Annotated in this window: 45 protein-coding genes and 3 tRNA genes (1 of these 48 running past the window's edge); 43 read left to right on the forward strand and 5 right to left on the reverse strand. The window is 60.9% G+C overall.

Going from position 1 to position 57671, the window contains the following annotated elements:
* The first annotated feature begins 172 nt into the window (after nucleotides 1–172).
* The 4 genes from AiwAL_RS10030 (at nucleotide 173) to AiwAL_RS10045 (ending at nucleotide 5209) form a co-directional block, all read left to right on the forward strand.
* Nucleotides 173–1192, forward strand: coding sequence for a DUF563 domain-containing protein (locus tag AiwAL_RS10030; RefSeq protein WP_262312638.1), 1020 nt, complete (start codon nucleotides 173–175; stop codon nucleotides 1190–1192).
* Nucleotides 1193–1326: 134 nt separating this feature from the next.
* Nucleotides 1327–2238, forward strand: coding sequence for a hypothetical protein (locus AiwAL_RS10035; protein ID WP_262312639.1), 912 nt, complete (start codon nucleotides 1327–1329; stop codon nucleotides 2236–2238).
* 131 nt (nucleotides 2239–2369) lie between these two features.
* Complete coding sequence (locus AiwAL_RS10040) at nucleotides 2370–3986, forward strand: DEAD/DEAH box helicase (RefSeq protein WP_408851503.1); 1617 nt, start codon at nucleotides 2370–2372, stop codon at nucleotides 3984–3986.
* 5 nt (nucleotides 3987–3991) lie between these two features.
* On the forward strand, nucleotides 3992–5209 hold the full coding sequence (locus tag AiwAL_RS10045) for an acyl-CoA dehydrogenase (protein WP_235704328.1): 1218 nt from the start codon (nucleotides 3992–3994) through the stop codon (nucleotides 5207–5209).
* Nucleotides 5210–5245: 36 nt separating this feature from the next.
* Here AiwAL_RS10045 and AiwAL_RS10050 read toward each other — a convergent pair whose 3' ends face one another.
* On the reverse strand, nucleotides 5246–6055 hold the full coding sequence (locus tag AiwAL_RS10050) for an N-acyl amino acid synthase FeeM domain-containing protein (RefSeq protein ID WP_262312640.1): 810 nt from the start codon (nucleotides 6053–6055) through the stop codon (nucleotides 5246–5248).
* 205 nt (nucleotides 6056–6260) lie between these two features.
* Between AiwAL_RS10050 and AiwAL_RS10055 the strand changes: the two genes are divergently transcribed.
* Nucleotides 6261–8618, forward strand: coding sequence for an EAL domain-containing protein (locus AiwAL_RS10055; protein ID WP_235704271.1), 2358 nt, complete (start codon nucleotides 6261–6263; stop codon nucleotides 8616–8618).
* Here the strand turns inward: AiwAL_RS10055 and AiwAL_RS10060 are convergent.
* Nucleotides 8615–11377 carry a YfhO family protein gene (locus AiwAL_RS10060; RefSeq protein WP_235704272.1) on the reverse strand — a complete coding sequence of 921 codons (2763 nt, stop codon included), beginning with the start codon at nucleotides 11375–11377 and terminating at the stop codon, nucleotides 8615–8617. The two genes, AiwAL_RS10055 and AiwAL_RS10060, sit on opposite strands and share 4 nt — an antisense overlap.
* Before the next feature lie 77 nt (nucleotides 11378–11454).
* On the opposite strand from AiwAL_RS10060, the gene mutS reads away from it, so the two are divergent.
* The 34 genes from mutS (at nucleotide 11455) to AiwAL_RS10230 (ending at nucleotide 49527) form a co-directional block, all read left to right on the forward strand.
* Nucleotides 11455–14097 (forward strand): DNA mismatch repair protein MutS, encoded by a 2643-nt coding sequence (gene mutS / locus AiwAL_RS10065; RefSeq protein ID WP_262312641.1) that lies wholly within the window; start codon nucleotides 11455–11457, stop codon nucleotides 14095–14097.
* Between the two features lies 1 nt (nucleotide 14098).
* Nucleotides 14099–16933 carry a [protein-PII] uridylyltransferase gene (locus AiwAL_RS10070; protein ID WP_235704274.1) on the forward strand — a complete coding sequence of 945 codons (2835 nt, stop codon included), beginning with the start codon at nucleotides 14099–14101 and terminating at the stop codon, nucleotides 16931–16933.
* Between the two features lie 212 nt (nucleotides 16934–17145).
* Nucleotides 17146–19107 (forward strand): autotransporter domain-containing protein, encoded by a 1962-nt coding sequence (locus AiwAL_RS10075; protein ID WP_235704275.1) that lies wholly within the window; start codon nucleotides 17146–17148, stop codon nucleotides 19105–19107.
* 121 nt (nucleotides 19108–19228) lie between these two features.
* Nucleotides 19229–19310, forward strand: a tRNA-Leu gene (locus tag AiwAL_RS10080).
* A gap of 51 nt (nucleotides 19311–19361) precedes the next feature.
* Complete coding sequence (gene tig, locus AiwAL_RS10085; RefSeq protein ID WP_262312642.1) at nucleotides 19362–20684, forward strand: trigger factor; 1323 nt, start codon at nucleotides 19362–19364, stop codon at nucleotides 20682–20684.
* Nucleotides 20685–20853: 169 nt separating this feature from the next.
* Nucleotides 20854–21519 carry an ATP-dependent Clp endopeptidase proteolytic subunit ClpP gene (gene clpP, locus AiwAL_RS10090; protein ID WP_316044776.1) on the forward strand — a complete coding sequence of 222 codons (666 nt, stop codon included), beginning with the start codon at nucleotides 20854–20856 and terminating at the stop codon, nucleotides 21517–21519.
* A 148-nt stretch (nucleotides 21520–21667) separates the two neighbouring features.
* The gene (gene clpX, locus AiwAL_RS10095) at nucleotides 21668–22924 is read left to right on the forward strand and encodes an ATP-dependent Clp protease ATP-binding subunit ClpX (protein ID WP_262312643.1); all 1257 of its coding nucleotides are present in this window, start codon (nucleotides 21668–21670) and stop codon (nucleotides 22922–22924) included.
* A 147-nt stretch (nucleotides 22925–23071) separates the two neighbouring features.
* Entirely contained in the window at nucleotides 23072–25501 is a 2430-nt protein-coding gene (gene lon, locus AiwAL_RS10100; protein ID WP_262312644.1) for an endopeptidase La, read from the forward strand.
* Between the two features lie 145 nt (nucleotides 25502–25646).
* The gene (locus AiwAL_RS10105) at nucleotides 25647–25961 is read left to right on the forward strand and encodes an HU family DNA-binding protein (RefSeq protein ID WP_268920216.1); all 315 of its coding nucleotides are present in this window, start codon (nucleotides 25647–25649) and stop codon (nucleotides 25959–25961) included.
* A gap of 271 nt (nucleotides 25962–26232) precedes the next feature.
* Nucleotides 26233–26304, forward strand: a tRNA-Val gene (locus tag AiwAL_RS10110).
* A 134-nt stretch (nucleotides 26305–26438) separates the two neighbouring features.
* Nucleotides 26439–26651 (forward strand): hypothetical protein, encoded by a 213-nt coding sequence (locus AiwAL_RS10115; RefSeq protein ID WP_235704279.1) that lies wholly within the window; start codon nucleotides 26439–26441, stop codon nucleotides 26649–26651.
* Between the two features lie 59 nt (nucleotides 26652–26710).
* Nucleotides 26711–26787: transfer RNA gene (locus AiwAL_RS10120), tRNA-Asp, on the forward strand.
* 184 nt (nucleotides 26788–26971) lie between these two features.
* Nucleotides 26972–27337, forward strand: a complete 366-nt coding sequence (locus AiwAL_RS10125; protein ID WP_235704331.1) for an NADH-quinone oxidoreductase subunit A — start codon at nucleotides 26972–26974, stop codon at nucleotides 27335–27337.
* An 82-nt stretch (nucleotides 27338–27419) separates the two neighbouring features.
* Nucleotides 27420–27980 carry an NADH-quinone oxidoreductase subunit B family protein gene (locus AiwAL_RS10130; protein ID WP_235704280.1) on the forward strand — a complete coding sequence of 187 codons (561 nt, stop codon included), beginning with the start codon at nucleotides 27420–27422 and terminating at the stop codon, nucleotides 27978–27980.
* A 25-nt stretch (nucleotides 27981–28005) separates the two neighbouring features.
* Nucleotides 28006–28620 (forward strand): NADH-quinone oxidoreductase subunit C, encoded by a 615-nt coding sequence (locus tag AiwAL_RS10135; RefSeq protein ID WP_407932538.1) that lies wholly within the window; start codon nucleotides 28006–28008, stop codon nucleotides 28618–28620.
* Nucleotides 28621–28628: 8 nt separating this feature from the next.
* Entirely contained in the window at nucleotides 28629–29837 is a 1209-nt protein-coding gene (locus AiwAL_RS10140; protein WP_407932539.1) for an NADH-quinone oxidoreductase subunit D, read from the forward strand.
* A 3-nt stretch (nucleotides 29838–29840) separates the two neighbouring features.
* A complete protein-coding gene (locus AiwAL_RS10145) occupies nucleotides 29841–30449 on the forward strand; it encodes an NAD(P)H-dependent oxidoreductase subunit E (protein ID WP_262312645.1) in 609 nt (202 codons plus the stop codon).
* Nucleotide 30450: 1 nt separating this feature from the next.
* A complete protein-coding gene (nuoF, locus tag AiwAL_RS10150) occupies nucleotides 30451–31746 on the forward strand; it encodes an NADH-quinone oxidoreductase subunit NuoF (protein ID WP_262312646.1) in 1296 nt (431 codons plus the stop codon).
* A gap of 11 nt (nucleotides 31747–31757) precedes the next feature.
* Nucleotides 31758–33815, forward strand: coding sequence for an NADH-quinone oxidoreductase subunit NuoG (nuoG, locus tag AiwAL_RS10155; protein WP_235704284.1), 2058 nt, complete (start codon nucleotides 31758–31760; stop codon nucleotides 33813–33815).
* Nucleotides 33816–33820: 5 nt separating this feature from the next.
* Nucleotides 33821–34837 carry an NADH-quinone oxidoreductase subunit NuoH gene (gene nuoH / locus AiwAL_RS10160; RefSeq protein WP_235704285.1) on the forward strand — a complete coding sequence of 339 codons (1017 nt, stop codon included), beginning with the start codon at nucleotides 33821–33823 and terminating at the stop codon, nucleotides 34835–34837.
* A gap of 15 nt (nucleotides 34838–34852) precedes the next feature.
* Nucleotides 34853–35341, forward strand: a complete 489-nt coding sequence (nuoI, locus tag AiwAL_RS10165) for an NADH-quinone oxidoreductase subunit NuoI (RefSeq protein ID WP_235704286.1) — start codon at nucleotides 34853–34855, stop codon at nucleotides 35339–35341.
* 9 nt (nucleotides 35342–35350) lie between these two features.
* Entirely contained in the window at nucleotides 35351–35992 is a 642-nt protein-coding gene (locus tag AiwAL_RS10170) for an NADH-quinone oxidoreductase subunit J (RefSeq protein WP_235704287.1), read from the forward strand.
* The gene (gene nuoK, locus AiwAL_RS10175) at nucleotides 35992–36303 is read left to right on the forward strand and encodes an NADH-quinone oxidoreductase subunit NuoK (protein ID WP_235704288.1); all 312 of its coding nucleotides are present in this window, start codon (nucleotides 35992–35994) and stop codon (nucleotides 36301–36303) included. Before AiwAL_RS10170 ends, nuoK begins: the two co-directional genes overlap by 1 nt.
* Before the next feature lies 1 nt (nucleotide 36304).
* Entirely contained in the window at nucleotides 36305–38233 is a 1929-nt protein-coding gene (gene nuoL, locus AiwAL_RS10180; protein WP_235704289.1) for an NADH-quinone oxidoreductase subunit L, read from the forward strand.
* Nucleotides 38234–38246: 13 nt separating this feature from the next.
* Nucleotides 38247–39752 carry an NADH-quinone oxidoreductase subunit M gene (locus AiwAL_RS10185; protein ID WP_235704290.1) on the forward strand — a complete coding sequence of 502 codons (1506 nt, stop codon included), beginning with the start codon at nucleotides 38247–38249 and terminating at the stop codon, nucleotides 39750–39752.
* 8 nt (nucleotides 39753–39760) lie between these two features.
* Nucleotides 39761–41197, forward strand: coding sequence for an NADH-quinone oxidoreductase subunit NuoN (nuoN, locus tag AiwAL_RS10190; RefSeq protein ID WP_262312647.1), 1437 nt, complete (start codon nucleotides 39761–39763; stop codon nucleotides 41195–41197).
* Nucleotides 41194–41922 carry a biotin--[acetyl-CoA-carboxylase] ligase gene (locus AiwAL_RS10195; RefSeq protein WP_235704292.1) on the forward strand — a complete coding sequence of 243 codons (729 nt, stop codon included), beginning with the start codon at nucleotides 41194–41196 and terminating at the stop codon, nucleotides 41920–41922. The genes nuoN and AiwAL_RS10195 overlap by 4 nt, the downstream gene beginning before the upstream one ends.
* 23 nt (nucleotides 41923–41945) lie before the next feature.
* The gene (locus AiwAL_RS10200) at nucleotides 41946–42746 is read left to right on the forward strand and encodes a type III pantothenate kinase (protein WP_235704293.1); all 801 of its coding nucleotides are present in this window, start codon (nucleotides 41946–41948) and stop codon (nucleotides 42744–42746) included.
* A gap of 19 nt (nucleotides 42747–42765) precedes the next feature.
* Nucleotides 42766–44412, forward strand: a complete 1647-nt coding sequence (locus AiwAL_RS10205; protein WP_235704294.1) for a ribonuclease J — start codon at nucleotides 42766–42768, stop codon at nucleotides 44410–44412.
* A gap of 249 nt (nucleotides 44413–44661) precedes the next feature.
* On the forward strand, nucleotides 44662–45756 hold the full coding sequence (locus AiwAL_RS10210; protein WP_235704295.1) for an acyltransferase: 1095 nt from the start codon (nucleotides 44662–44664) through the stop codon (nucleotides 45754–45756).
* A gap of 36 nt (nucleotides 45757–45792) precedes the next feature.
* Nucleotides 45793–47106, forward strand: coding sequence for a proline--tRNA ligase (proS, locus tag AiwAL_RS10215; RefSeq protein WP_235704296.1), 1314 nt, complete (start codon nucleotides 45793–45795; stop codon nucleotides 47104–47106).
* Nucleotides 47106–48353, forward strand: coding sequence for a lipoprotein-releasing ABC transporter permease subunit (locus AiwAL_RS10220; protein WP_235704297.1), 1248 nt, complete (start codon nucleotides 47106–47108; stop codon nucleotides 48351–48353). The genes proS and AiwAL_RS10220 overlap by 1 nt, the downstream gene beginning before the upstream one ends.
* Nucleotides 48346–49023: an ABC transporter ATP-binding protein gene (locus tag AiwAL_RS10225; protein ID WP_235704298.1), complete on the forward strand. Its 678-nt coding sequence runs from the start codon at nucleotides 48346–48348 to the stop codon at nucleotides 49021–49023. Before AiwAL_RS10220 ends, AiwAL_RS10225 begins: the two co-directional genes overlap by 8 nt.
* Complete coding sequence (locus AiwAL_RS10230) at nucleotides 49024–49527, forward strand: phosphate-starvation-inducible PsiE family protein (RefSeq protein ID WP_235704299.1); 504 nt, start codon at nucleotides 49024–49026, stop codon at nucleotides 49525–49527. It begins immediately after the preceding gene.
* Here the strand turns inward: AiwAL_RS10230 and AiwAL_RS10235 are convergent, their stop codons facing one another.
* Nucleotides 49528–51318: an ABC-F family ATP-binding cassette domain-containing protein gene (locus tag AiwAL_RS10235; protein WP_235704333.1), complete on the reverse strand. Its 1791-nt coding sequence runs from the start codon at nucleotides 51316–51318 to the stop codon at nucleotides 49528–49530.
* A gap of 66 nt (nucleotides 51319–51384) precedes the next feature.
* On the opposite strand from AiwAL_RS10235, the gene AiwAL_RS10240 reads away from it, so the two are divergent.
* Nucleotides 51385–52989, forward strand: a complete 1605-nt coding sequence (locus AiwAL_RS10240) for an NAD(P)/FAD-dependent oxidoreductase (RefSeq protein WP_235704300.1) — start codon at nucleotides 51385–51387, stop codon at nucleotides 52987–52989.
* On the opposite strand, the gene AiwAL_RS10245 is transcribed toward AiwAL_RS10240, so the two are convergent.
* On the reverse strand, nucleotides 52986–53756 hold the full coding sequence (locus AiwAL_RS10245; RefSeq protein ID WP_235704334.1) for an exodeoxyribonuclease III: 771 nt from the start codon (nucleotides 53754–53756) through the stop codon (nucleotides 52986–52988). The two genes, AiwAL_RS10240 and AiwAL_RS10245, sit on opposite strands and share 4 nt — an antisense overlap.
* Nucleotides 53752–54093, reverse strand: coding sequence for an iron-sulfur cluster assembly accessory protein (locus AiwAL_RS10250; protein ID WP_235704301.1), 342 nt, complete (start codon nucleotides 54091–54093; stop codon nucleotides 53752–53754). The genes AiwAL_RS10245 and AiwAL_RS10250 overlap by 5 nt, the downstream gene beginning before the upstream one ends.
* A 93-nt stretch (nucleotides 54094–54186) precedes the next feature.
* On the opposite strand from AiwAL_RS10250, the gene AiwAL_RS10255 reads away from it, so the two are divergent.
* The 3 genes in view from AiwAL_RS10255 to AiwAL_RS10265 are tightly spaced (at most 15 nt apart) and all read left to right on the forward strand, a layout consistent with a single transcriptional unit that may run on beyond the window.
* A complete protein-coding gene (locus AiwAL_RS10255; RefSeq protein WP_235704302.1) occupies nucleotides 54187–55329 on the forward strand; it encodes a deoxyguanosinetriphosphate triphosphohydrolase in 1143 nt (380 codons plus the stop codon).
* Between the two features lie 10 nt (nucleotides 55330–55339).
* A complete protein-coding gene (argS, locus tag AiwAL_RS10260; protein WP_235704303.1) occupies nucleotides 55340–57130 on the forward strand; it encodes an arginine--tRNA ligase in 1791 nt (596 codons plus the stop codon).
* A 15-nt stretch (nucleotides 57131–57145) separates the two neighbouring features.
* Nucleotides 57146–57671, forward strand: partial view of an SPOR domain-containing protein gene (locus tag AiwAL_RS10265; RefSeq protein ID WP_262312648.1) — the 5' portion only. Its footprint extends 251 nt past the window's final position; 526 of the gene's 777 nt are visible here — the first part of the coding sequence; the start codon lies at nucleotides 57146–57148; the stop codon falls past the right edge of the window.

Consider the following 57671-nt stretch of genomic DNA (forward strand, 5'->3'; position numbering starts at 1 on the left):
CAACCACCGGCGTCTCCTCGAGCCGATCGGCAACATCCCACCCGCCGAGGCCGAGGCGCGCTACTATGAACAACTGAACGAGCTGGCTATGGTCGCCTGAGTCAAACAAAATGGCCTCCGGGATTCCCGGCGCGGTTCAGACCGTTTCGTCGATGTCGTCCCGCATGGGCTGGTGTGTGGCCTCACCGTGTTCGGTCCCGGACGATCGGTCAATGAAGAGATGCGGGAAAACCCAATTCATCGGCTGAAACGGGTCGGCAGCCTCGTCTTGAACAATGCGATCCTGTCGCCCGAATCGATGGCTGTTCTCTGTCCCGGCCGAGGATTTTTCGATGCTTCGATCGAAAATCTTGCCATGTGGAACGGGTGTCTATCCGCCGCCGATCGCAACTTCATCGAATTGGCAAACGATGCATGGCGATGGGCCGATCCTTCCCGGCCGATCCCGGAGATCGACACGGTCGTCCTGCCGGTGGGTGGCATCGGTATCGGCAATTACGGACATTTTCTCTATGATGGTTTGCCGGCAGCCCTGTTGCACCGGCTGTTGCTAGGTCCGCACGCGGTTTTAGCGGGACGTCCCTTGCTGCCCTGGCAATCGGAGATTCTCGATGCGCTCGGGCTGCTCGACGGGTATGTTGCGCTCGACCGGCCGACCCGGTTCCGCAAGATCGTCACAAGCGATATGGTTTCGTTCAATGTGCAGTACCCGAGCCGGTTCGTCTGTGCGGTGTTCGACCGACTGCGCTTCCGCTTCGGAACCGGCACGAAAGGCCGGCAGAGGCTGTTGATTTCACGTGCCCTGCCGGAGAATCGCAGGGTCATGGAGAATCGTCCTGAGATCGAAGCGGTCGCGGCGGAATTTGGCTTCGAAATGATGCAACCGGCACGTATGACCATCGCCGAGCAGGCACGCCTGTTTGCGGAGGCCGACTGCGTGATCGGCGAATCGGGTGCGGCTTTGGCCAATCTCGGTTTCTGCGATCCTGGCACGAATGTGCTCGAAATCCAGCCGGAACGCTTCGCTGATGGCTGGACCCGCGCCGCCTGTCACGTCCTTGGCTTGCGCTGGCACGTGTTTTTCGCATGCGTGACGGGCGAGCCTGGTGATGGACCGGTCCGCGAGTTCGGCTTCACCGTCGATCCGGTGATGTTCCGCAAAGCGCTGGCCGAGGCGTTTCCGGCACGATGAACGAGACTCCCATTTTTCGTCATGTTGCTGAGGGATGGCTCGACGTTGCGCAGCGCGGGCTCATTCGCGATCAGATTTGGTTTGGCGGCGCGTCCATCCGCGATCGCGCCGGCGCAAGGTACCGGCACGCAGCGATGCCCGGTCATGAAACCCTGGTGCTGCGGGATGCCGTTCTGGTACCAGAACCATTTGCGGTGATCGACCGGGATGGCATTACACGGGCTGGCACGACCCCTTCGAAGCCGGCCGAGCCGGCCGATACCGTGCTTCTCAGTAATGCCGTTGCACCGATGGCTGCCGGCGCCTCCGTACCGCTCGGTCGGTTTCTCGGAAATTCGCTTTCGATCGCATCGATGCAGCGAGCGATGTTCGGCGAAATCGGCTTTGCCGGACCGCCATTGACGCCGCCGCAGGCCGATGCCCTCGCGGCAATGGGTCTTCTCGGCGCCTATACGCCGTTGTCCGAGCCTGTGCGAGTCGAGAAATTGTTGCTGACCCTCCAAAAAGGGCAAGGGTTTTCACGCATGATCCGTCCGGCGATCGAAACCTTGCGTTTCGCCGCCGAACCCTACGAAGTCAATCCGCGCATTGCGATTCTGGAACCTGTCACCCGCACGCGTTTCACGCGCGGCAATCAGTTCGGATTTCAGGCCTGGCTGCGGGCGCAGTCTTTCGCCTTCCTCGACCCCGATGCGATGCGACTCGGGAATACCCAACTCGGCCTTTTCGATCTGATCTCGGTTCTGGCGGCGGCACGACTCGTCGTCATCGACGACCCGGCACAGGCACCGCTGCTTGGTTTCTGTGATCCAGGCACGATCGTGATCCAACTTGGCATTGACGGCTGGCCGGATGGCGCGATCGCGACCTGTGCGCGTTTGTTCTCCCTGGAGTGGCGACTTGTGCTGGCCTTTGCACCACATTACCCGGTGCGTGGGCCTCTGCCGCTTGGCGAGCGGAAAATGTTGCGAACCGAGATCGACATCGCCGCTCTTGGCGCAGCCCTGGCCAGCGTGGAGGGTGACGTTTTGCCGATGAAGGCTTGACTTTTCGCGGGTTTGCCGAGATACCAATGGGCGGATGGCGCATTTCGATGTGCCAATGCCCTTGTGCACGGCTCATCACTCTCCGGCGTATGGGCACGCGCGCATTTCTCTAATTCGAATTGGTCACCATTTTGTCCGAGTCTCAGGATTTCGATCCAAAGCCTGTCACCTCTGAATCGGTGTTCGCCGATATTCCCACCGCAGACGCCACAGTCCAACTCGATACCGGCTTTGCGGCGCTCGGGCTATCGGAACCCGTGCTCAAGGCTCTCGTCGAGAAGGGCTACACCACGCCCACACCGATTCAGGAGCAGGCTATCCCGATCGTGCTGATGGGGCGGGACGTTCTGGGCTGTGCGCAGACCGGCACGGGCAAGACCGCCGGATTTACCTTGCCGATGCTCGATATCCTGTCTGGCTCGCGCGCACGTGCACGGATGCCACGCTCGCTCATTTTGGAACCGACGCGCGAACTCGCTCTCCAGGTCGCGGAAAACTTCGTCCAGTACGGCAAGCACCTGAAGCTAACTCATGCGTTGCTGATCGGCGGCGAAAGCATGAGTGAACAGAAGGAGGTTCTGACCCGTGGTGTCGATGTTCTGATCGCGACGCCGGGGCGGCTGATCGATATTTTCGAACGTGGCGGTCTATTGTTGTCGGACGTGCGGGTTCTGGTCATCGACGAAGCGGACCGGATGCTCGATATGGGGTTTATTCCCGATGTCGAGCGGATCGTCGCGATGCTGCCGCCGCTGCGCCAGACCCTGTTTTTCTCCGCGACCATGGCGCCGGAAATCAAGCGCTTGGCCGACGCCTTTTTGTCCAATCCGAAGGAAATCAGCGTCTCCAAACCGGCTTCGGTGGCAACGACCATTACCGAAGGCTTGGCGCTGGTCGCCACGCACGATAAGCGCGAGGCGCTGCGCCGACTGGTCCGCACCGAGGACGTGCAGAATGCCCTGATCTTCTGCAATCGTAAGCGGGATGTCGATATTCTTTATAAGTCACTGACAAGGCACAAGTTTTCTGCGGGTGCGCTGCATGGTGACATGCCGCAATCGGCGCGGTTCGCCACGCTGGAGAAATTCAAGGCCGGCGAGATTCGCCTTCTGGTCTGTTCCGATGTCGCGGCGCGCGGCATCGACATCGGCGGATTGTCCCATGTGTTCAATTTCGACGTGCCGCACCATGCCGAGGATTATGTCCACCGAATCGGCCGGACCGGTCGCGCCGGGCTTGAGGGCAGGGCATTGACTTTAGCTACACCGGAGGACCGGCTTGCGGTCGAAGCGATCCAGAAATTGACCGGCCATGCGATCCCCCCTCTCGCGGTGGAGGGTTTGGATCCGGTCGATTGGGCCGAGGTCGATTCGCGCGGCCGGCGCCGCAGCCGTGGCGGCAAAGGTGCCTCACCGCCGCGCGCCGAGAAAGCGCCGAAATCGGCTGCTCCTCGACGCGTGGAGGCTGCCGTGCAACCGGCTGTTGACGAAATGCAATTAAAAGCGACGCGCCAGGACCCGCGGCGATCAAGCGAAAGGATGCGCGGGGATCGTCGCACCGATACGGCGCGGGAGCCGCGGCGTGACCGTGAGATGCGGGGTTTGGAGAATCGCGACAGCGTCATTGGTTTTGGCGCGGACATTCCTGCCTTCATGCAAATCAGGCGGCGAACGGCCGTCGTCAGGATGGAAACCCCATCCCGGAACGAGGGTGGCGATCACAACGATGGGACGGAGATTGCGGCATGAACGTGATGAGCAAGCCAGCCGACGCAACCAACGTGGGGGCCGCGCATAAAGGCGGATTTGCGCCGTTCGACTGGGCCGACGTCTTCCGTCTCGACACGCAACTGACCGAGGATGAACGCGCGATTCGCGATGCCGCGCATGATTACTGTCAGGACAAGCTGTTTCCACGCGTTCTTCATGCTTTTCGCGAAGAAAAATTCGATCGCGCCATCGTCTCGGAAATGGGCGAGATGGGGTTTCTGGGAGCCACCCTGGCAAGTCATGGCTGTGCCGATGTATCTTACGTGGCCTATGGGCTGATCGCCCGCGAATTGGAACGGGTGGATAGCGGCTACCGCTCGGTATTTTCGGTGCAGTCTTCGCTGGTCATGTACCCGATCTCTGCCTTCGGTTCGCCGGCTCAGAAGGACAAATATCTGCCGAAGCTGCGGTCCGGCGAATGGGTCGGCTGCTTTGGCCTGACCGAACCCGATGCCGGGTCCGATCCAGGCTCGATGCGCACGCGGGCAAAGAAAGTGGATGGCGGCTATCTGCTGAACGGCTCGAAAACCTGGATCAGCAATTCGCCGATCGCCGATATGGCCCTGGTCTGGGCGAAAGACGACAACGACGTGATCCGTGGCTTTCTGATCGATCGCGGCGCGAAAGGATTCGAGACGCCGAAAATCGACGGCAAGTTTTCCCTCCGCGCCTCGATTACCGGCATGATTATGCTGGAAGACGTGTTCGTGCCGGACGATCACATGCTGCCGGGCGTGAAGGGTCTGCGCGGGCCGTTTTCGTGTTTGAACAACGCACGTTACGGCATTTGCTGGGGTACGCTGGGCGCAGCCGAATTTTGCTGGCACGCGGCGCGCACCTATACGCTCGACCGGCAGATGTTCGGCCGGCCGCTCGCCGCGACCCAACTCGTGCAGAAGAAGCTTGCCGATATGCAGACCGAAATCGTCCTCGGGTTGCAGGGGGCGCTGCGTCTTGGTCGCTTGCTCGACGAAGGGGTGGCGGCCCCGGAAATGATCTCGCTGATGAAACGCAACAACTGCGGGAAGGCGCTGGATGTCGCCAGAATGTCACGGGACATGCATGGCGGCAACGGTATCGTGGACGAATATCATGTGATCCGGCACATGATGAATCTTGAAACTGTGAACACCTACGAGGGAGCGCATGACGTGCATGCGCTCATTCTCGGCCGGGCACAGACAGGCATTTCGGCGTTTTAAGCCGATTTCGAAAGACATCCACCTGGCGTTCACTCGTTACGCTGCATTTTGATATAAAATTTCACTACGGTTAATGGTTTCACGTGAGGAATCATAAGATTCGACGTCGGCAAAAACCGGAACCAATTTCCCCGCGAGTAAATTAGAATATGTCTCATCGTAGCGGAATACATTGCGAAGAAACGGAATTTTCTGCTGAACTATTTCATACTCGCACTCGATACCCATCATTAAGGCTGTCTGAAATTTCAACTTTGGATAATAATGTCTAGGTTCAGCTTTTTTATCAAATCCAATTCTGCGGTAAATTCCCGCATGGTTTTGTCTTACTCCACAAAACAATATGCCAGACTCAAAATATTTAGTCAGATATTTTGCCATTCTAAATAATGCAAATATAACTTCGACATTTTTTTCAACACTAGGATGAGAGACCAGTCGAAGAACCTCGACTGCCCGTTGCTCCAATTTATTCCGGCTATACCGTTCGATAAGCTCTGGGATTACATCCGGGAATGTCGCCATTATGGGCATGGTGTAAATGCCTTTAGATGCGGCAACAGGATCATGCAGGCATACGCGGACAGATGCGATCGGCTCGCCGTATTTGTAGATGACAATGGTTTTTGAAGTTTCGAGAGAATCGTACTCATCGGGAAACAGGCGCTCCTGGTTTTCTTCTAAAAAGCCATGGCAGTAATAACTTTCGTATCTTAAGGACCAGGCTTGGCGCATAATTTCTGGTGTTGCGGCCAAACGGGCCATCAATTTATCGCTGCGCGTCACCAAATTGGCGCTAGGCGCAAGCGTCCAGGTTGGGGTTGAGCCAACAATAGAACCATCCATGTTTAACCTCCGGTCCGAGAAAGCAGGGCCATAATAGGTTATTAACCTTCATGGGGTATAAATTTATTTTTGCAGCACGTCTGAGGTGTGCTAAAGTTTTGAAAGCGATTGGTTTTCCGCCAAAAAATTTTGAACGCAACACGGAGTGTGAGGGTTTGTCTAGTTCTGTCACATTCGCACCGAATTATTAGATTTTGGCAACAATATGAAACGGTTGAACCATCGAATCGTCAGCCTGATGACCCACCGCGATATTCCTGCGCAATATCGCGATCAGGTTCAAGAAATTCACTTAAATACGTGGACACGCCACGGTTTTTTCATGATTCCCGTTGGATTTATTGTGGCGCTAGCTCTGTTTTTTCAATCTGACCGATTTATTTCAAATGTAAAAATTAAAATAAGTTTTGTTTTTATTTTTTTTATTTATGTTTTATTGTTTTTATTTTGTATATTTTGGAACAAGTCAGACAACAAAGAAAAATTTATCAAAAATTATTTTTTGTATTTGTGTTATATGAGACTATTTCTTGGAATTTTTTGGTCAATATTTATTAATATCATGATATATTCAAGCAACGGCCCACAAGTAATATTACTTTTTGGCGTTGAAATTGGTTTGATTTCTAGCGCGGTTATTGGCGGCCCATTGACTTATGCTTTTGCGTTTTGGATTCCGATTGTTATTGGATCATTTGTCCCTGTTTTTGAAGACGCTCGTTTTTTTTATTTTCCTGTATTTTTATGTTTGCTTTCTTATACTGTTTACACATTGATTTCTATTATTTTTATAAACAATAGATTGATTGAGAGAACTGTTGCTTCCCTTCGCCTCACTCAAACGAGTGAAACCATCCGTGTCTTACTCCGTGATTTCGAAGAAAATGCCAGCGACTGGCTCTGGGAGACCGATGCCGAACGCAACCTCAAGCACGCTTCTGCACGATTTGCCGAGGTGGCACGCCGACCGGCCGCATCGATCCGCGGAGATTTTCTCGCCTTCATTGCCGGAGAAGACGACACGATCCGCAAGGTGCGGAAAAACACCGGGGACCCCTACGAACCACTTCGCCTGAAATTCGAAATGCAACGACCGTTCCGCGACATCGTCGTCCCTGCGAATATGGATGGCGAGCAGCGCTGGTGGTCCCTTACCGGCAAGCCGATCACCGATCAGGCCGGAGTATTTATCGGCTATCGGGGCGTCGGTTCCGATGTCACCGCGATGCACCAGTCGCGCGAACGCATCGCCTACCTTGCCAGGCACGACACGCTGACCGACCTTGCCAACCGCACGGAATTCAATAATGCCCTCGGTCAGTTGCTTGCCGACGGCAGCCGGTCCGGTGCGGCTTTGCTCTGTCTCGATCTCGATCAGTTCAAGGCGATCAACGACAGTTATGGCCATGGCCTTGGCGATTCGGTGCTGCGCGCGGTCGCGCATCGAATCCGCAGCGCGATCCGCGATCGAGACATCGCAGCAAGACTTGGTGGTGACGAATTTTCCATCGTGCTACCCTCGAATAACGAATTCGACGCAACCGCCGTGGCCGAGCGGGTGATCGACCGCATCGCCCGTCCGTTCAAGTTCGATGGCGTCACCGTCGAGATCGGGGTCAGTATCGGTATCGCCCTTGCGCCGCATGACGGCGAAACGTCGGAGGAATTGTACAAGAATGCCGATCTAGCGCTTTATCGGGCCAAAGATGCCGGGCGCGGCACGTGGCGTCTGTTCGACCGGGAGATGGACCGTCATCTCCAGGAACGTCGCAGCCTGCAGCGCGATATCAAGCGGGCCCTGCTGAGCGAACAACTTTTCGTCGAATACCAGCCTTTCGTCGCTCTCGACACGCACAAGATCACCGGGCTCGAATCCCTGGTGCGCTGGCACCATCCCGAGCGCGGCATCATCGCGCCCGACGAGTTCATCGAAATTGCCGAACAGAGCGGTCATATCGGCACGATCACGGCATTCGTTCTCGCGGAATCCCTGGCAGTCGCCGCTCAACTGCCGGCCAATGTCTCGATCGCGGTCAATCTCTCTCCACTGCATCTTCGCGAGGCATGGTTGTTCGATCAACTCTCAGGCATCATCGAACGATCGAAAATCGACCCCGGCCGGATCGAGTTCGAAGTAACCGAATCGGCCGTGCTGGAAACCGAGGGACGCACGCTCGAAAACCTCCATCGCCTGCGAGAACTCGGATGCCGCATCGCGATCGATGATTTCGGGACCGGCTATTCCTCTCTGGCAACCTTGCGAGGCTTTCCGTTCGATCGACTGAAGATCGACCGCAGCTTCATCGTTGATTTGGAACGCCGCGAAAACGATGCGCCAATCGTCAAGGCGATCATCGAATTGAGCCGGACCCTAGGGCTGCGCGTGACCGCAGAAGGTGTTGAAACCGCGCGTCATGCCGATATTCTGCGCGCCTATCAGTGCCACGATGGTCAGGGGTTTCTGTTCTCTCCGCCATTGCCGAAACGCGATGTCCTGGAATGGTTCGAGTGCGACAACACCGCACATGGGATGGCGCCGGGGCAGGTCGGTAGCGCCATCTAAACCCTTCGCTTTGCCCCGATCATAAGTAGGGTCAACCAGATCACCATACCGGCCAGGGCAACAGCGCAACTGATGCGGATGAACGGTGGCCGATAGAAGAACCGTACGCGACTGGTCCCGGCGGGCAGGGCGACTGACTGAAACATGGTTTCGGCCGCGGCGATCGGCGTGGCCTGTCCGTCGATACGCGCATGCCAGCCGGGGTAATCCGCTTCGAGCCAAGTCAGCACTGCCGGTGCGATGCACGTGGCATCGACCGTATTCCAATTCAGCGAGGCAATATGGCAGACGGGTTCTGCCGAGAATAATGGCCGATTCCACGGCAGGCGATAAATGCGCATGACCCGGTCCTGAAAAACGAGACGCGGCAATATACCGGCCGGATGCGACACGAATCGCAGGATCGGCGCGTGCAAAGCCGGTGCCCCTGCAGGCGTGAGAGATGACGGCGCGTCCTGCCGAAGTGTACCAAGCCAGATCGCAACGGCACCTCCTGCCGCATGTGCGAGTTGGTAAGTGACCGACGCGCCTGCCGGCACCACAAGCGGGTGAACAAGCGGGATCTCCAGAAACTGGTTATCGCTCGCGGTTGCCAGATCGGCCTTACCGATTGCGCATTCCGTGCCTACGCAAATCTTTAGGCTGAGATGGCCACTTGAGGCACCGTGGTAGGTGCCGATCAGCACATCGACCCGATTGATCCGGTCGATGCGCAGCAGCCCGGCCGGAATCGCGCCGTCCAGCACGGCATCTGGTCCCAGCGCGAACGGAATTCGCGACGCGGAATCCTCCGGCAGAGCCTGAACGGCGGTGAACGGGTTCTGATTTGGCGGTGCCAGTACATATTTCACCCCGATCGTCTCATATGCAGCGAGATGCCGGCGGAGTTCGGTGGCTTGATCGGGCGGGATGGTCCCGGGTTGGGGGCGGATAAATATCCCACTCCGCAATGCCGCTGCGATATGCGGCAATAGCACGCAGCCCAGGGTGCGCGTCTGCAAGCCGATGAACAGCACGACATCTGCGTAAGGATCGAGGTGTTGATGGATGTAACGATTCCACGTGGCCTGAACCGGTAATTCGTTCTCGTCGATCGAAGCGAGTCCGTATGCCGCCGGATAGTTCGGACCGAAAGGTTGCAGCGAGTAGAATCGCGCTCCACCGAGATGGTGCTGCAGATAGCGCACCCCGTCGAGATCGAGTTTGCCACGAAACGGTGCCCCTAACTGGCCGATCGCGGCGGTGCCGAGGGCATCCGCGCCGAGGATAAATGCAAGCGCCAGCAAGGCAATCCGACTTGGCCGAATCGTGAGGAGCAAGCCGGCCGCAACCGCGAGCCCGAGTTCAGATCCGCTCGCCGCCAAGGCAAAACTGCGCGGTGCGGCGGCGCCAGCGAACCACGCACGCAAGGCGCCGGACGCAGGCAGCACCGCGATCAGAATGACTGCGACACCGAGTGCGGCGAGCAAGATCGTCGCACTCCTGTCGAGAGCCCCTGACCGCTGCCAGGCATCGACGGCGATTCCGGCCATGATGAAACAGGCAATCTCCATCGCGGGACCACAGAATCGGATCGCGTCGGTCTGCGCCATCAAAGGGAGGGCGTCGATCAGCCAGATCGCTGGGGGAAAGCCCCAGATTCGCGCCTGCCAGACCAGAACGAAGCCGAACATCACGAAAGCAAGGCCGCGTTGCGGCGAGGGGCGTAGCAGCGCAGCGAGAGCGAGCGTCACCGCGATCGGCCCGAACCAGCCGCCAAGTTGAACCCAGTAAGCCTGAATCAGATTGACCAGCGCTGCCGGCACGCCGGCGGGAGGTGCCGCTCCAATCGGCCCGTAGATGAACGGAAAAAGCTGCACCGGCGCTCCGGGCGACTCCAACCAGATCCAACTGAACAGCTTCGCGTGCCGGCTGAGGTAGGATTGTGCGATATATTGGAAGAAGGGCACCAAAAGCGGCAGCGAAAGCGCCAGCCCGATCCCTGCACCCAGCGCGATCTTTCCGGCAAAGCGCCAGCGTGCATCGCCGATCGTTGCGAATCGCCACATCACCCACACAGCGGCAAGAATTCCGTCGATATAGGCGGATTCAGGATAGCCGCCATAAATCGAATAAGCGAGAGCGAGCGGGATCAATCCCCAGCCGAGCGGCCACTTTTCCCGTGCCGCGCGCTGCGCGCGTTCGATGCCGAGCAGAAGCAGCGGCGCGAAGGGCAGGGGACCCATCGTATGCGGCACGAGAAAAAAAGTCGCGTTCAGCGCATATAGCGCACCAGCCAGAAACGCGGCTAGCCTTGTCAGGCCCAGTTCGATCAGCAGCGCATACATGAACAGGCCGCACAGCATCTGGAGAATCAGCTTGAGCACGAGCCAGCCCTGCCAGGATTTCAGCAGCAGAACGAAGGGCAGGAAGAACGACATGGTTTGCATTTCGGCGGCAAGCGGCATGCCCACTCCCGAATAGGGATTCCACCAGGGGACGATGCCGTGCAGCCAATCCGCCGCGCTCAGCATGCCGAGCGGCTGGGTGATCAGGCCGATTGTGGGATCGAACCAGCCGGGAGCGGCAAGCAAAAGCCGCTTGCCCATCGATCCGGTCAGAAACGCCACGAACAAGGCTGGATTGTTCGCGACGATGCCGGCTAGAATGAGACCACTCGCCAAAAGCGGCAGAGCTAGGAGGAGAGCGATCGGCAAGCCGTGCCGGTATTTGGCACGCAGCTTGGACGTTTTGCGATCGGTGACGTCGTGCCGCTCCATCGCTTCCCTTGTGCCCGCTTGACAGGCGACGGGCAATCCGGCTTCGCAGCCGATGCGTCATCGACTAGATTGACCCGATGGATGCGAGCCGCGCCGAAGGCGCAACACCTGCCATGGCGCAATGGTTCAGGGCGAAGGCGGATTATCCCGACGCCTTGATTTTCTTTCGCATGGGCGATTTCTACGAGCTGTTCTTCGACGACGCCGAGGCGGCGGCAGCCGCGCTCGACATCGCGCTCACCGCGCGCGGAACGCATCAGGGCGAACCTGTCCGCATGTGCGGCGTGCCGGTCTCCCAGCGCGACCTTTATCTTGGGCGGCTGATCCGGCGCGGCTTCCGCGTCGCGGTGGCAGAGCAGCTCGAAACGCCCGAGGCGGCCAAAGCGCGCGGCGGCAAAACACCGATCGAGCGGGCAGTGACCCGCCTGATCACCCCCGGCACGATTACCGAGGAAGCGCTGCTTGAAGCCGGCAGCAGCAATATTCTCCTGGCGCTCGCCGCCGATGGAGATCGGCTCGGCGCGGCGTGGCTCGATGTTTCGACCGCGATGTTCGAAACCGCGATTATCCCGACCGGCGCGCTCGCCGCTCTGCTCGGCCGACTCGATCCCGCAGAAATCATCGCTTCCGGAGTGTCAACGCTCGGCGCCTATGCCGATCGCCGTGCCGAAGCGGAAACGCCGCCACCCGAGGCCGCGCGCCGGTATCTCGTGCGTGTCTTCAATGTCACCTCACTTGATGCGTTCGGCGCCTTTACCGATGCCGAGGCTTCGGCGGCGGCGGCGGCGTTGCGCTACGTCGAGCGCAGCCAGGCCGGCGCCTTGCCGCGTCTTGCCCATCCGGTGCGAACCGCCGATCACGGTCTGCTGGCGATGGATGCGGCGACCCGCGCGAGTCTCGATTTGCTGCGCGCGCGCGACGGGTCGGAAGCAGGCAGCCTGTTCGGCGCGATCAAACGAACCGTCAGCCCAGCCGGCGCGCGAATGCTCGCCGGCTGGGTTGCGTCGCCGCTCGACGCCATCGATGCGTTGCGGGCAAGACAGGCGGGCTGGCAGTCCCTGATTGCGGCTCCCGATGCATTGCGATCCGTGCGCGCCGGATTGCGCGGCGCGCCGGATCTCGCTCGGGCACTGGCGCGGCTGAGTCTGGCCGCGCGCAACGCAGGGCGGCTGGCGCCGCGCGATCTCGGCCAGGTTCGTGATGCGCTGGCGAGCGCTGCCACTGTCAGAAGAGCATTGACTCCCCTGATGGGCAGCGATTCGGTACAGCCGCTCGCCGCTGATATCGCGGCACTCGATCCTTCGGCCGCGCTTGCGGCGCTGCTTCAGTCGGCGCTGGTCGAAACGCCACCGTCGCGGCTCGGCGAAGGTTCGTCAATCCGGCCCGGCTTCGACGACGAACTCGATGCCGAGCGCCGGCTGCGCGACGAAACGCGGCAGGTAATCGCTGGCCTGCAGACCGAACTCGCCTCCCGCTACGGTGTGGCAAGTTTGAAAGTGCGCCATCACAATCAGCTCGGTTACGTGCTGGAGGCACCGTCCAGCGCCATCGATGCATTGCGCGACTTCCCCGAACTGATTCTGCGCCAGGGTCTTGCCTCTGCCGCCCGTTTCTCCCATCCGGAGCTGTCGGATCTGGATCGGCGGATCGCCGAAGCGCATGACAGGGCAGCCGCTCGCGAGGCGCTGGTGCTCGATCATCTGCTGCGTCAGGTGGTTCGGCATGAGGATCGGATCGGCGCCTGTGCCGAGGCCTTGGCTCGGCTCGATGCACTCCAGTCGGCGGCGAGCCTCGCCGAGATCGGGCGCTGGTGTGCGCCTTGCCTGACCGAGGGAACCGATTTTGTCATCGATGCCGGGCGACATCCGGTGGTCGAAGCGGCACTACCGCCGGGCCAGTCCTATATCGCCAACGACGCCGATCTTTCGTCCGAACGCCGGCTGATGTTGCTTACGGGCCCGAATATGGCGGGCAAATCGACATTTCTCCGGCAGAACGCCTTGATGATCGTGCTCGCTCAGGCCGGGTTGCCGGTGCCGGCCGACGCAGCGCGGATCGGTCTGGTCGACCGGCTGTTTTCGCGTGTCGGGGCCGCCGACGATCTGGCCGCCGGCCGCTCTACCTTCATGGTCGAGATGATCGAAACGGCAGCGATCCTGCATCAGGCCGGCCCTCGCAGCTTCGTGATCATCGACGAGATCGGCCGGGGCACCGGCACCAGGGACGGGTTGGCGATCGCCCAGGCGGTGCTCGAGGCTCTGCACGGGATGATCCGAAGCCGCGCCATTTTCGCGACGCATTTTCACGATCTCGTGCAATTGGATGCGGCGCTGCCCCGGCTGCGCCCCTGCACGATGCGGGTGAAGGAGTGGCGCGGCGAGGTGGTGTTCCTGCATGAAGTCATCGAGGGGGCGGCGGAACGAAGCTGGGGCGTGCATGTGGCAAAACTGGCAGGGGTGCCGGAGAACATCGTCCGCCGAGCGGATTCCCTGCTGCGCGCGGCAGAACGAACTCAAAGTCCCGCCGCATCCTTGCCGCTATTCGCCGGCATGGAGGACGCACCGGCCTTGGCCGATCCTGCAGAAGCGCCGGAATGGCGTGCGGCGCTCGCCGGTATCGATCCCGATCGACTGTCGCCACGCGAGGCGCTCGATCTGATTTATGCGTGGCGACGAAAGTTTCTTGGCGATGCGGAGCCTGACGCGGTAGAGGGTGGATGATATGACGGATACCGCACAATCATCGCCATTTTTCTTGCCCGATCTGCCGGAAGCGCCGTCAGGTTTCGTCTCGGCCCCGCTCGACGGCGCAGGCCGCGATCGCCCGGATGTCGGCGCGACGCTCGCGGCACTTATTCCCACGGGCGCCGTGCCGCCGCGCGATGCGGCGCTCGGCTTGTTCCGCCGCCAGCTCGCCCGATTGCAAACCCATGTGCAAACGCGGTTCGAACTCGGGGAACTGAGCGGACTTGCTGCCGCACGGCTGCTCTCGGGCCTGATGGATGAGTTTATTGCCGCCCTGATCCGTTATGCGCTCGAATTGCTGCCGGTCGAAGCGGGCGACCGGCTCGCGGTCGCGGCCACCGGGGGCTATGGCCGGGCCACGCTCGCGCCGTTCAGCGATATCGATCTTTTGTTTCTGACCGATCATGAACCTTCGGCACGGGTCGAGCGGGCGGTCGAATTCATCCTGTATTTTCTTTGGGATCTCGGTCTGAAAGTCGGCCACGCCACGCGTTCGACCGCCGATTGCCTGACCGAGGCAAGCGGCGACATCACCATCCGCACCTCGCTGCTCGATGCGCGCTGCCTGGCCGGCGACCGGCCTCTGTTCGCGCATTTCCAGCTCGCCTTCCGCGCCGATTGCGCCGCCGAAAGCCCCGCTAAATACATCGCTGCGAAACAGGAGGAGCGCGCCGCCCGCCACGCCCGGTTCGGCGATACGCCGTTCATGGTCGAGCCCAACATCAAGGAGGGAAAGGGCGGGCTGCGCGATCTGCAAACGCTCTACTGGGTCGCGCGCTATGTGTTCGGCACCTTCGCGATGACCGAACTGGTCGGACCCTCCGCACCCGGCGGCGGGATTCTTAGCGCCTCGGAGGCGCGGGCGTGCAAGCGTGCCTGGGATTATCTTTGGACCGTCCGATTCCACCTCCATTATGTCGCCGGCCGCGCCGAAGAGCGGCTGACCTTCGACCTGCAGCCGGTGATCGGTGCGCGCATGGGATATACACGCCATGGGCGGCAGGACGGCGTCGAGCGCTTCATGCGCCACTACTTCCTAGTGGTGCGCGAGGTCGCGCGGGTGACCGGCGTGCTGGAGCCGGCCGTGCTTCGCGCGGCACTCGGCCCGCCGGCGATCGCGCCCGCGACCGATTCGGAACTCGCGGATGCCGGATTCGTGCTTGCCGACGGGCGCATCCTATTCGCTCAGGGCCGCGAGCCGACGGTTGAGCCGCTGCAATTGTTCCGCATCCTTCGTTTCGCACGCGACCGTGCGCTTGCGCTGCATCCGCTTGCCCTGCGCGCGATGATCCGGGGCGCACGCCGGACCGCCGAGTTGCGCGGCGATCCCGCGGCGGCGGCCCTGTTTCTTGATCTTCTGTGCGGCGCCGGCGAACCAACCGCCGATGGCGCGCACTGGCTGAAGATACTGAACGAGACCGGCGCGCTCGGCCGCTATCTGCCGGACTGGCGGCGCATCGTCGGGCAGATGCAGTTCGACAGCTACCATGTCTATACCGTGGACATGCACACGATTCATGCCATCGGCGTACTCAATATGATCGAACGAGGCGAACTCGTCGAGATCGCGCCGGTGGCGAGTGGCGTCGCCCGGCATCTGCAATCGCGCCGCGCGCTTTATGTCGCGCTGCTGCTCCACGACATCGCCAAGGGCAGGGGCGGGGACCATTCCGAGATCGGCGCGGAACTTGCCGCAACGATCGGCCCCGCACTCGGTCTCGACCCGGAAGAGACCGAGATGGTCTCCTGGCTGGTACTGCATCATCTGCTACTGAGCCAGACGGCGTTTTCCCGCGATATCGACGACCCGAAAACGATTCTCGACGTCGCTGACGTCGTGCAATCGCCGGAGCGGCTGCGCCTCCTATTGATCCTGACCGTGGCGGATATCCGCGCGGTTTCGCCCAAGGTCTGGAATGGCTGGAAGGCGACGCTGCTTCGAGAAATCTATGCGCGCGTGGCCGAGGTTCTGGAGGGCGGGCTTGCGACCACCGAACGCGATGTCCGGGTCGCGCGGGTCAAGCAGATGGTCAGCGAATTGTTGGCCGACTGGCCTGCCGTCGATCGTGAGGATTTTCTCAACCTTGGCTATCCGGGATATTGGCTTGGATTCGACCCCGAAACTATCGCGCGCCACGGCAGGCTGATCCGCGACGCGAAGCAGCGGAACATGCCGCTGGTGGTGGCCGCCGAACCGTTGCCGGCGCGGGGGGTTACCGAAATCGTCGTCTATACGGCGGACCATGCCGGATTGTTCAGCAGGATCGCCGGAGCGCTAGCGGTTGCCGGCGCCTCGATCGTCGATGCGCGAATCCACACGCTGACCGACGGCATGGCGCTGGATACGTTCTGGATTCAGGATGCCGGCGGTGGGCCGCTGGATGCGCCGCACCGTCTGGCGCGGATATCCGCGGTGATCGAGCAGGTGCTGTCCGGCCGGCTTAGGCTTTCTGCGGAGATCCGCAAGGCCGGCCGCAATGTGGCCGGCGGACGGATGCGCGCGATCCATGTGCCGCCGCGTGTGGTCGTCGACAATCGCGCCTCCAATCGTCACACCGTGATCGAGGTGAACGGGCGCGACCGGCCCGGCCTGCTGCACGACGTGACGGCGGCGATCACCGGGCAAGGGCTGCAAATCGCCTCGGCACATATCACGACCTACGGCGTGCGGGCCGTGGACGTTTTTTACGTGAAGGACGTGTTCGGCCTGAAAGTGCAAAATGAACGCAAGCTCGCACAATTGCGCGGCGCGTTGATCGAAGCCCTTTCCGGCCCTCCCGAGGAAACGACGCAGGAGCGAACGCGCACCTGACGGCCCTCCGGTTGCCGATCAGGCGGCCTCTATGCATTTGAACTTTCAGAATCTTCGATACAGCGTTCATCGTGCGCCCGTGCGCGCATGGCAAAAGGGCAACATCGCCCAGACCTTCGCGCGTGGGGGGATTCGGCGATTGACCGGCGCCTATCCTCAGCGCACATTCCCTGACGTTAACGAAAATAAGTCTACAGTCACGGGAGATTCGGATGTCACTCAAGAAAGCCCTGGCGGGTGGTCTTGCGCTATCCGGCATTGCGCTGGCGCTGGCGATCGCCCCCTTTGCTTATGCGGCCTCACCCGGCAGTTTCTATGCGTTCGGCGACAGTCTAGTCGATAACGGCAACATCCCGCGCTTGACCGGAATTCCGTATCCCCCCAGCCCGCCCTATTACGAATATCATTTTTCCAACGGTCCGGTCTGGGCCGAGTATCTACCGGGCCTGACAGGCCTCGATTTTCAGCCCTCCAATGATTACGGCGTGGGCGGCGCCTTTACCGGCCCGCTGACGATCGATGGCCAGACCTTCAACAATATCTCGAACGTGGAAGGGTTTCCGGCGCCGCTGCCGAGTTTTTTACAGGAAATTCAGAGTTTTGCTAGTAAAGGCGGGCATTTCACATCGCGCGATGTCGTTGGCGTGTGGGTGGGGGCGAACAACTATTTCGTCGCGGCCGGACAAATCCTAGCCGATCCGGCCCAATACAAGCAGATCATTATTGGGGCGGTGACCACGGCGATCACCCAGACCAGCGAGGGCATCGTGCAACTGGCACAACTCGGCGCGAGGCAGATCATCGTGCAAAGCCTGCCGCCGCTGGGTGCCACCCCTGAATTCAACGCCAACCCGCTGGAGAGTTTCGTCGCAGATCAGATCTCGACGGCGCATGATGCGGCGCTTGAACGGGCGATCGCGACGATTCACCAGAAAATCGGTACCAACATCATTCTGATCAATCAATCGCTGTTGTTCAAGGAATTGCTGGTGAATCCGGGCGCTTTCGGCATCACCAACGTCACCGATGCCTGCCGGTTGACCGCCGCCTGCCTTGGTCAGCCGCTATCGGTGCAGAACCAGTACCTGTTCTGGGGCAACGTGCATCCCACCACGCATACGCATCTGCTGGTTGCGGAGTACAGCGCAAGTGCACTGAACAACCTGGATTCGCTCGCCGCGCCGGCGCGACTACTTGCCTCCGGTGCCGAAGCGTTCTCGGCGTCGATCTCGGCGCGAATGGACGCTCTGCGCAACGGTGCCTCGGGAATTTCGGTCAATCTGCCGTCCGCACCGATGCTCGCCGATGCCGCGGAAGGAGATACCGGCCCGATGGGTCCGATGCCGGATCATCGCCTTTCTGTCTATGTGACCGGCGGCTATGATTATGGGTCGCGCAGCAATGCGCCGGGCAATCTGGGATTCAGCGACAATATCGGCACCGTGACCGCCGGGGCGGATTATCGGTTCAACCCGCATATCGCCGCGGGCCTCGCGTTCGGCTACGGCACTGATAATGCGACGGTGAATGGCGGCGCTAATGTTCAGGCTCATGCCTATCAGTTTGCCGCCTATGCGATGGCGCAGTCGCGGCATCTGTTTCTCGACGGTCAGGTCGATTACGGCATTGCCCAGGTCACCCAGTTCAGCGCACCGGGCGTTCTCGTGCCGATGACCGCTGCTCCGGGCGGGCATACCGACAGCGTCGTGGTGAATGGCGGCTATCTGATCCGTCGCGGCGCTCTCGCTTTCGGCCCGATCGTCGGGTTGGACGCCACCCAGGCCAACGTGAACGCCTATACCCAGCAGGGCGATCCGGCGCTGGTCATGGCGGTGCAAACCCAGTCCCTGTCGCGCACGATCGCGAGTTTCGGCCTTGGCGTTTCGGCCAGCGCGCATATCGGCGCGCTCGATCTGCGCCCGCATGGCTCGATCGAGGGTCAGGCCGAGCTTGACGGCACGCGGGGCAGCTTCGCCAGCGTTTTCACCGACGAACCGCTGGTCGGGCTGACCACCAATTTCCCGAATCAGGCGACCAGATGGGGCGTCGCGGATATCGGTGCGACTGCCACGATTTTCGGTCAACTCGCTGCCAGCGTCGATCTCGCGACCACCTTCGCCCGCTCGGATGGCAATCAGCGGATGGTGACCGCCGGGATGCGCTACCGCTTCTGACGAGGTAAACGTCCAGATTTACCGCCGATGCGCTTGTCGGGAACGACGATCCGCGCTAGTTGCCGCCGCGATCAGTAACGTGCGGATCGCGTGCGATCTGGCTTTCTGCGGGCGGTTTTCGGCGGGCGTGGTGAAATTGGCAGACACGCCAGATTTAGGTTCTGGTGGCGCAAGCCGTGGGGGTTCAAGTCCCTCCGCCCGCATGACGGCTGGTGGATCTTGTTGAGTGGCGTAACGTAAGGATATCCTTGGACATGCAGATTACCGAGACCCTGAGCGATGGGCTGAAGCGTGGTTTCACCGTCGTCGTGCCGGGGGCCGATCTCACCGAGAAGCGCGAGAAGCGCCTCGCCGAGCTGTCGAAGACGATGCAGATGCCGGGATTCCGGCCGGGCAAGGTGCCGTTGTCGATGGTGCGCCGGCGCTTCGGCGATGCCGTCGCGGCGGAGGTTCTCGAAGCCTCGGTGAACGACGCGACCGACAGAATGCTGGCCGAACGCAGCTTGCGCCCAGCCGTCTCGCCCAAGGTCGAAGTGGTCAATCCCGGCACCGAGACAGATCTCGAATTCAAGGTCGAAATGGAGATCCTGCCCGAGGTAAAAATCCCCGACCTCAAGGCGATCAGCCTGACCCGGCCGAAGGCGCCGGTGACCGAAGCGGAAATCGACGAGGCGATGGCCAAATTCGCCGACCAGCGCGCAAGCCTCGAACCGATCGAGGAAACCCGCGGCGTGGCAAAGGGTGAAATCCTAACTGTCGATTTCCTGGGCACGCTCGACGATGTGCCGTTCGACGGCGGCGCCGCGCAGGACACTGATGTCGAGATCGGCGGCTCGGGGTTCATTCCCGGCTTCGCCGAGCAGGTCGAAGGATTGGCGCCGGGTGAACATCGCGTCATCACCGTCACCTTTCCTGCAGACTATCAAGCCGCCAATCTCGCCGGCAAGGAAGCCACGTTCGACATTACCGGCAAGGCGCTGAAACGCAAGATTCCGGCGGTGCTGAACGATACCTTTGCCGAAGCCAATGGGTTCGAAAACCTCGCCGAATTGCGCAAATTCTTTGGCGAACGGCTCGAGGGAGCCCGCGCCGGCGCGAGCCGCATGAAGCTCAAGCGCGCATTGCTCGACAAGCTCGCCGAGCAGGCCGATTTTCCGACTCCCGAAACGCTGGTGGATGCAGAATTCGCGGAAATCTGGCGGCAGGTCGAAGCCGAACGCGCCGCCGACCGGCTCGACGCCGAGGACGCCGCGAAGGACGAAGCGACCCTGCGGAGCGAATACCGCGCCATCGCCGATCGGCGAGTACGGCTTGGCCTGCTGGTCGCCGAAATCGGTCGGTCCAACAACGTGCAGGTGTCCGAGCAGGATCTGCGTCGCGCGATGATCCAGGAATTGCAGCAATTCCCCGGCCAGGAAAAAATGATCGTCGATTTCTACCAGAAGAACCCGCGCGCCATGGACCGGCTGCGCGGCCCGATCTTCGAGGACAAGGTGGTCGATTACGCGCTGGAACTTGCCACGGTGACCGACCAGGAGGTTTCCCCCGAGGAATTGTTCGCCGACAGCGACGACTGACGCGAGGGGAGCAGCGACGACCGAAGGGGGATGGACGGCGCCCGCCCATCGGCTAATCTTGACTCCTGCGGCGTCCGGCCCGGCCTTGGCGAGGCGGAATGGATCTCGGCAGTTCGTTCGTTTCATACGGGTGCGGCGGCGCCGGCCCAGGTTCAAGAGGAATACGCCGATGGATCGGGACCCGATCGACATCTATATGAACAATCTCGTGCCCATGGTCGTCGAGCAGACGGCGCGGGGCGAGCGGGCCTACGATATCTTTTCGCGCCTTCTGAAGGAGCGGATCATCTTCCTGACCGGCCCGGTCTTCGATCAGGTCGCCTCGCTGATTTCCGCTCAATTGCTGTTTCTGGAGAGTGAAAATCCGTCGAAGGATATCGCGGTTTACATCAACAGCCCCGGCGGCGTGGTATCGGCCGGCCTCGCGATCTATGACACGATGCAATATATTCGTAGCCCAGTAACCACCGTATGCATCGGCCAGGCGGCCTCGATGGGCAGTCTGCTTTTGGCCGCAGGCGAAAAAGGCAAACGTTTCGCTTTGCCGAACGCACGGATCATGGTCCACCAGCCCTCCGGCGGCGCGCAGGGTCAGGCGGCCGATATCGAGATCCAGGCGAGGGAGATCCTTACGCTGCGCCGCCGCCTGAATGACATTTACGTGACCCATACCGGCCAGACTCTTGAGGACATCGAGCGCGCGCTGGAGCGCGATCGATTCATGTCCGCCGAGGAAGCCAAGGTTTTCGGACTAGTTGACGAGGTCGTGACACGGAACCCGATCCGTTCCGACTCGACCGTTAAGGAAATCAGTCCCGCGAAAAGCGGGGGTTGATCGGGTCACCACCCACCCGACATCTATCCCGAAACTGTTGCAATCAGGCGACTCTTGGGGGTGGAATGCTTGTGCGATCCGCCCCCGGGGTCTAGTCTCTGACGGATTGATTGTGCGCCGCCGCTTTTGGGGCGCTGCTGGAGCGTTGATGAGCACGAAATCAGGAGAGTCGAAGAACACCTTGTACTGCTCGTTCTGCGGCAAGTCCCAGCACGAGGTCCGCAAGCTGATCGCGGGCCCGACGGTCTTCATCTGCGACGAATGTGTCGAACTCTGCATGGATATCATCCGCGAGGAGCATCGCACCCATCTCGTCAAGTCGCGGGACGGCGTGCCCACTCCACGCGAGATCTGCAAGGTGCTGGACGATTACGTGATCGGCCAGGATCAGGCCAAGAAGGTGCTCAGTGTTGCAGTACACAACCACTACAAGCGCCTTGCCCACGCTCAGAAGAATAACGACATCGAAATCGCCAAGTCCAACATCCTGCTGATCGGGCCCACCGGCTCGGGCAAGACGCTGCTGGCGCAGACCTTGGCGCGGATTCTCGACGTTCCGTTCACCATGGCGGACGCGACGACGCTGACCGAGGCTGGTTATGTCGGGGAGGATGTCGAGAACATCATCCTGAAACTGTTGCAATCGGCGGATTACAATGTCGAACGGGCGCAGCGCGGCATCGTCTATATCGACGAGGTCGACAAGATCAGCCGCAAATCCGACAATCCCTCGATCACGCGGGATGTGTCCGGCGAAGGCGTGCAGCAGGCTCTGCTCAAGATCATGGAAGGAACCGTGGCCTCGGTGCCGCCGCAGGGCGGACGCAAACACCCGCAACAGGAGTTCCTCCAGGTCGATACCACGAACATATTGTTCATTTGTGGCGGCGCTTTCTCCGGGCTAGAGAAAATCATCGCCCAGCGCGGCAAGGGTTCGGGGATGGGCTTCGGCGCCGATGTCCGCGACCCGAGCGAACGCCGCACCGGCGCGATCCTGAAGGACGTCGAGCCCGAAGACCTGCTGAAATTCGGCCTGATCCCGGAATTCATCGGCCGCCTGCCGGTGGTCGCGACGCTGGACGATCTGGATGAATCGGCATTGATCGAGATCCTGACCAAGCCGAAAAACGCGCTGGTCAAGCAATATGCCCGTTTGTTCGAGATGGAAGGAGTCAAGCTGAATTTCACCGACGATGCGCTGCGTGTGGTCGCGACCCGCGCGGTTCTGCGCAAAACCGGTGCCCGTGGCTTGCGTTCGATTATGGAGCAGATCCTGCTTGTAACCATGTTCGACCTGCCGGGTCTCGACAGCGTCGAGGAGGTGATGATCAATGGCGAGGTTGCCGAAGGTCGCGCCAACCCATTGTTCCTGCATGGAAAAGAGCGGGCTGAAACAGGGTCTTGAAGAGCTGCTTCTGCGCAGACCGGCCGGACCGCCGCATGGATTGCGCGATCGCCATGGCCTCCCCATATCGCCTTTGTGGCCGGATAACCCGGCGCCGCGCTCTGTGCCGCTTCCGGGCAGGGCACGTGGATCAGGAAAGGTAGTCTAATGTCAGAGACCGACCCCACCCGAAAACCGGGCGCCGGAATACCCTGCGGCGAACTGCTTTCGGTGCTGCCGTTGCGCGATATCGTCGTGTTCCCGCACATGATCGTACCGCTTTTCGTCGGCCGTGAAAAATCGGTGCGCGCGCTCGAAAGCGTGATGAAGGAAGATAAGCAGATCCTGCTCGTCGCGCAGAAAAACGCCCAGCAGGACGACCCTGCCGCCGAGGATATCTATGATGTCGGCACCGTTTCGACCGTGCTGCAGCTTCTCAAACTGCCCGACGGCACGGTGAAAGTGCTTGTCGAGGGCGTCCGGCGGGCCCGAATCACCGGATATAAGGAAACCGAGAGTCATTTCGAGGTCTATGCCGAACCGCTCGACGATGTGCGGCAGGAGGGCAAGGAACTCGAAGCCCTGGCCCGCGGCGTGGTCGCTCAGTTCGAGCAGTACATCAAGCTCAACAAAAAGATCGCGCCGGAAGTTCTGGTTTCGGTCAATCAGATCGACGATGCCTCCAAGCTCGCCGACACCATATCGAGCCATCTCGGGCTGAAGATCGCCGACAAGCAGGAATTGCTGGAAGCCTCGGCGATTGCCGAGCGGTTGGAGCGCGTTTTCGCCCATATGGAAGCCGAAATCGGGGTGCTCCAGGTCGAGAAGCGCATCCGCAATCGCGTCAAGCGGCAGATGGAAAAGACCCAGCGCGAATATTACCTGAACGAACAGCTCAAGGCGATTCAGAAGGAGCTGGGCGAGGGCGAGGATGGCAAGGACGAGACCGCCGAACTCGAAGAGAAAATCAAAACGACCAAGCTCTCGAAAGAAGCGCGCGACAAGGCGGTGGCGGAATTGAAGAAGCTCAAGACCATGAGCCCGATGAGCGCGGAAGCCACGGTCGTGCGCAACTATCTCGACTGGATACTCGGCATTCCGTGGAAGAAGCGCGGCAAGATCAAGAACGACGTGGTCGCGGCTGAGCGCGTGCTGAACGACGATCATTATGGTCTGGACAAGATCAAGGAACGCATCGTCGAATATTTGGCGGTGCAGTCGCGCAGCCCGAAACTGCGCGGGCCGATTCTTTGCCTTGTCGGCCCTCCAGGCGTCGGCAAGACCTCGCTCGGCAAATCGATCGCCCACGCGACCGGGAGGAGCTTCGTGCGGATGTCGCTCGGCGGCGTACGCGACGAGGCGGAAATTCGCGGCCACCGGCGGACCTATATCGGTTCGATGCCCGGCAAGATCATTCAGGGCATGAAGAAGGCCAAAACGTCGAACCCGTTGTTCCTTCTGGACGAAATCGACAAGCTGGGCTCGGATTGGCGGGGCGATCCCACCTCGGCGCTGCTCGAGGTTCTCGATCCCGAACAGAACGCGACCTTCAACGACCATTATCTGGAAGTCGACTACGATCTGTCGGATGTGATGTTCGTCACCACCGCAAACAGCTTGCGTATGCCGCAGCCGCTGCTCGACCGCATGGAGATCATCCGTATCCCCGGTTATACCGAGGATGAAAAAATCGAGATCGCCCGGCGGCACCTGATCGCCAAGCAATCCGAGGCACACGGTTTGAAACCGGAGGAATGGTCGGTTTCCGACGATGTGCTGCGCGAACTGATCCGTACCTACACGCGCGAAGCCGGGGTGCGTAACCTTGAACGCGAGCTCGCCAATCTGGCGCGCAAATCGGTCAAGGAGATCGTCACCAAAAAGGTTGCGAAAGTCGCAGTAACCCGCAAGAACCTTGAGAAATTCGCGGGTGTCCCACGTTTCCGTTTCGGCGAGACCGAGGCCGAGGACATGGTGGGCGTGGTCACCGGCCTGGCCTGGACCGAAGTAGGTGGCGAAATCCTGACCATCGAAAGCCTGCTTCTGCCCGGCAAGGGAAACGTCAAACAGACCGGCAAGCTTGGCGACGTGATGCAGGAAAGTGTTTCGGCGGCGATTTCGTATATCCGCTCGCGCGCGATCCAGTTCGGGATCAAGCCTCCGGTGTTCGAGAAACGCGACATCCATGTCCATGTTCCCGAGGGTGCCACGCCAAAGGATGGCCCGTCGGCGGGCATCGCGATGGCGACGTCGATTGTCTCTGCACTGACGAGTATTCCGGTGCGCAAGGATATTGCCATGACCGGCGAAATTACGTTGCGCGGCCGGGTGCTGCCGATCGGTGGACTTAAGGAGAAGCTGCTTGCCGCCTTGCGCGCGGGCATCACCACGGTGCTGATCCCGAAAGACAACGAGAAGGATCTCGCGGAGATCCCGGAGAATGTGAAAAAATCGTTGAAGATCATTGCGGTATCTCATGTCGACGAGGTGATCGGGCAGGCGCTGGTGCGCAAACCCGAGCCGATCGACTGGGAAGAGCCGGTGGAACCGATTCCGCCACGTGCGGCTGAATCGGCTGGCGCCGCCCTGCCGCACTGACGTTCTGGGCGTTCGTGGCGGCTTAAATCAGCGTCATGGGGCCGGTTTTTTCGTCGTCTTCGTTGACGAGAGGAAACCGGCCCCTCTACTGTGCGCGCCTTGAGTCGGGAACCGACATCGGGAACAGGTACGGACTTGTTTCCAGATGCTCCTTTCCATGGCTTTTTCACAACCGGGAGACCAATCCGTGAACAAGATGGACCTCGTCGCAGACGTGGCGGAACAAACCGATCTTTCCAAGGCCAAGGCGGCGGAAGTCGTCGACGCGGTATTCACCGCGATCGAAAAGGCGTTGAAAAAGAAGCAGGAAGTGCGCTTGGTGGGATTCGGCACCTTCGGCACTGCACAGCGCAAGGCGGGAACCGGCCGCAACCCGCGGACGGGCGAGGAGATTAAAATCCCCGCGTCCACCTCGGTGCGGTTCAAGCCTGGCAAAACCCTGAAAGACGCGGTGAACTGACCGCGCGTTCGGCTTATTTCGGCTGCATTTCTGGGAATGATGCGAAACCTTTCTGAAGGGGCTCATTCTACGCACATCATTGCGACCCCGAACAACGCCAGGGGGAACCAATCCAGTCCATTTGATCGCTGGATGGTTTCGGCGCTATGCGCCTCGCACTGATGGTTGCGAACAACAGCTTGCCGTCGGGCTTGGTACAGGCCTACTTGCCGATATTTTAGGGCGGCTCACGACGAATCGTGGATCGCCAAGCGCTTGGCATGAGATCCTTGGGCGGTTAGCTCAGCGGTAGAGCGTCTCGTTTACACCGAGAGGGCCGGCGGTTCGATCCCGTCACCGCCCATTCCCGCACCGGACGACGGGTAGCACTGAAACCTCCGATCACACCCATCTGAACTGGAATTCATACCTGGGACGGCGATTCGTCAGCGCTGCACCCCATGTCCGTCTTGTGTTCGATTTTCGGAGGGCATCGCGATGTTGACATGGACCAGACCGATTCTCGCTCTTGGATTGGCGCTTGGTTTGGCTGCCTGCGGCTATTCGCCGGGCACCAGGGCTCTGACCGGCGGAATGCTCGGCGCGGGCGCGGGCGCGGGGATTTCCGCCTTGTCCGGCGGCAAACCGGCGACCGGCGCGCTGATCGGCGGTGGCGTCGGCGCTCTCGGCGGTGCGTTGACCGCCCCCTGAGCACGCACCCCGCTACGCTTGACGCCTGCCGGCCGGCGCTCTAGTAGGCTCCCCACGACGCGGGTGTAGCTCAGTTGGTTAGAGCGCCGGCCTGTCACGCCGGAGGTCGCGGGTTCGAGCCCCGTCACTCGCGCCAGTTTATTCAAGCTGGTCAACCATCTATCGCATAATCTTGATGGGATAATAACGGGGGATCTGGTCCTTCGCGGATTGCGGGGTTGACCTGTTCCGCGCGCAGTATGACATGCGGAAAGCAATCGGCATTGGTTGTACGATTTGGTGCCGATCCAACTCGTGAGCGTCATAGGGGGCTGATCACGGTGCAACCCATTCTTCACGACTATTTCCCGATCCTCGTGTTCGTGGCCATCGCGGGTCTGCTCGGAATCGCTTTCGTGGCGGGATCTCTGCTGGCAGCGCGCCAGAATCCATACGGCGAAAAACTGAGCGCCTACGAATGCGGATTCGAGCCGTTCAGCGATGCTCGCAGGAAATTCGATGTCCGGTATTATCTCGTTGCAATTCTGTTCATCATTTTCGACGTCGAGATCGCTTTTCTGTTCCCCTGGGCGGTGAGCCTTTCGCGGATCGGCGCCTTGGGCTTCTGGTCGATGATCGGATTTCTCGCGATCCTCACCGTGGGGTTTATTTATGAGTGGCGTAAGGGTGCCCTTGATTGGGAATGATGATGGCATTGCGGCCGGAAATGGACGGGGCATGACGAATTTGGTAAGCGGCCGTTGTGTGGCCTGATCGGGGACGCGTGAGATGAACGCCGTGCAAGATACTGATATTGCGTGGAATCATGAGGCTCTATCGGCCGGGACCGACCAAGATGCCGTGATCCGCGGGATTACCGGCGAAATCGCCGGCAAGGGTTTCGTGGTCGCCAATCTCGACAGGTTGGTGAATTGGGCGCGCACCGGCAGCTTGTGGCCGATGACCTTCGGGCTCGCCTGCTGCGCGGTCGAGATGATCCATGCCTATATGCCGCGCTGGGATCTCGACCGCTTTGGTGTCATCCCGCGCAATTCCCCACGCCAGAGCGATGTGATGATCGTCGCTGGCACGCTGACCAACAAGATGGCGCCGGCGCTGCGCAAGGTCTATGACCAGATGCCGGAACCGCGCTGGGTGATTTCGATGGGAAGCTGCGCGAATGGCGGCGGCTATTATCATTATTCCTATTCCGTGGTGCGCGGCTGCGACCGGATCGTGCCGGTCGATATCTATGTCCCAGGCTGCCCGCCAACCGCCGAGGCGTTGGTCTACGGCATCATGCAATTGCAGAAAAAAATCCGCCGCACCGGGACGATCCTCCGTGACTGACGCACAGGACCAGAGTGCCGGAACCGTGGCGGAGGCGCCCGTCGATCCTTTCGAATCGGCGCTCCGCGCGCTCGACGGCGTGAGAGACGTCTCGGTGGACCATGGCGAGCGGGTGGTGCGTGCAGCGCGCGGCTCCCTTGCAGATTTGATGCGCACCTTGCGGGGCGATCCGCGGTTTGCCTTCGAACAGTGCATGGATGTGTGCGGCGTGGATTGGCCGCAACGGGCGGAACGATTCGATATCGTTTATAATCTGCTGTCGGTGACGCGAAACGACCGGCTGCGGGTGATCGTGACCACTGATGAGGCAACGCCGATCTCCAGCGTGACCGCCATCTGGCCCGGTACCGCGTGGTGGGAGCGCGAGGTGTTCGATTTGTTCGGCGTCATCTTCGATGGCCTCGCCGATCATCGCCGGATTGTGACAGATTATGGATTCGAGGGGCATCCGTTACGCAAGGATTTTCCACTGACGGGTTATGTCGAGCTGCGCTATGACGAGGAGCAGAAGCGCGTCGTCTATGGTAAGGTGGCGCTGACCCAGGAGTTCCGCAGTTTCGATTTTCTCTCGCCCTGGGAGGCGATGACGACTCTGCCCGGCGACGAAAAAGCCGACCCGAAAGCAGGAAGCAAGGCATGAGCGGTACTATGCGGCAGATCGTGCCGGTGACCGCGCCGGGACGGGACAGCCAGCTTGAGCGGCATACGGTCAATGTCGGCCCTCAGCATCCGGCGACCCACGGCGTCCTGCGCCTGATCCTGGAGTTGGAAGGCGAGACGGTAGTCCGCGCCGATCCGCATATCGGGCTATTGCATCGCGGCACCGAAAAGTTGATCGAATACAAATCCTATCTTCAGGCGGTACCTTATTTCGACCGGCTCGATTACGTCTCGCCGATGTGCTGCGAGCACGCTTTCGCACTGGCAACCGAAAAGTTGCTCGGCATCACCGTGCCAGAGCGCGGCCAGTGGATCAGGGTGCTGTTTTCCGAAATCACCCGCGTGCTCAATCACTTGCTGACCGTCGTGCATCTCGCCCTCGATGTTGGGGCGCAATCACCGAGCCTGTGGGGCTACGAGGAGCGCGAGAAACTGCTCACCTTCCACGAAGCGGTTTCGGGGGCGCGATTCCACGCGAATTATTTCCGGCCGGGCGGAGTTTCGAAGGATCTGCCTGCCGGACTTGCCGAAGAAATCTGGGCTTGGAGCGAGAGTTTCCCGAAATTTCTCGACGATTTGCAGAATTTGCTGAACGAGAATCGCATCTTCAGACAGCGTCTGGTCGATGTCGGGATAATCTCGGCGGAAGACGCCCTTGGGATGGGATTTTCTGGCCCCAATCTGCGGGCGGCTGGCGTGGCGTGGGACCTGCGCCGCACGCAGCCTTACGACAAATACTCCGAAGTCGAGTTCGACGTGCCGGTAGGGCGGCATGGCGACTGCTTCGACCGTTATCTCGTGCGCGTCCGCGAAATGGGCGAGAGCGTGAAAATCATCCGCCAGGCGCTGAAAAACATGCCCGAAGGCCCGGTAAAGGTTCAGGACAACAAGATTTCGCCGCCGAAGCGTGCCGAGATGAAGCGCTCGATGGAAGCCTTGATTCACCACTTCAAATTGTTCACCGAAGGATATCACGTGCCGGCCGGAGCGACCTATACGGCGGTCGAAGCGCCGAAGGGCGAATTCGGCGTCTATCTGGTGGCTGATGGCACCAATCATCCCTATCGGTGCAAGATCAGAGCGACCGGATTTTCGCATCTCCAGGCGATCGATCTGATGTCGAAAGGTCATTTGTTGGCTGATGCGATCGCCGTGCTCGGCTCGATCGATATCGTCTTCGGGGAAGTGGATCGCTGAACGATGGACGAGACAGCAGATATGGCCTTTGGTTTCGACGAGACGAGCGAGGCCGCGATCCCGGCGATCATCGCGAAATACCCGGAAGGCCGGCAGGCGAGCGCGGTGATGCCGCTGCTCGATCTTGCCCAGCGGCAAATGGCGCGGCAGACTGGTCATGCCTGGGTGCCGCGCGCCGCGTTGGATGTCGTGGCCGATCGGCTCGGCATGCCGCGTATCCGCGTCTACGAGGTTGCGACCTTCTACACCATGTTTCATACGACGCCGGTAGGGCGGTTCCATTTGCAGGTCTGCACGACGACGCCGTGCTGGCTGCGCGGATCGGACGTGGTGATGGAGGCGTGCAGCCGCGCTGCCGCGGCGGACGGGGAAACATTCACCGTCGAAGAGGTTGAATGCCTCGGCGCCTGCGTGAATGCACCGGTGGTTCAGGTCAACGACGATCTCTACGAAGACCTTGACGGACCGCGCACCAAGGCGCTCCTCGACTTGCTGCGGCGCGGCGAGACGCCAAAGCCGGGATCGGCGATCGGGCGGCAGAATTCGGCACCCGAAGGCGGACCGACGACGCTGTTCGCCATCCCCGCCGAATCCGGCAGCGGAGCTGCGTAGAATGCTGAGCGACAAGGACCGCATTTTTACCAATCTCTATGGCATTCATGACTGGCACCTGGCCGGCGCGCGGGCACGCGGCGACTGGGACGGCACGGCGGCGATCATCGCGCGCGGGCGGGATGCGATCGTCGAGGACATGAAAGCCTCGGGGCTGCGCGGGCGGGGCGGGGCGGGATTCCCGACCGGCATGAAATGGTCGTTCATGCCGAAGGTAAGCGATGGGCGGCCGAGCTATCTGGTCGTGAACAGCGACGAGAGCGAGCCTGGCACCTGCAAGGATCGCGACATCATCCGCCACGACCCGCACAAGCTAGTGGAAGGCTGCCTGCTCGCGGGCTTTGCGATCGGTGCACATACCGCGTTCATCTATGTCCGCGGCGAGTTCTACAATGAATATCTCAATCTTCAGGCTGCGGTGGACGAGGCGCGTGACGCCGGGCTGATCGGGCAGAATGCGAGCGGCTCCGGGTGGGATTTCGACATCGTGATCCATCGCGGGGCGGGTGCTTATATTTGCGGCGAGGAATCGGCACTTCTGGAGAGCATCGAGGGCAAGAAGGGATTGCCACGGATGAAGCCGCCATTTCCTGCGGCGATGGGACTCTACGGCTGTCCGACCACGGTGAACAATGTCGAGACAATCGCCTGCACGCCGACGATTTTGCGGCGCGGGGCGGCATGGTTTTCAGCGCTCGGCCGCCCCAAGAATTCTGGCACCAAGATTTTCTGCATCTCGGGCCATGTCAACAAGCCGTGCAATGTCGAAGACGAACTCGGCGTTCCGCTGCGTGAACTGATCGAGAAGCACGCCGGTGGCGTGCGCGGCGGGTGGGACAATCTGCTCGCGATCATTCCAGGCGGGTCGTCAGTGCCGATGCTCCCGAAATCGGTGTGCGACACGGTGCTGATGGACTATGACAGTCTGCGCGATGTGCGCAGCGGTCTCGGCACCGCGGCGGTGATCGTAATGGACAAATCGACTGACCTGATCCGCGCCATCGCGCGCATCGCGGCGTTCTACAAGCATGAGAGTTGCGGCCAATGCACGCCCTGCCGCGAGGGCACGGGCTGGATGATGCGCATGATGAATCGCCTCGTCGAAGGTCGGGCGGAAATCGCGGAGATCGACCTGCTCGAACAAGTCACCCGCCAGGTCGAGGGGCATACGATCTGCGCGTTGGGCGATGCGGCGGCATGGCCGATCCAGGGATTACTGCGGCATTTCCGCCCGGTGGTCGAACAGCGGATCGCCGATTACCGAGCCAGCGCCACGTCGCGCCTCGCGGCAGAGTGAAAGCAACACTGATGGCAAAAGTCACCGTCGACGACATCGAGATCGAGGTGCCGAACGGTTTTACCGTGCTGCAGGCGGCGGAAGCCGCGGGCAAGGAAATTCCGCGCTTCTGCTATCATGAACGGCTGTCGATCGCGGGCAATTGCCGGATGTGCCTGGTTGAGGTCGAAAAAATGCCCAAGCCTGTGGCGTCCTGTGGGCAGCCGGTTGGCGACGGCATGGTGATCCATACCGATACCGAAAAAGTCCGCCAGGCGCGGCGCAGCGTGATGGAATTCCTGCTGATCAACCATCCACTCGATTGCCCGATCTGCGATCAGGGCGGCGAGTGCGACCTGCAGGACGAGGCGATGGGCTATGGCCGCGATCATTCGCGCTATCATGAGGCCAAGCGCGCGGTGGCCGACAAATATCTCGGCCCGCTGGTCAAAACGGTGATGACGCGCTGTATCCAGTGTACGCGCTGCATCCGGTTCCTCGCCGAAGTGGCGGGGGTGCCGGAACTGGGCGCGACATCGCGGGGCGAAGCGATGGAGATCACCAATTATGTCGAACGCGCGCTGAGTTCGGAACTGTCCGGCAATATCATCGATATCTGCCCGGTCGGCGCGCTCACCTCGAAGCCCTATGCCTTCGTCGCCCGTACCTGGGAGCTGCGCAAGACCGACGGCATCGACGTGCTGGACGCGGTCGGAACCAATATCCGCATCGATTCACGCGGCGGCGAGGTTCTGCGCATCCTGCCGCGCATCAACGATGCGGTGAACGAGGAATGGCTTGCCGACAAATCGCGTTTCGCGCTGGACGGTCTGAAGCGCCGGCGGCTCGATCGGCCCTGGATCAGGCGGGACGGCAAACTGCGAGAGGCGAGTTGGGATGAAGCGTTCGCCGCGATCGCGGCACGGATGAGCGGCCTCGATCCCGCGCGGATCGGCGCCATTGCCGGTGATCTGTGCGATGTCGAAAGCATGATGGCGCTGAAGGATCTCATGGTGTCGATCGGGTCGCGCAATCTGGATTGCCGGCAGGACGGCGCCACGCTCGACTGGTCGCGGCGTGAATTCTATCGGTTCAATACGACGATCGAGGGAATCGACGAGGCGGATGCACTGCTGATCGTCGGCGCCAATCCACGCCGGGAAGCGCCGGTGCTGAATGCACGGCTACGCCGGCGCTGGGTTGAGAACACCAAGTTTTTCGCGGGCATGGTCGGTCCAACTGCTGACCTCACCTATGATTACGCGCATCTCGGCACGGACGGCGCCGCATTGCGCACTCTGCTCGACCCGGAACATCCGTTTATCAAACGCCTTGTCGCGGCTGAACGCCCGATGCTGATCCTCGGACAGTCTGCCCTCGCTCGACCGGACGGTCCCGCAATCCTTGCCGCATGCTGGAAGATCGCCGAGACCACCGGAATGCTTAGCGCGGATTGGCATGGCTTCAACGTCCTTCATAACGCCGCGGCGCGGATGGGAGCGTTCGATCTTGGCTTTGTTCCCGAAGGCGGCAAGGATATCGCCGCGATGTTCGATGGCGGAACTGATTTCCTTTGGCTGTTGGGCGCCGACGAGATCGACATGGGGCGCATCAGCGCAGAAACCTTCGTCGTCTATCAGGGGCATCACGGCGATCGTGGCGCGGCGCGTGCAGACGTTATTCTGCCGGGTGCGGCCTATACCGAAAAGCCCGGCACCTACGTGAACATCGAAGGCCGGGTGCAGACCACGTTGCGCGCGGTATTTCCGCCCGGTCAGGCGCGCGAGGACTGGACGATTCTGCGCGCGTTCAGCGCCGTCCTCGGCAAGCCGCTGCCTTATAATGACCTTGAAGCGCTGCGCCGCCGTCTTGCTGAGGCCAACCCGGTATTCGCCGAACCCGATACGATTCGCCGTATCGCCCATACAGGCGGCGTGAAGCCGGCTGGCGATTCCTCCGCGATCGCGGATGCCGCCTTTGCGCCGGCATTTGAGACCTATTACCAGACCGATCCGATCAGCCGTGCGAGTCCGACCATGACGAAATGCATTGCCGAAACCGCGGCACCCATGCGGCAAGCGGCGGAGTAGACGCGATGCAGGGCGGTTTTTTTGCAACCGATTTCGGCATTCTGATTCTGACACTGCTCAAATCCCTGGCGCTGATCGTACCGCTGCTGATCGGAGTCGCCTATCTCACCTATGCCGAACGCAAGATTCTCGCGGCGGTGCAGTTGCGGCGCGGTCCGAACGTGGTCGGTCCCTTCGGCCTTTGGCAGCCTTTCGCCGATGCGATCAAGATGCTGTTCAAGGAAACCATCATCCCTGACGGGGCGAATCGGTTCCTGTTCCTGATCGCTCCGATCATCACCTTCGGACTCGCGATCATCGCCTGGGCGGTGATCCCGGTTAACGATCACTGGGCGATCGCCAGCATCAATGTCGGGCTGCTCTATCTGTTCGCGATTTCGTCGCTCGGCGTCTATGGCGTGATCATCGCGGGATGGGCAAGCAATTCCAAGTTCGCCTTTCTAGGCGCGATGCGCAGTGCCGCGCAGATGGTCAGTTACGAGGTATCGATCGGGCTGGTGATCCTGTCGGTTCTGGTCTGCACGGGCAGTCTCAATCTCAATCAGATCGTGCTGGCCCAGCGAACCATCTGGTTCGCGATTCCGCTCCTGCCGATGCTGGTGGTATTCTTCATCTCCGGACTTGCGGAAACCAACCGGGCGCCATTCGACCTGCCGGAAGGCGAAAGCGAGATCGTCGCCGGCTTCTTCGTCGAATACAGCGCGATGAGCTTCGCGCTGTTCTTTCTTGGCGAATACGCGAACATGATCCTGATGAGCGGGATGACGACCATCCTGTTTCTCGGGGGCTGGCTCTCGCCGATCCCGTTCGCACCATTCACCTGGGTACCGGGGCCGATCTGGTTCATCCTGAAAGTCGTTTTGTGTCTGTTCGTGTTTCTATGGGTGCGCGCGACTTTGCCACGCTTTCGGTACGATCAGCTCATGCAACTCGGCTGGAAGGTATTTCTGCCATTTTCTCTCGCCTGGCTGGTTATTACCGCAAGTGCGCTCGAAATTTTCGGCTGGTTGCCGCATGCGTGATCAGGAGATTCGATAATGTCCAGACTCGATCGCATCGCGCGCAGCTTTCTGCTGACGGAAATCTTGTCCGGTCTGGCTCTGACCTTGCGCTACTTTTTCAAGCGCAAGGCGACTCTGAACTATCCGTACGAAAAAAACGCGATCAGCCCTCGGTTCAAGGGGGAACACGCGCTGCGCCGCTATCCGAACGGCGAGGAACGGTGCATTGCCTGCAAGCTTTGCGAAGCAATCTGCCCGGCTCAGGCGATCACCATCGAAGCCGAGCCGCGCGATGACGGTTCGCGACGAACCACCCGTTACGATATCGACATGACGAAATGCATTTATTGCGGATTTTGCGAGGAAGCCTGCCCGGTCGATGCGATCGTAGAGGGGCCGAATTTCGAATTTGCGACCGAAACGCGCGAGGAGTTGCTTTATGACAAGCAGAAATTGCTCGCCAATGGCGATCGCTGGGAGGCGGAGCTCGCCAAGCGTCTCGAACTCGATGCTCCCTATCGCTAGAGCGTCATCATGATCGCCGATATCGCCTTCTATGTCTTCGCCGCCATCCTGCTTATCTCGGCCTGCATGGTGATTACCGCGCGCAACTCGGTGCATTCGGTGCTGTTTTTGATCCTCGCTTTCATCAACGCAGCGGCTTTGTTCGTGCTTGCGGGGGCAGAATTCCTCGCGATGGTTTTGGTAATCGTCTATGTGGGCGCGGTCGCGGTACTGTTTTTGTTCGTCGTGATGATGCTGGATGTCGACTTTGCGGCGCTGCGCGAGGGTTTTCAGCGCTATGCGCCGCTTGGTCTGACGATCGGCTTCATTCTGATGGTTGAGGTCGGACTCACGGTGATCGACTGGTCGGTCGCGTCCGGTGCGCATTTCGTTCGACTTGCGCCGATGCCGGCGCATCTCTCGAATACTGCAGCGCTCGGTGATCTGATCTACACACACTACATGTTTGCCTTTGAACTCGTGGCATTGTTGCTGCTAATCGCCATGGTGGGTGCGATCGTACTGACCCATACCGATCGGCGCGGCCCGCGCCGGCAGAATATCGAGACGCAGCATGAGCGACGAATTGACGAGACTCTGACCATGGTGACGATCGAGTTTGGCTCGGGAGCGAAACGCATATCGGCACAATCCGGCAAGGAGATCGGCTGATGGTCACGGTTGGTCTTGCGCATTATCTGGTTGTGGCTGCGTTGCTGCTGGTAATCGGAATTTTCGGGATCTTCCTAAATCGGAAAAACGTGATCGTCATCATGATGTCAATCGAGCTGATCCTGCTTGCCGCCAACATCAATTTCATCGCCTTTTCGGCGGCGCTGCACGACATGGTGGGACAGGTTTTCGCCATGTTTGTTTTGTCGGTCGCTGCAGCGGAAGCGGCGATCGGACTTGCTATCGTCGTTGTCTATTTCCGCAATCGCGGCTCGATCGAAGTCGATGATGTCACGCTGATGAAGGGCTGAAATGATGCTCGCAATCGCCGTCCTGGCACCGCTTGCAGGCGCCCTGCTTGTCGGGCTGCTCCGCCCTTTTGTGACACGTGGCATGGCCGTCGGGCTCAGCGTGGCTTCGCTCATTATCTCGGCTCTTGCCGCGATCGTCACGGATTACCGGCATCTTGTGCTGCAGGTTCCGGATCACCTCGTGGTGCTTGGACCGTGGATCAGCGTCGCGCAGTTCACGCCCCACTGGACGCTGCGTGTAGATACGCTCTCGCTGGTGATGGTTGGCATGGTCAGCGTGGTCTCTGCGATCATCCACGTCTATAGCGTAGGCTATATGGCGGGTGACCGCACGGAGCCGCGGTTTTTCGCCTATATTTCTCTGTTCACTTTCGCGATGCTGATGCTGGTAACGGCGAACAACCTGCTCCAACTGTTCTTCGGCTGGGAAGGGGTTGGCCTAATGTCCTACCTGCTGATCGGCTATTGGTATGACCGCGCGAGTGCCAACGAGGCGGCGATCAAGGCGTTTATCGTGAACCGGGTGGGCGATCTGTTTTTCGCGGTAGGCATCGCACTCACCTATCTGCAATTCCATAGCGTCGATTACAGCGTGATTTTCAACGGCGCAACACAGGCCGTCTCCGCACGTTATCACGTGTTCGGCGCCGATCTGCCGGTGTTGGAAGTGATTTCGATCCTGCTGTTCGTCGGCGCGATGGGCAAATCAGCCCAATTGTTCCTGCACACCTGGCTGCCGGACGCGATGGAAGGGCCGACGCCGATTTCCGCTCTGATCCACGCCGCAACCATGGTGACGGCCGGGGTGTTCATGACGGTGCGAATGTCGCCGCTCATCGCGCAAGCGCCGGTTGCGATGGATGTGATTGCGGTGATCGGCGGGGCGACGGCGTTTTTCGCGGCTACCATCGGCTGCGTGCAGAACGACATCAAACGCATCATCGCCTATTCCACCTGCTCGCAGCTCGGCTACATGTTTCTTGCAGTCGGAGTTGGTGCCGCACCTGCGGCGATATTTCACCTAGTCAATCACGCATTCTTCAAGGCGTTGCTGTTTCTTGCTGCGGGTTCGGTGATCCATGCACTCGCTGAGGAGCAGGATATTCGCAGGATGGGCGGGTTGTGGCGCAAACTTCCCGTTACCTACGTAACGATGTGGGCGGGAGCTTTGGCGCTCGCCGCGATTCCGCCTTTCTCGGGTTTCTATTCAAAAGACGCGATACTTGCCGCTGCCTTCGCCGATCACTCCGCCTCCGCCATGTTCGGCTGGCTGCTCGGCACACTCGCTGCGGGACTGACAGCATTCTATATCGTGCGCCTGTTGTTGATGGTGTTTCATGGTACGCCGCGTGGCCCGCGTGAGGCGATTGCACATGCGCATGAAAGCCCTTTGGTCATGCTTGGCCCGCTCATCGTGCTTGCGGTTGGGGCGCTGGCCAGTGGCTTTCTTTTGGCCCCCAGTTTCATCGGTGGACGTTTTGGCGCGTTCTGGAGTAGCAGCATCGCGCTGCCGGCACATGGTGCCGTGATGCAAGCACTCCACCTGGTTCCGGTCTGGGCCGAGCGCATGCCGCTTCTGCTCGCGATCGCGGGGATCGGAGTCGCCTACTGGCTCTACGAACTGGCGCCAGGGCTTCCGGCGCGGCTTGCGCGTGCGCTACCAGGTCTCTATGCCTTCCTGCTCAACAAGTGGTATTTCGACGAGCTGTATGACGCGGTTTTCGTTCGTCCAGCATGGCGTCTTGCCCGATTCATTTGGCGGGTCGGCGACGAAGAGGTGATCGACGGTATTCCAGACGGAATCGCACGCCTGACTTCCGATGCATCCGGCCAAGCGGTGAAGCTCCAGAGCGGCTCGATCGCGGTTTATGGTTTTGTCATGCTGATCGGCCTGACGGTGCTGATCACGCTGTTCCTGCTCGTGCGATAAGGGAGATCCGGTGATGAATTTTCCGCTTCTCTCCTTGATGATCTGGCTGCCCCTGGTTGGTGCCGGCCTGATGTTCGTCACCCAGGGCAACGAGATCGTGGCCGCGCGCAACGCGCGATGGATCGCGTTGTGGACCAGCCTGATCGTTATGATCCTCGCCATCGTCATGTTGCTCGGATTCAATCCGGCGGCGCATGATTTTCAGTTCACCGAGACGGCGCATTGGATTCCGCAATTTCATGTTGCTTACCGGCTCGGTGTCGACGGCATCAGCCTGTTCTTCGTCGCGCTCAGCGCGTTGCTGACGCCGATCGCAGTGCTCGCGAGTTGGCGCGAGACGCGACGGGTGCGCGACTACATGGCGGCGTTCCTGCTGCTGGAGACCATGACGATCGGGATGTTCTGCTCGCTCGACTTTCTGATGTTCTACATGTTTTTCGAGGGCGTTCTGATCCCGATGTATGTGATCATTGGCGTCTGGGGTGGTGAGCGGCGGGTTTATGCCGCGATCAAGTTCTTCGTCTATACCTTGGCTGGGTCGCTGCTGATGCTGCTCGCGTTGGTGTGGATGTGGCACAATGCCGGCACGACCAACATGATTGTGCTAATGCACACGCCGATCCCGCCGCATATCCAGGATTGGCTGTTCCTGGCGTTTCTCGCGTCGTTCGGGGTGAAAGCGGCGGTGTGGCCACTGCACACCTGGCTGCCGGATGCTTACGGCGAAGCACCGTTGCCCGGTACGATCATGCTCGCGGCAGTGCTGTCGAAAATGGGCGCCTACGGATTCCTGCGCTTTTCGCTGCCGATGCTGCCGCAGGCTTCCGCCTATTTCGCACCCTTGATGTTTGTGCTCGGGATCATGGCGGTGATCTATATTTCCTTCGCCGCCCTCGCGCAGACCGACATGAAACGCATGATCGCCTATTCCTCGGTTGCTCATATGGGCTTGATCGTCGTCGGCATTTTCACCTTTACGGTCGAAGGGATCGAGGGTGCGCTGTTTCAGATGGTCTCGCACGGCCTAGTGATCGCGGCGTTGTTCCTGTGTGTCGGCGTGCTGCTCGCGCGCGGCCATTCGCTGCGGTTGGATCAATTGGGCGGGCTGGCGGCACGCATGCCGGTTTATGCGGCGTTTCTGATGTTGTTCGTCATGGCGAATGTCGGCTTGCCCGGAACATCAGGTTTCGTCGGCGAAATTCTGGTGATGATCGGCGCGATCCAGGTCAATTTCTGGGTCGCACTGCTCACCGGCACGGGTATGATCCTGAGCGTCGCCTATATGCTGGTGCTGACACGGCGCGTGCTGTTCGACCATGCGCGCGGAATCGCCAGCGCGCTAATCGACGATATCTCGGGGCGTGAGTGGGCAATGCTCGCGCCGCTCGCCATATTAGTGATCGTGCTCGGATTTATCCCGAACGGCCTGACTTTCGCGTTCAACAACGCGGTGAAGGATCTTGTGCACGCTCATATGTCGGCGCTCGGGCAGGCTCATCTGGCAATGGCAAAACCATGAGCACGGCAATGGCGATGCTTTATACCACGTTGCCTGTCCTGTTTCTTGCCATCGCTGGTATGGTCATGCTGATGTTCGGCGTCTTTGCTCGCCGCGATCATACCTTCGCGATCACCGCCGCTTCGATCGTGGCCCTGGCGATCACCGCACGACTGATTTTCGCGGCTCCCGACGGGCAGGTTTTTCATGCCATGCTCGTCACCAACGACTTCACCCGCTTCGCGGATATATTGGTGTTGGTGGGCGCAGCAGGAGCTCTGTCGCTTTCCGTCGGCTTCAACGAACGCACCGGCATCACACGGTTCGAATATCCTGTGCTGATTCTGTTCTCGGTCATCGGGATGGTGGTTCTGGTCTCGGCCGGCGATCTGCTGACGCTGTATATTGGCTTCGAAATCCAGTCGCTGGCTCTCTACGTGCTCGCCACCTTCGCGCGGAACAACGTGCGGTCTTCCGAAGCCGGATTGAAATATTTCGTGCTCGGCGCGCTGTCGTCGGGGGTGCTGCTTTACGGCATATCGCTGGTCTATGGCTTTGCCGGCACGACCAGTTTCGTCGATATCGCGCATGCGCTCGCAAGACATTCCATGGTTTCGATCGGCTCGACCATCGGCATCGTGTTCGTCATGGTGGGGCTTGCCTTCAAGATTTCCGCGGCACCATTCCATATGTGGACACCCGATGTGTACGAAGGCTCGCCGAGTTCGGTGACTGCGTTCTTTGCCACCGCGCCGAAGGTTGCAACCTTCGCGCTTTTGCTCCGGGTGATGCTCGGGCCGTTCGCGCCGATGCTCGCTCAATGGCAGGATCTGGTCCAGATTGTCGCTGCGGCTTCGATGGTGATCGGTGCGCTGGGTGCAATCGGTCAGAGCAACATCAAACGACTGATGGCCTATTCCTCCATCGGTCATATGGGTTACGCCCTGATGGGATTGGCTGCCGGTACGGTGACCGGCGTGCGCGGCGCGCTAATCTATCTCGCGATCTATCTGGTGATGTCGCTCGGTACCTTCGGCTGCATCATCGCGATGAGCCGCAAGGGAAAGCCGGTCGAACGGATCGACGATCTCGCCGGCATGGCTTCCGAGGATGGGCGCTATGCGCTCGCACTCGCGGTACTGATGCTGGCAATGGCCGGGATTCCACCACTTTCAGGCTTCTTCGGTAAACTCTATGTATTTCTGGCCGCGATCCGCTCGGGACTCGACGTGCTTGCGGTGATCGGCGTGGCGACCAGCGCGATCGCGGCCTTCTACTATCTGCGCGTCATTAAGGTGATGTATTTCGATACCGGCACGCCGGGATTCGATCGGCGCACGGCCGGGATCAACCTGGTGATCGGCGTAAGCGCTGCAGTCACCGTGCTGTTCGTGTTCTACCCGTCGCCGCTATCCACCGTTTCGTCCTACGCGGCACACGCATTGTTCCAGAGCGCGAAATTTTGACGTCGCCGCTGTCCTGGCGAATCGAACGATACGAAGCGCTCGCCTCGACGTCTGATCTCTGCGTCGATCGAGCGCTGGCAGGTGAACCCGATCGTCTGATGGTGATCGCGGCACGGCAGAATGCAGGGCGTGGTCGGGCAGGCCGGGCATGGTCGTCGCCCGAGGGCAATTTCTACGGCTCGGTTCTATTGCGCCCCGGGGCTCCGGCCAACTCCGGCGGGAGTTTCGCGCTGCTGGCCGGCCTTTCGCTTCTCGAGGCGTTTGCCGGCTTTTTGCCCGATGCCTCGCGCCTCGTGCTCAAATGGCCGAACGACATCATGGCCGGACAAGCGAAACTCGCCGGGGTTTTGCTCGACGCGGCGATCGAGGCTGACCGCATCACCTGGCTGGTGATCGGCTTCGGCGTCAACCTGGTGGCTGCCCCGGCGGTTCCAGGACGGCTGACCACTAATCTTGCGGCGCTCGGCTGCATCACATCCCCCGATCGGCTTGCCGAAAAATTGTGTTCCCGCATCGATCACTGGCAGGCGAGCCTTGCCGCTGACGGCGGTGCCGCGTTGCGTCTGGCCTGGACGGCATGGGCGCATCCGCCGGGAACGGCAATCACCGTCGATGGCGGGCGCATCTGCGGTATCTATGAGGGGATTGACGCAGAGGGAAGTTTGTTGCTCCGAAACGGCGGCACCGTCACCGCAATCCGCAGTGGCGACGTCGCTTTGTTGTGACCGCGGACGAAAGGCCAACCGCAATGCTTCTGGCCATTGACGCCGGGAATACCAATATCGTCTTCGCCGTGCATGACGGCGAAAGCTGGCGCGGCATCTGGCGCATCGCAACCGATGCGCAACGCACATCGGACGAATACGGTGTCTGGCTTGGCTTCTTGCTGAATCGCAACGGAATCGCGATCGCGCAGATCGATCGTGCGGTGATCGGCACGGTGGTTCCTGCCGCGCTCTATCACCTGCGCCGCTTTTGCCGGGATTGGTTCGGGATCGAGCCGCTGATCGCGCAGGCGGAATTGGACTGGGGCTTCGCCATCAAGGTGGACAACCCGAACGAAGTGGGGGCGGACCGACTGCTCAACGCACTTGCGGCACACCAAACCTATGGTGGTCCGCTGATCGTGATCGATTTCGGGACCGCGACGACCTTCGATATCGTGGATCAGACTGGCGCCTATGTCGGCGGCGTGATCGCGCCAGGGATCAATTTGTCGATCGAGGCGCTGCATCAGGCGGCGGCCCGCCTACCGCGAATCGGGATCGGCCGGCCGCAGATGGTAATTGGAACCTCGACGATTCCGGCGATGCGCTCGGGGATTTATTGGGGCTATGTCGGGCTGGTCGAAGGACTGGTCGCGCGCATCCAGGCCGAATTCGGCCACACGATGAAGACTGTCGCGACCGGCGGTCTCGCGCCGCTGATTGCCGAGGGTAGTGCGCATATCGAGCGCACCGACCCGGATTTGACCCTCGAAGGCCTTCGCCTCCTTTCGCTACGCAATGCGGCACCGCAACTGCACCACCGCGACCCGGACAACGACTAATGATGAAAGCACGATACGGATGAACCAGACGATGGAGGGGCTGTTTTTCGCGCCGCTCGGCGGCACCGGCGAAATCGGGATGAATCTCAACGTCTATGGCATCGACGGCACTTTGCTCGCGGTCGATTGCGGTATGGGTTTCGCGGGACCGGAAGCGCCTGAAGCCGAGTTGCTGGTGCCCGATCCGACCTGGCTCGCCGCCGAACGCGACCGGCTGAGCGGCTTGGTGATCACCCATGCGCATGAGGATCATATCGGCGGCATTGCGCGGATCTGGGATGCGCTGCGCTGCCCGATCTATGCCACGCCGTTTGCCGCGGCACTGATCCGCTATCGACTGAACGAGGCTGGGCTGCTGCGCACGGTGGCAATTCACGAAATCAAACCGGGAAGCCGGTTTGAGATCGCGTCATTCAGCCTGCGCTATATCCGCATGGCGCATTCGACGCCCGAGGCGCAGGCTCTTGCAATCACCACACGACTCGGCACGATCCTGCATACCGGCGACTGGAAACTCGACCCCGAGCCGCTGATCGGACCGCCCACCGATGAGGCCGCGTTGCAGGCGCTGGGTGACGAAGGCGTGCTGGCGATGATTTCCGACAGCACCAACGCCCTAGTCGAGGGGCATTCCGGTTCGGAAGCCACGGTTCGCAAAAGCCTCACCGCGCTGATCGCCGGCCTGAGGGGCAGGGTGGTCGTCACCTGTTTTTCCAGCAACATCGCGCGCATCGAATCGGTGGTGAAAGCCGCACAGGCCGCCGGCCGGCAGGTCGCACTGGTGGGGCGGAGCCTGGGGCGATATGTCGAAGCCGCGCGCGAGGTGGGATATTTGCGCGATTTGCCTGATTTCGTGCCGGAGGATGAGGCGGGGCGCATCCCAGACGATCATCTGTTGATCCTCGCCACCGGCAGCCAGGGCGAAAAACGCTCGGCCCTGGCCCGGATCGCCGCGGACACCCATCGCAATATTGCCCTCGGCGAAGGCGACACGGTGATTTTCTCGGCGCGCATGATCCCCGGCAACGAGCGGGCGATCGGCACGGTGCAGGACGATCTGGTCCGAGCCGGCGTGACCGTGATGACCGACGGCGATCACATGGTCCATGTCTCCGGCCATCCGGCACGCGACGAACTGCGCCGGCTGTATCGGCTGGTGCGGCCGAAGTACCTGATCCCGACCCATGGCGAGTGGCGGCATATGGCGGCGCAGGCCGATCTGGCGGAAGCCGAGGGAATTCGCACGCTGTTGCTGGAAGACGGCGATGTCCTGCATCTCGCCCCCGGCGTGGCCGAAGTGATCGACAGCGTCCCGGTGGGCCGATTGGCGGTGGATGGCGAGCGGCTGGTGCCGATGCAGGGCGGAGTGATGGCGGCGCGCCGGCGCATGATGTTCAACGGCGTCGTGGTGGGCAGTATCGCGGTGGATAAAGCCGGCCGAGTGAAAGGCGCCGCGCAGATCGCCGCCCCTGGCCTGTTCGAGGCACAGGACGCGGCGCTGGGCGAATTGGAGGCCGATTTCACCGCATCTTTCGAGGAATTGCCCGCGAGTCTGCGATCCGATCGTGCCGCGGTGAAAGAAGCTGCCCAGGCGACCTTACGCCGCGTACTCGGACGCCGGTTTGGCAAACGACCACTGGTGGATGTGCATGTTATTCAAGTTTAATGCTTATATATTAATCATTTGAATAAATAATGTATTTTAATGATGAAATTATCGACAAATATGGTTTTTTTAGCTATTTTTGTAGCTAAAATGCGCTGATTATCCTTTACCTTATGAATGGTGCGGTGCATCATGGCTTTAGGGTGAAGTTTGGTTCTTCACTCTGCCGTGTGACTGGCGTTTCCTCCCTGAACTTGGCCCGCTGGCCCTATGGCCGGCGGGCATTTTTCTGGGCATAACCCAAAAATCATGAATAAAGCCCGCGAACTGACGGATTTGACCGCCTGCCGGGCTTTGTTTGCCCTTTGGGTTTTTGCCTATCACCTCAATCTCCACATCCAGATTGCGAAGTATCTTGGCCTGCTCGGGCCGGTGATCGATCGAGGGTATTTGGGGGTCGATGGATTCTTCGTGCTTTCCGGCTTCATTCTCGCGCGGGTCGATCGAGGAATTGCGCTAACCCGACAGAGCCTTCTTCAGTTCTGGGGCAAGCGGCTCGCCCGCATCTATCCCGTGCATCTCGGGGTCATCTTCCTGCTCGGCGTGTTGTTCATTGGCGGCGTCACCTATGGAATCACCCCACGGGAACCCGATCGATTCGGCACGATCGCGCTGATCGAGCATTTGTTGCTGATCCAGGGATGGGGCGTCATTCACCACTGGGCCTGGAACTATCCATCCTGGTCGATCAGCACGGAATGGGCGGGGTATCTTTTGTTTCCGTTCATCGTGGCCGGCCTGACCCGTTTCTACGATATGGCCGTGGTCACGATCTTGCCGATCTGTTTCTTCGTACTGTGCCTGATCTCGTTTTTTTTCGGCGGGCTGAACCTTACATTCGGTACATCCTTATTGCGCTTTTTTCCAGAATTCCTAGCCGGTGCTGCGACTGCTATCGCGGTGCCAATGCTGGCCGACGAATTGCCCGGCGCGCGTTTCGCCGCTGTCGGTGCGGCTATCGCCTTGGCATTCGCCTGGGCCGGCCACGACGCGATGACCGTCTTCGGCCTTTGGTTGATGCTTTATGGATTCGGCATGCAAGGTGACGCGGAAAAGCCCGAAACCGTCGGCCAGATCAAGCCGTTACATGCGCTTGGGGTAATTTCCTACAGCTTTTATATGAGTTTCGCGCCCGGCGAACTCATCGCCTCGCAACTCTTCCGTCACCTGCATGTTGCTCCGGCCGCCGAGCCGCTCGCCTATGCCGCAGCGCTCTCGGTGCTGACACTCGGGCTAGCGATCGTTCTCCATGTCGTTATCGAGAAGCCGTCCCGCATTGCACTCAATCGCCGGCTCGATCCTGCCCGCGCCGCCGCTCTGGCCGAAGGCTCCGTGCCGCTGTAGGAGAGCAGCGACAAACCAACTCGATCAGGATATCGCATGCGCCTTTCCCGCTCGCTGATTCCCACCCTCAAGGAAACGCCCGCCGAGGCGCAGATCGTCTCGCACCGGCTGATGCTGCGCGCAGGGCTGATCCGCCAGCAATCCGCCGGGATATATGCGTGGCTGCCGGCCGGGCAGCGCGTGTTGCGCAACATCGCAAACATCGTTCGCGAGGAGCAGGATCGCGCCGGAGCACAGGAAATTCTGATGCCGACCATCCAGGCCGCCGATCTCTGGCGCGAAAGCGGCCGCTACGACGCCTACGGCCCGGAAATGCTGCGCATCCGCGACCGTCACGACCGGGAAATGCTTTACGGCCCGACCAACGAGGAAATGCTCACCGCGATCATGCGCGACAGCGTGCAATCATATCGCGACCTGCCGCAGATGCTTTATCATATTCAGTGGAAGTTCCGCGACGAAGTCAGGCCGCGTTTCGGCGTGCTGCGCGGTCGCGAATTCCTGATGAAGGACGGCTACAGTTTCGATCTCGATTACGCGGGCGCGGTCGCCAGCTATCGGCGTATGTTGCTTGCCTATATGCGTACTTTTCGCCGCCTTGGCGTCCGAGCGATCCCGATGCGCGCCGATACCGGGCCGATCGGCGGCGATCTGTCGCACGAATTCCATATCCTCGCTCCCAACGGAGAAAGCGGCGTGTTCTACGACAACGCATTCGAGACGATCGGTCTCGGCGACGATACATTATCATACGACAACCAAGCCGATCTCAACGCTTTCTTCGAGCAGATGACATCGCTCTACGCCGCGACCGACGAAAAGCACGACACCGAAGCCTGGAACAATGTCCCGGCACAGAGCCGCCGCGAGGGCAGGGGAATCGAGGTCGGTCAGATCTTCTATTTCGGCACCAAGTACAGCGAAGCAATGGGCTTTTCCGTGGTCGGACCGGACGGATCGAAAATTCATCCTGAAATGGGCAGTTACGGTATCGGCGTGTCGCGTCTTACGGGCGCCATCATCGAGGCGAGTCACGACGACGCCGGCATCATCTGGCCCGCATCGATCGCGCCGTTCCGCACCGCCATCCTCAATCTCAGGCAGGGCGATGCCATAACCGACACACTCTGCGAAAGCCTGCATGAGAAGCTCGGCGATGCCGCGCTCTACGATGACCGGCCAGCACGCGCGGGTGAAAAATTTGCCGATGCCGATCTGATGGGCCATCCCTGGCAACTTATCGTCGGCCCACGCGGAGCGGCGAATAACCAGGTCGAAGTGAAGAATCGCCGCAGCGGCGAGCGCACCGAACTCAGCGCCGACGATGCGCTGACCAAGGTGCTTGGTTGATGTTTTCAGCTTTCGAACGCCGCGTCGCCTTCCGTTATCTGCGCGCGCGCAAAGGCGAGCGCTTCGTCTCGATCATCGCGATCTTTTCGCTGATCGGCATCGCCCTTGGTGTAGCGACGCTGATTATCGTGATGAGCGTGATGAACGGCTTTCGCCAGGAACTGCTCGGCCAAATTCTCGGACTGAACGGCGATATCGGGGTATTCGGCGCCGGCCACAACATCACGCAATACGACGCGACGGCGCGCAAGCTCGGGAAAATCCCGGGCGTGGTCAGTGCGATCCCGATCGTGCAGGGTGAAGTGCTGATGACCGGCCCGCATGGCGGCGCGATCGGCGGCGTCGCGCGCGGCATCCAGCTTTCGGGATTGCAGAAGCTCCGCACAGTTTCCCGTCACATCATCGCAGGTTCGCTCAAGAATTTTTTTGGCAACGACATCGCGATCGGCGCCGGTGTCGGCACGCAACTCGGCATCCCGCTCGACGGCACGATTACCCTGGTTCTGCCACAGGGTAACGCCACGATCATCGGCACCATCCCGCGCATCGAAAGCTTCCATGTCACCGCGATCTTCCAGACCGGCATGGCCCAGTATGATTCAAGTTTCGTATTCCTGCCGCTTCATGCCGCGCAAACTCTGTTCCGTGCGCCGAACGCCGCGACTCAGATTCAGCTTTTCGTGAAGAACCCGGATCGCGACACCGCGATCAAACAGGCGATCCCGGCGGCGATTCCGGGCGTGCCGATCAACATCGTCGATTGGCAGGACAGCAACAATGCATTTTTCGCGGCGGTCAATGTCGAGCGCAACGTGATGTTCCTGATCCTTACGCTGATCATCATCGTCGCCGTGTTCAATGTGGTATCTTCGATGATCATGATGGTGAAGGACAAGACCGCCGATATCGCGATCCTGCGCACCATGGGAGCATCCTCGAGCTCGATCCTGCGGATTTTTTTCATGGTGGGCGCTTCGGTCGGTGTCATCGGCACCGCGATCGGTTTCACGCTCGGCCTGCTGTTCTGCGTGCATATCAACCAGATCCGCCTGTTCATCCAGTCGATCACCGGCACGCAATTGTTCAACCCCACGGTCTATTATCTCGAATCCCTGCCGGCGAAGCTGGAATGGAGCCAGGTGATCGAGGTGGTGGTGCTTGCCGTCGCTCTTTCGTTTGCCGCGACGCTGTATCCGAGCTGGCGTGCCGCGCGCACCGATCCGGTCGAGGCGCTGCGCCATGAGTGAGGTTCTGAAGCTCGAAGCCCTGGTTAGAACCTTTCGCAACGAAGGCGACGACCTGCACATTCTGCGCGGCGCCGACCTCGTGCTGAACGCGGGCGAGATCGTCGCACTCGTCGCACCGTCGGGGGCGGGCAAATCGACGCTTCTGCACCTTGCCGGGTTGCTTGAGCGCCCGGACGATGGTGTGGTCAGGATCGGCGGGATCGATGCCGGCAAGCTTTCTGATTCCGAACGCACCCGGCTACGCCGGGATTCCATAGGATTCGTCTATCAGGCGCATCATCTGCTCGCCGAGTTTACCGGACTGGAGAACGTGGTGCTGCCGCAACTCATCGCGGGTTCGCCGCGCGCAAAGGCCGAAGCGCGAGGACGCGATCTGCTCCGCGCCTTTGGCCTCGGTCCTCGCGAAACCCATCTGCCCGGCAAGCTCTCGGGGGGCGAACGCCAGCGCGTGGCGATCGCACGCGCCATGGCCAATGCACCGAAACTTCTGCTCGCCGACGAACCCACGGGCAATCTGGATGTCGCCACGGCAGACATCGTGTTCGATGAGCTTCTGCGGATGGTGCGTGGCGAGGGTGTCGCAGCGCTGATCGCGACTCACAACCCGGATCTCGCCGCGCGCCTGGACCGCGTGGTCATGTTGCGCGACGGCAAATTGGTTGCTGGATGAATGGTCTCTAATTTTGATCCCGAGGCGAGCCGCGCGCCACGTCCGCATTATCGCTGGCGCGGGCTGACCTTCCGCTTCTACGACATGGCGGTCGATGCGGTCATTATCGGGGTCATTCCGCTGATGTTGATCGCGCTGGGTTATGCGTTCGTCGAGGCGGTTATCAGCACTGTTCACATGATCCTGATGATACAGCCTGCCGGGCGAGACGCGTTGGAACTTCGCGTCCTGGTCGAACGCATCCTCGATGTCGTGATCCTCATTGAATTGTTCAACACGTTCATGGATTACGCTCGGACACGGCGGATCAGGCTATCGACGCTGCTCGACGTGACCATCGTATTTTCACTCCGCGAGATTCTGATCAAGCTCTACGCTCAGAAATTTTCGTCGCGCGATCTGGTGGCACTTTGCATTGTGGTGATCGTTCTGGTGATTGCGCGCAGCGTCACGATGTGGTTTTCGCCGACGGTGCGGAAAGATCGCGACACGCAAGACGTCTGATCAGGTTTCGGCGGCCTCGCGTTTGAGTTCGAGATCGAGCCATTCAGTTTCGGCGGCAGTAAGGCAATCTTGTAAATCAGACAATTTTCCTGATGTGGTTTCGAATTTTCGTGGGTTGATCTTGAACAAATCAGGATCGGCGAGGATCGCTTCGAGGCTTGCGATCTCCGCATGCAATTTGGCGATCTCGGCATCCAGCGTCTTCAACCGGTGCCGATCCCTGAAGGAAAACGCGGCGCGTTCGACCTGGCGCTTCGGGCTCGTTGCGGCGGATTTGCGCGCCTGCCCCGAAACATCACCCATTTCGCCGCGCTGGGCCAGCATGTCAGTGTAGCCGCCAGCATACTCCACCCAGCGCCCATCGCCCTCGGCGGCGAGTGTGGATGTCGCAATCCGGTCGAGAAAATCGCGATCATGACTGACCAGCAGGATGGTGCCTGAATAATCGCCAAGCATGTCCTGCAGGATATCGAGGGTTTCGATGTCGAGATCGTTGGTCGGCTCATCGAGAATCAACAGATTGGACGGTTTGGCCAGGATCGCCGCGAGCAGCAACCGCCCGCGCTCGCCACCGGAAAGCGAGCCGACCGGCGTGCGCGCCTGATCGGGGCGGAACTGAAAATCCTTCATATAGCCAATGACATGGCGGAACGTGCCACCAACCTCGACCATGTCGCCGCGCCCGCCGGTGAGCGTTTCGGCAAGCGTGCTGGCGGGATCGAGGGCCGCGCGCTGCTGATCGAGTGTCGCAATCGAGAGATTGGTGCCGAGCGTGATGGTGCCCTGGTCCGGCATGTCGATGCCGGTAAGCAGTCTGAGCAGAGTGGTCTTGCCGGCACCGTTGGGCCCGACGATCCCGAGCCGGTCGCCGCGCAGCACCCGCAACGTCAGATCACGAATAATAGCCTGGTCTCCGAAAGATTTGCTGATCGACTTAGCGTCCGTCACGATTTTGCCGGACAATGACGCAGCACTCGCGGTCACCCGCAAATCGCGGGAGTCGCGTTGCTCTTCCCGTTTGCGTTCGCGCAGCGTGGTGAGTTCGGCAACGCGGCGGACATTGCGCTTGCGCCGCGCGGTCACGCCATAGCGCATCCAATCCTCTTCGCGCGCGATCTCGCGGCTGAGCTTCTGCGCATCGCGCGCTTCCTGTTCGAACACCTCGTCGCGCCACGCCTCGAAATGCGAAAACCCGCGATCGATCCGGCTGGTCCGGCCACGGTCGAGCCAGACAATGCTGCGCGACACCCGCTCCAGCAGCCGCCGGTCATGGCTGATCAACACGATACCCGCGCGCGAGCCGCGCAATTCGGCTTCGAGCCATTCGATCGCAGGCAGATCGAGATGGTTGGTCGGCTCGTCGAGCAGAAGCACATCGGGCGCCGGCGCCAGCACTCGCACAATCGCGGCGCGCCGCGCCTCGCCGCCGGAGAGGCGCTCGGTCGCTTCAGCCCCGGTCAACCCAAGCTGGTCGAGCAGGCCGCGCGCGCGATGCGCATCCGATTCGGCATCCAGGCCGTCCAGTACATAATCGAGCACGGTGGCAAACCCCGACAAATCCGGTTCCTGCGGCAGATAGCGCAGGGTTGCCCCTGGTTGGAGGAAGCGGGTGCCGCGATCGGCGACAACCATTCCCGCGGCGATGCGCAGCAGCGTCGATTTGCCGCAGCCATTGCGGCCGACCAGGCAGATGCGCTCGCCGGCACCCACGCCGATCGTCGCGCCATCGAGCAGAGGCGAGGCGCCGAACGAGAGCCCGATATCCTGCAGCAGCAGCAAAGGGGGAGCCATCGGCACGTTGTGGCCAATCGGTGCCGGCATGGCAATCCGCGATCAGTCGCGTTATGAGCCTGCATCATGCTGCGTTTGACCGAAATCAGGCTGCCTCTCGACCATGCGGGCAATGCGCTGCACGGCGCAATCCTCGCCAAACTCGGAGTCGAGGCGTCCGTGCTGCGCGGCTTCACCGTGTTCCGCCGGGCTGTCGATGCGCGACGCAAATCCGCGATCATGCTTATCTACACCATCGATGCGGATGTGGCCGACGAAACCGCATTGCTCGTGCGTTTTGCCGCCGACCGCCATATCTGCCGCACACCCGATCTGGCTTACAAGCCCGTGACGACGCGAACCGCCCCGAAGCGCCGCCCGCTGGTGATCGGCACCGGGCCATGCGGCATTTTCGCGGCCCTGATTCTCGTGCAATACGGGCTGCGGCCGATCATCCTGGAGCGTGGCAAGACGGTGCGCGAGCGCACCAAGGATACCTGGGGCCTATGGCGGCGCGGCATTCTCCAGCCCGAATCCAACGTGCAATTCGGCGAGGGCGGGGCTGGGACGTTTTCCGACGGTAAGCTCTACAGCCAGATCAACGACCCGAACCATCTTGGCCGCAAAGTGCTGACCGAATTCGTTACGGCCGGCGCGCCGAAGGAAATCCTTTATGTCGCGCATCCCCATATCGGCACGTTCCGGCTGGTCGGCATGGTCGAGGCGATGCGCGCGACGATCGAGCGTCTGGGCGGCGAATACCGGTTCGGCACCAGGGTGACCGATCTCGACATCGGAATCGCCGGCGGTGCTCGAAGGGTGCGCGGGGTGGTGCTTGAGAACGGCGAGACGATCGAAGCCGATCATGTAGTGCTCGCGGTCGGCCATTCCGCGCGCGACACATTCGCGATGCTGAAGGATCGCGGCGTGCACATCGAAAAAAAACCGTTTTCGGTTGGATTTCGCATTGAGCACCCGCAATCGCTGATCGATCGCGCCCGCTATGGCGGTTTCGCAGGCAACCCGATCCTGGGTGCTGCCGACTACAAGCTGGTGCATCATGCCGCCAACGGGAGGAGCGTCTATAGTTTCTGCATGTGCCCCGGCGGCACCGTCGTTGCCGCGACCTCCGAGCCGGGTCGGGTCGTGACCAACGGCATGAGCCAGTATTCGCGCAACGAGCGCAACGCGAATGCGGGGATCGTGGTCGGCATCGAACCGGCAGATTACCCCGGAGATGTGCTCGCCGGCATCGATCTGCAGCGCGATCTCGAAAGCCGGGCGTTCGTCGCGGGCGGCGGGGACTACCGCGCGCCGGGACAGTTGGTGGGTGATTTTGTGGTGGGCCGCGCCTCAACCGCATTCGGCGCGGTCATCCCGTCTTACAAGCCCGGCGTGACGCTGACCGATCTCGCGCCATGCCTGCCGGATTACGCGATCGCGGCGATCCGCGAGGCACTGCCTGCCTTCGGTAAAAGAATTCCGGGGTTCGACCGGGAAGATGCGGTGCTGACCGGCGTGGAAACCCGCACTTCCGCGCCGATTCGCATCACGCGCGACAGGGATGGTCAGAGCCTGAATACGCGAGGCCTGTTTCCGGCGGGCGAGGGCGCGGGCTATGCCGGCGGCATCCTGTCGGCAGGGGTCGACGGGATTCGCGCGGCAGAGGCGGTGGCGCGCAGCCTCGGTTAATCCATGATCGAAACGACGACCGGCACGTGGTCCGAGGGCTGCGGCTTGTCGCGCTCCGCCCGCGCGATATCGACGGCTACAAGACGCTCCGCCACACGCGGCGAAAGCAAGGCATGGTCGATACGCAAGCCACGATCACGCTGCCATGCGCCAGCCTGATAATCCCAGAACGTATAGAGCGGATCATTCGGGTGCAGCGCGCGCACCGCATCGGTCAGGCCAAGCCAGATCAGGGCGTTGAACGCGGCGCGAGTTTCGGGGCGCACCAGCGCATCGTCCGCGCCCAGTGCGCCTTTGGCAAAATCGGCGTCGGTCGGGCAGACATTGTAATCGCCCGCGAGAATGAAATCCTGCTCCGCATCCAGCATGGCCGCCGCGTGTCGGCGCAGATTTTCCATCCAGGAAATTTTCGCGCGATAGCCGTCGTCGCCGCCAGAATTGCCGTTCGGCAGATAGAGATTGCCGATGGTGAGGTCACGGAACGAAACTTCGATGTAGCGGGCGTGGCCGTCATGTTCCTGGTCGGGCAGGGCACGGTGCCGCACCTCGACCGGTTCGCGCGAGAGAACGGCGACCCCGTTATAGGATTTCTGCCCGACGATCGCGGCGTGATAGCCTAAATCCTTGAATGGTTCGCCTGGAAATTGCCCATCCTCGCACTTGATCTCCTGCATGAGCAGAAGATCAGGTTGTTCGCGCGCAAGAAAATCCGCGACCAGGCCGGCGCGGATGCGAACCGAATTGACGTTCCAGGTAGCGAGCTTAATCAACCGAAAACGACGTGCCGCAGCCGCAGGATGTTTTCGCATTGGGATTACCCACAGCGAAATATGCGCCCATCAGCGTGTCCTTGTAATCGAGTTCCGCCCCCTCGAGCAGGTCGAGGCTCGCCGGATCGATCGCAACCCGTGTCCCATCACGTTCGATAATGATGTCGTCCTCGGCGATCTGCCGCGTCAGATCGAATTTATACTGAAATCCGTTACAGCCGCCGGCCAGCACCTCGACTCGCAGGGCAGAGCCGGGTGGCTCGGCCGCCAGAATGGCGGCAATCTGCCGTGCCGCGCCGTCACTGATCCGAAACCGATCCATCGTGTCGCTCATGGCCCCTATATAGTCCCGATCGCGCCGAATCAGAACCCCTTTCGATGCGAGGCATGGCTTGGAGACGGCGCCAGCCTCCTGTAAGCCGGGCACATGTCGCTCGCCCCCTATGCCGTGTGCGCCGGCGCCTCGCGCGGCCGTCAGCACCTGGAACCGGACAGCAATACGCGGTCGCCGTTCCAGCGCGACCGCGACCGCGTGCTGCACAGCAATGCCTTCCGCAAGCTGCAGTATAAGACCCAGGTTTTCGTGATCCATGAGGGCGATTTCTACCGCACGCGCCTGACCCACAGCCTGGAGGTCGCACAGATCGCGCGCAGCATCGCCCGCAGCCTCGGGCTCGACGAGGATCTGACCGAGGCCCTGGCCCTTGCGCATGATCTCGGCCATCCGCCATTCGGCCATGCCGGGGAAGCAGGGCTGAATGCGGCCCTCGATGCGCATGGCGGGTTTGACCACAACGCACAGAGTCTGCGCAGCGTGACCTTCCTGGAACACCGCTATGCCGGTTTCGACGGCCTGAACCTCACCTGGGAAACCCTGGAGGGTATCGCCAAGCATAACGGCCCGGTATTCGACCCGCCCGACTATATCGCCCGCTTCGACCGTGATTTTCCGCTCGACCTCGCGCGCCAGGCTTCGGCCGAGGCGCAGGTAGCGGCCCTCGCGGACGATATCGCGTATCACGCCCATGATATCGACGATGGCTTGCGCGCCGGGCTGTTCGGTCTGGACGATCTTGCGCATCTGCCGGTAGTCGGCGTCGCTCTTGCCGAAGCACGCGGCCTGACCGCCGATCCTCGGCGCATCCGCGCCCAGACGGTGCGTCAGACGATCGGCGTCTTCGTCACCGGCGCGCTCGCCGAGAGCCGCGCGCGGCTTGATGTTCTGGCACCAGAATCATCCGATGCGATCAGGAACACCGACGGTCCCGTGATCGGCTTTTCGGCCGATCTTGCCGCCGCAAACCACGCGATCCGCGAATTCCTGTATGCCCGGATGTACCGTCACTGGCGAGTCAACCGCATGACCCACAAAGTCGAGGCCGTCGTGCGCGAGATGGCGAATCTGTTCCTCGCCCGCCCAGATTTGCTGCGCGACGACTGGCGCGACCGGGCTGGATCGCCGAACAGCGAAGCCGCCGCCGAGGCGGTGCGCGACTATATTGCAGGCATGACCGACCGTTTCGCGCTCGACGAACATCGCCGCCTGACCGATCCGCATTCCGCCGCCTGAAGGTATAAAAATGTCCGAAAACCTGTTCGCCGAGTTGCGCGGTATCGTGCTCACGGAACTCGCTACACTGCATCCCGGATTGCCGGAGGACGCGCTTTCGCGCATCGAAATCACCCTCGCGCGCGATCCGGCGCATGGTGACGCAGCGACCAACGCGGCACTGATCGCGGCCAGGCCGCTGGGACTCCCACCGCGCGAAATTGCTGCTGGTCTTGCCGTGAAGCTCGCCGCGAGAGAGGAAATCGCCAGCGCCGAACCGGCCGGCCCCGGCTTCGTCAATGTCACGCTCGATCATACCGTCTGGCATGCGCAGCTTCCCGCGATCCTGCGTGCGGGCGAAGCCTATGGCGCAAGCCGGATCGGCCGGGGCAAGCGGGTCAATATCGAATATGTCTCGGCCAACCCCACCGGCCCGATCCATGTCGGCCATACCCGCGGCACGGTGGTCGGCGATGCGCTCGCCAATCTGCTCGCCAAGGTCGGTTACGAGGTAACCCGCGAGTTCTACATGAACGACTCGGGCGCACAGGTGATCGCGCTCGCCTGGTCGGTCTATTGGCGCTACCTTCAGGCGCTCGGGACCACGCTCACCGAAGTCGAATTTGCCGCCGCAACCCCGACCGGATTGCAATATGGTGGCGCATATCTGGCGCCGCTCGGCAACACGCTCGCCGAACGCCACGGCGCTGCCCTCGCTGGTCCCGGCCTCACCGTGGCTGAAGCTGAACTCTGGCTCGATACCGTCCGCGATTTCGCGGTCGCTGAAATGATGACACTGATCCGCGAGGATCTCGCCGCCCTCGGCGTTCACCATGATGTATTCACCAGCGAGGGCGCGCTGATTGCCGCCGGCAAGATCGAAACCGCGCTCGATGATTTGGCGACACGCGGCCTGCTGTATGAGGGCGTGCTGGAGCCGCCCAAGGGCAAGACGCCGGACGATTGGGAACCGCGCGAGCAGACCTTGTTTCGCTCCACCGAATTCGGCGACGACGTGGATCGCCCGGTGCGCAAATCCGACGGCTCCAACACCTATTTCGCCAACGACATCGCCTATCATGTGGACAAGATCGCGCGCGGCTTTTCGCTCCTGATCGACGTCTGGGGCGCCGACCACGGCGGCCATATCAAGCGGATGCAGGCCGCCGTGGCGGCTCTTCGCGGCGGCACCGGGGCGTCGCTGGAAATCGTGCTGTGCCAGATCGTTCGGATCATGAAAAACGGCCAGCCGATGCGCATGTCCAAGCGCGCCGGAACCTATATCGCGCTGCGCGACCTGATCGACGAGGTCGGCGCAGACGCGGTGCGCTTCATCATGCTGATGCGCAAATCCGACGCGCAGATGGAATTCGATCTCGACGCCGCGGTGGCTCAGACCCGCGAGAACCCGGTATTTTACGTGCAATACGCCCATGCGCGCTGCCGCTCGGTGCTGCGCGCCGCCGCCGAAATGCCCGAACTCGGCGCGACTGGCGATGCATCCCTGGCCGAGATCGATGTCTCGACACTGACCGCACCGGAGGAACTTGCGCTGATCCGGCGGCTCGCCTCCTGGCCGCGCCTGCTGGAAGGCGCGGCGCTTGCGCGCGAACCGCACCGACTCGGATTCTTCCTGTATGATGTCGCGGGCGACTTCCATGCGCTGTGGAACAAAGGGCGGGAGGATGCGAATCTGCGGTTCATCCGTAACGATGCGGTGGCCGAAACCCGTGCGCGGCTTGCCCTGGTCGCGGCAACCGCCATGGTCATCCGGTCCGGTCTCGCGGTAATGGGAGTAACGCCGGTCGAGGAAATGCGCTGAGCGGAGTCTTTTGCCATGGACGACCCGAATATCGACATCCCGCCCTACGCCTCGCCGAGGTTGCGGTCCCGCGGCGTCGATTCGGCGACCAAACGGATGGCGACGGTGGCGGGCGGACTCGGTATAGCGATCATCCTGCTCGCCCTGGTCTGGAGCGGCGTGCATACCGGGCTCGGCCCGCCGCCGGTCGTCAAGCCGCCGCCAGGCCCGATGCGGACCGCGCCGGTCAATCCCGGCGGGCTGCAAGTTCCCGGCGCGCACGAGCAGATCATGTCCGGTACGACCGCATCCGGACCGCCGCAACTTGCACCGACGCCGCCACCACCGGATTTCGCGAAGCTCGACCGGGAGGCCAAGCAAGCCAAGCTGGCACAAGCCAAGCCCGGCCGGTTGCGTCCGCTGCCGCCGCAAGCCACGCCGGCACCCCGAAACTCCTCTCAAGTTGCATCCCTGCCGTTGCCGCCGCCTGTCGTGGCAACACCACCTGCCCCTACGGTTGCTCCCGCCTTGCCGCCGATGTACGCGCCGACCCAGGCGGCAA

Origin of the sequence: Acidiphilium sp. AL (genome assembly GCF_025499445.1) — a bacterium.
In the GTDB taxonomy this organism is placed as follows: Bacteria; Pseudomonadota; Alphaproteobacteria; order Acetobacterales; family Acetobacteraceae; genus Acidiphilium; species Acidiphilium iwatense.

Bases quoted from the DNA above. Each gene is read 5' to 3' on its own strand.
- AiwAL_RS10035 (WP_262312639.1), top strand. From the start codon at position 1,327: ATGCCCGGTCATGAAACCCTGGTGCTGCGGGATGCCGTTCTGGTACCA.
- AiwAL_RS10045 (WP_235704328.1), top strand. From the start codon at position 3,992: ATGAGCAAGCCAGCCGACGCAACCAACGTGGGGGCCGCGCATAAAGGC.
- AiwAL_RS10050 (WP_262312640.1), bottom strand. From the start codon at position 6,055: ATGGATGGTTCTATTGTTGGCTCAACCCCAACCTGGACGCTTGCGCCT.
- AiwAL_RS10055 (WP_235704271.1), top strand. From the start codon at position 6,261: ATGAAACGGTTGAACCATCGAATCGTCAGCCTGATGACCCACCGCGAT.
- AiwAL_RS10060 (WP_235704272.1), bottom strand. From the start codon at position 11,377: ATGGAGCGGCACGACGTCACCGATCGCAAAACGTCCAAGCTGCGTGCC.
- mutS (WP_262312641.1), top strand. From the start codon at position 11,455: ATGGATGCGAGCCGCGCCGAAGGCGCAACACCTGCCATGGCGCAATGG.
- AiwAL_RS10070 (WP_235704274.1), top strand. From the start codon at position 14,099: ATGACGGATACCGCACAATCATCGCCATTTTTCTTGCCCGATCTGCCG.
- AiwAL_RS10075 (WP_235704275.1), top strand. From the start codon at position 17,146: ATGTCACTCAAGAAAGCCCTGGCGGGTGGTCTTGCGCTATCCGGCATT.
- tig (WP_262312642.1), top strand. From the start codon at position 19,362: ATGCAGATTACCGAGACCCTGAGCGATGGGCTGAAGCGTGGTTTCACC.
- clpP (WP_316044776.1), top strand. From the start codon at position 20,854: ATGGATCGGGACCCGATCGACATCTATATGAACAATCTCGTGCCCATG.
- clpX (WP_262312643.1), top strand. From the start codon at position 21,668: ATGAGCACGAAATCAGGAGAGTCGAAGAACACCTTGTACTGCTCGTTC.
- lon (WP_262312644.1), top strand. From the start codon at position 23,072: ATGTCAGAGACCGACCCCACCCGAAAACCGGGCGCCGGAATACCCTGC.
- AiwAL_RS10105 (WP_268920216.1), top strand. From the start codon at position 25,647: ATGCTCCTTTCCATGGCTTTTTCACAACCGGGAGACCAATCCGTGAAC.
- AiwAL_RS10115 (WP_235704279.1), top strand. From the start codon at position 26,439: ATGTTGACATGGACCAGACCGATTCTCGCTCTTGGATTGGCGCTTGGT.
- AiwAL_RS10130 (WP_235704280.1), top strand. From the start codon at position 27,420: ATGAACGCCGTGCAAGATACTGATATTGCGTGGAATCATGAGGCTCTA.
- AiwAL_RS10140 (WP_407932539.1), top strand. From the start codon at position 28,629: ATGCGGCAGATCGTGCCGGTGACCGCGCCGGGACGGGACAGCCAGCTT.
- AiwAL_RS10145 (WP_262312645.1), top strand. From the start codon at position 29,841: ATGGACGAGACAGCAGATATGGCCTTTGGTTTCGACGAGACGAGCGAG.
- nuoF (WP_262312646.1), top strand. From the start codon at position 30,451: ATGCTGAGCGACAAGGACCGCATTTTTACCAATCTCTATGGCATTCAT.
- nuoG (WP_235704284.1), top strand. From the start codon at position 31,758: ATGGCAAAAGTCACCGTCGACGACATCGAGATCGAGGTGCCGAACGGT.
- nuoH (WP_235704285.1), top strand. From the start codon at position 33,821: ATGCAGGGCGGTTTTTTTGCAACCGATTTCGGCATTCTGATTCTGACA.
- nuoI (WP_235704286.1), top strand. From the start codon at position 34,853: ATGTCCAGACTCGATCGCATCGCGCGCAGCTTTCTGCTGACGGAAATC.
- AiwAL_RS10170 (WP_235704287.1), top strand. From the start codon at position 35,351: ATGATCGCCGATATCGCCTTCTATGTCTTCGCCGCCATCCTGCTTATC.
- nuoK (WP_235704288.1), top strand. From the start codon at position 35,992: ATGGTCACGGTTGGTCTTGCGCATTATCTGGTTGTGGCTGCGTTGCTG.
- nuoL (WP_235704289.1), top strand. From the start codon at position 36,305: ATGATGCTCGCAATCGCCGTCCTGGCACCGCTTGCAGGCGCCCTGCTT.
- AiwAL_RS10185 (WP_235704290.1), top strand. From the start codon at position 38,247: ATGAATTTTCCGCTTCTCTCCTTGATGATCTGGCTGCCCCTGGTTGGT.
- nuoN (WP_262312647.1), top strand. From the start codon at position 39,761: ATGGCGATGCTTTATACCACGTTGCCTGTCCTGTTTCTTGCCATCGCT.
- AiwAL_RS10200 (WP_235704293.1), top strand. From the start codon at position 41,946: ATGCTTCTGGCCATTGACGCCGGGAATACCAATATCGTCTTCGCCGTG.
- AiwAL_RS10205 (WP_235704294.1), top strand. From the start codon at position 42,766: ATGAACCAGACGATGGAGGGGCTGTTTTTCGCGCCGCTCGGCGGCACC.
- AiwAL_RS10210 (WP_235704295.1), top strand. From the start codon at position 44,662: ATGAATAAAGCCCGCGAACTGACGGATTTGACCGCCTGCCGGGCTTTG.
- proS (WP_235704296.1), top strand. From the start codon at position 45,793: ATGCGCCTTTCCCGCTCGCTGATTCCCACCCTCAAGGAAACGCCCGCC.
- AiwAL_RS10220 (WP_235704297.1), top strand. From the start codon at position 47,106: ATGTTTTCAGCTTTCGAACGCCGCGTCGCCTTCCGTTATCTGCGCGCG.
- AiwAL_RS10225 (WP_235704298.1), top strand. From the start codon at position 48,346: ATGAGTGAGGTTCTGAAGCTCGAAGCCCTGGTTAGAACCTTTCGCAAC.
- AiwAL_RS10230 (WP_235704299.1), top strand. From the start codon at position 49,024: ATGGTCTCTAATTTTGATCCCGAGGCGAGCCGCGCGCCACGTCCGCAT.
- AiwAL_RS10235 (WP_235704333.1), bottom strand. From the start codon at position 51,318: ATGGCTCCCCCTTTGCTGCTGCTGCAGGATATCGGGCTCTCGTTCGGC.
- AiwAL_RS10240 (WP_235704300.1), top strand. From the start codon at position 51,385: ATGCTGCGTTTGACCGAAATCAGGCTGCCTCTCGACCATGCGGGCAAT.
- AiwAL_RS10250 (WP_235704301.1), bottom strand. From the start codon at position 54,093: ATGAGCGACACGATGGATCGGTTTCGGATCAGTGACGGCGCGGCACGG.
- AiwAL_RS10255 (WP_235704302.1), top strand. From the start codon at position 54,187: ATGTCGCTCGCCCCCTATGCCGTGTGCGCCGGCGCCTCGCGCGGCCGT.
- argS (WP_235704303.1), top strand. From the start codon at position 55,340: ATGTCCGAAAACCTGTTCGCCGAGTTGCGCGGTATCGTGCTCACGGAA.